Raw genomic sequence first — 57,671 nt, 5'->3', positions numbered from 1 at the left:
CGGCGGGCCCTCCCAGGCGGGCGCCGTGACGGCGTCCTGCCAGACGGCCCGCAGGGCCCGGACCGTGTCGGGGGCGAGGTCGTCGGAGGTGAACTCCTGGAACGCCGCCTCGACCCCGGCGGCGACGCTCTTGAGCGGAACACCGCGGTCCGGGTTGGTCGGTGCCTCGGTGGGCGCGTTCTCGTGGAGCGCGCCGAGGAAGGCCGCGAGCGTCTCTGCCGCGTGCCCGGCGCGGCTGATCACGGCCCTGTCGGCGGGTTCGCCGGGCACCCAGGCCGCGACGGTCCACGGCATCGGGAAGCGCGCGGTCGGCTCACCGATCCGTAAGGGAACCGGCACGGGCAGCGGCAGGCGCGGCGCGAGGGCGGGCAGCCACTGGTGTTCGTTGCGCAGCAGGGACGGGGCGCGTGGCGTACGCGGCAGACGTACGGCCAAGTCGTCGCCCAGACGCCACAGTTGGTTGTCCGAGCCGCCGTCGACGAGCCGCAGGTCAAGGTCCGCGAGGTCGGGGTGCTGCTCGCGCAGCATGGACCGCACCAGTTCCCGATCCGAGTCGCCCATGTGCGAGCCCCACCCCTCAGCGAAGTCGACGGGAGCAGTCCCGTACGCGTCCGGGTCAGGCTATACGCGGCGCGCGCCCCTCGAACGAGGAGCGCGCGCCAGGACCGTTCCTGCGGATCAGACCGCCGGTGCCGGGTACGTCGGGTACTCCACGCCGGAGACGTGCTGCACGACGCGGATCACCTGGCACGAGTAGCCGAACTCGTTGTCGTACCAGAGGTAGAGGATCGCGTTGTCGCCGTCCACCTTGGTGGCGCCCGCGTCGACGATCGAGGCGTGGCGCGAGCCGATGAAGTCGTTCGAGACCGCGTCGGGGGCGCTGGTGAAGTCGATCTGGCGCTTCAGCGGCGAGGTCAGCGACACGTCGCGGAGGTAGTCGAGGACCTCGTCGCGGGTGGTCTCGCGGCCGAGCCGCAGGCTGAGGATCGCGATCGAGACGTCCGGCACGGGGACGCGGATCGAGCTGCCGGTGATCGGCGCCTTGAGGTCGGGCAGCGCCTTGGCGACGGCGGACGCGGCACCGGTCTCGGTGATCACCATGTTGAGCGGCGCGGAGCGGCCGCGGCGGTCGGCCTTGTGGTAATTGTCGAGCAGGTTCTGGTCGTTGGTGAACGAGTGGACGGTCTCCACGTGACCGCGCAGCACGCCGTACTCGTCGGCCATCGCCTTCAGCGGCGGCACGATCGCGTTGGTGGTGCAGGAGGCGCAGGACAGGATCTGCTCGTCCGGCTTGATCGTGTCGTGGTTGACGCCGTGCACGATGTTCGGGACGTCGCCCTTGCCGGGCGCGGTGAGGACGACCTTGTCGATGCCGGGGCGCAGGTGCGTGGAGAGGCCCTCGCGGTCGCGCCACTTGCCGGTGTTGTCGATGAGGATGGCGTCCTTGATGCCGTACGCCGTGTAGTCGACCTCCGACGGGTCGTTCGCGTAGATCACCTTGATCTCGTTGCCATTGGCGATGATCTTGTCGTTCGCCTCGTCGACGGTGATCGTGCCCTGGAACTGGCCGTGGATGGAGTCGCGGCGCAGCAGCGAGGCGCGCTTCACGATGTCCTGCTCACCGCCCCTGCGGACGACGACGGCGCGCAGCCGCAGTCCGTTGCCGGAGCCGGCCTTCTCGATGAGCAGCCGGGCGACGAGGCGGCCGATGCGGCCGAAGCCGTAGAGGACGACGTCGCGCGGCGCGCAGCGCTCGATCTTGTTCTCGCCCGTGGCGCCGACGACGGCCCCGGCGGTGAACTCCTCGACCGACAGACCGCGGTCGTCGGCCTTGTAGGTCGCGGCGAGCATGCCGAGGTCGATCTGGGACGGGCCGAGGTCGAGGGCGGCGAGGGCCTTCAGGAACGGCATCGTCTCGGTGACGGAGAGCTCTTCACCGGCTATCTGACGGGCGAACCGGTGGGTCTTGAGGATGCTGACCACCGACTTGTTCACCAGGGAGCGGCTGTGCAGCAGGATCGTCACGTCCCGCTCCCGGTGCAGCTTCCCGATGAGCGGGATCATCGACTCCGCGATCTCCTCGCGGGTCTTCCAGTTGGTGAACGAGTCGTCATTGACAGTCACGAGATTATCTTTCGAGCTAGGCGGCGCTCATATGCTAACCCCTCGCTGTTTCGCTCCCGCGGACGGCCGCCGCCCACCGGAATCACGGGTTCTGCCGAGGCCCGGTTCCGCGCCCGCTCCAGGCCCCGGCCGCACCCGCACGGCGCCCTAGACTTGGGCCTTCAGTACTTTCGGGCGGCCGCGCGGGCCGCCCGCGCGGGACGGGAGCGGAACAGTGGTGGCACGGGTCGGGGGAGCCGGGCGGCAGGAGGGCCCGTCGAGCGACGTGCTCGGCCGGGCGGCCGAGGCGTTCGGAATGCTCGCCGCCCCCGCCAGGCTGCACATCGTGTGGCTCCTCGCCGAGGGCGAGAGCGATGTGACGGGCCTGGCCGAACGGGTCGGCGGCGCGCTGCCCGCCGTCAGCCAGCACCTGTCGAAGCTGAAGCTCGCGGGCCTCGTACGGGCCCGCAGGGAAGGCCGCCGCCAGGTGTACTACGTCGACGACCCGGACATCGTGACCGTCGTCCGCCTCATGGTCGGCCAGCTCACCGAGCGCGCGGAGCAGGACACCACGCCGGTGCGCCGACTGCGCGGGACCGGTGCCTGAGCGCCTGGCGCCGCGCCCGGCACGGCAGGACCGGCCGCCCGGCGGGAGCCCCGGCGACCTCACCCCGCTGCAGGTGCTGCGGTCCCTCGACGCCACCCCGCGCGGACTGACCGAACAGGACGCCACGGACCGCCTCGCCCGGTACGGCCCGAACACGCTGCCGACCCACCGCGCCGTCCCCTGGCCCGTCCGTCTCGTCCGCAGCCTGCGCGACCCGTTCACCGCGGTGCTGCTCGGGCTCGGCCTGGTCTCCGCGGCCGTCGCCTCCTGGGGCACCGCCTGTGTGATCCTCACGCTCGTCGCGGTCAGCTGCGTACTGCGCTCGCACGGCGAGTACCGCGCCGAGAACGCCGTACGCCACCTGCGGAAACTCGTCGCCAGCACCGCGAGCGTGCAGCGCCGCGGCACGGCCGACGCCGCGCCCCGCACCCGGGAGACACCCGTCGACGAACTGGTGCCGGGCGACGTCATCCGGCTCGGCCCCGGCGACCTGGTGCCCGCCGACGTACGGCTGCTGCGCGCGCACGGACTCACCGTGGACCAGTCGGCGCTCACCGGCGAATCCGCCCCCGTCGCCAAGGAGGCGTCCGACGTGCCGGACCCCGGCGGGGCGCCCGGCGGCGGGGCGTTCGGACGGGCGCACCTGTGCTTCCAGGGCAGCAGCGTCGCCTCCGGCAGCGCCGCCGCGCTGGTCGTCGCCACCGGCGCGGACACCCGCTTCGCCGCCGCGCACACCCGGCGGGCACCGCGCACCTCCACCGCGTTCGACCGCTCCGTGCACGGCATCTCCTGGGTCCTCATCCGCTTCATGCTGCTCACCCCGCCGCTGGTCCTGATGGCCAACGCGGCGCTGCGCGGCCGGGGTCTGGAGACGCTGCCCTTCGCCGTGGCGGTCGCCGTCGGCCTGACGCCGGAGATGCTGCCGGTCATCGTCACCACCTGCCTGGCCCGGGGCGCGTCGCTGCTCGCCCGCGCCCACGGAGTGATCGTCCGACGGCTGCCCGCGCTGCACGACCTCGGCGCCGTCGACGTGCTGTGCGTGGACAAGACCGGCACGCTCACCCAGGACAGACCCGAGGTCGCCGGTGCCTTCGACGCCGCGGGACGGGCGTCGACCGAGGTGCTGAACTGGGCGGCGGCGAACGCCTGGTGGACCCTCCAGCTCGCCGACCTGCCCGCCCCCGACGCCCTCGACGAGGCGCTCCTCGACGCCGCGGACCCCGAAGAGGCCATGGCGTACGACGGCGTGGCCGCGGTGCCCTTCACCCCCGGGCGCCGCGTGTCCACCGCCGTGGTGCGCGAGCCCGGCACGCTCGGCGTGCACACCCTGATCGTCAAGGGCGCCGTCGAATCGGTGCTCGAACGCTGCGCGGCGGACGACGGCGAGCGCGCCGCCGTGCTCGCGAGCGCCGCCCGGCAGGCCGCCGCCGGACTGCGGGTGATCGCCGTCGCCACCGCGGAGCGCGCGGCCCGCACGGGGGAGTACACCCCGGCCGCCGAGCGCGGCCTGACCTTCCGCGGCCTCGTCGCGTTCCGTGACGCGCTCGCCCCCGGCGCGGACCACGCACTGGCGGGCCTCGCGGAGCGCGGCGTCACCGTCAAGGTCCTCACCGGCGACCATCCGGCCACCGCCGCCCGCGCCTGCCGCGACCTGGGGCTCGACCCGGGCGACGTGGTCGGCGCCGACTCCATCGACGCGCTCACCGACGAACGCCTCGCCGAACTCGCGGACGCCACCACGGTGTTCGCCCGCTGCACCCCCGAGCACAAGGCCCGGATCACCGCGGCCCTGCGCGCGCACGGGCACACCACGGGATTCCTCGGCGACGGCGTCAACGACCTGCCCGCGCTGCGCGCCGCCGACGTCGGCATCTGTCCGCGGGGCGGCGTCGAGGTCGCCCGCGAGAGCGCCGACGTGGTCCTCGCCGACAAGGACCTCACGGCGATCGGCCACGCGATCGCCGCGGGGCGGCACAGCAGCGGCAACATCGCCACGTATCTGCGGATCACGCTCTCCTCGAACCTCGGCAACGTCATCGCGATGCTCGCCGCCGGGCTGCTCCTGCCGTTCCTGCCGATGCTGCCCGTCCAGGTCCTCGTGCAGAACCTGTGCTTCGACGCGGCCCAGCTCGCCTTCGCCCACGACCGTCCGGCCCCCGGCGCCACGAGCCGCCCGACCGTCCTGCACCCCCGCTCGTTCCTGCGGTTCATCACCGGCTTCGGCCTGCTCGGCGCCCTCGCCGACCTCGCCACGTTCGGCGCGCTCGCGCTCACCGCGGGGGCGTGGAGCGACGAGCCCGCCTTCCACTCGGGCTGGTTCACCGAGAACCTGCTCGCCCAGGCCCTGGTGATCCTGCTGCTGCGCACCGGACCGCGCCCCGCGCCGGGCCCCCTGCGCGCGGCCGCCGCGGCGCTCGCCGCGATCGGTGTCCTGCTGCCGCTCACCCCGCTCGCCGGACCGCTCGGCCTGACCTCGCTGCCGCTGCCGTACTACGGGGTGCTCGCCGGGATCCTCGCGGTGTACGCCTTCGTGCTCGTCGGCATCCGGACCCGCGCCCGTCATCCGTAGGAGAGGTCCGAGCACGGGTTGTCGTCGGCCGAGCGGGTGTGCTCGGAGAGGCCGGAGGGGGCGCCGCCCCGGTAGGAGCTGCCGAGGACGAGCCGGAGACCCGCGCCGGACTCCAGGTCGTCGACACGCTTCGGCTCGGCTCCGCGGACGAGCGTGGCGAGCGTCTCGGCCCGGCTCTTCTGCCCGGGTCCCGGCCCGTACTGGACCTCCGTGGTGGTGTGGTCCCTGCTCGCCGCGTCCGTCGTGGCCGTCACGGTGAAGTCGTGCTTCCTGAGGGTCTCGGCGGCGCGCGCGGCGAGGCCGTCGGTGCTGGTGCCGTTCTGGACGGCGACGCTGATCCCCTTGCCGGACACGGGCTGCTTGCCGCCCGTGTCGGCGCCGTCGAGGGTCCGGTCGTCCTTGAGCGCCGACCAGAGCGCGTCGGCGTCGGGCTGTACGACGGCGACGCGCTGCCCCTCGTACCGCCAAGGGACCGTGATGAACCGGGTGTTGTGCAGGTCGATGTCCTTGAGCGACATCGCGAACGAGAGCAGCTTGTCGGCGGAGCCGAGTCCGGGGTCCACGGTCATGGACTTGGTGGCCGCCTCGGCGAGCGGGAGAAGCCTGGTCGGGGTGAAGCCCTCCTCCTTCACCTTCTTCAACAGGCTGGAGACGAACGCCTGCTGGCGCTTGATGCGGCCGATGTCGGAGCCGTCGCCGATGCCGTGCCGGATGCGTACGTAGTCCAGGGCCTTCTGCCCCGACACGCTCTGCTCGCCCTTGGTGAACAACTTCTTGCCGCGGGTGGTGCGGTGCGGGTCGAGGTTGCCCTGGTAGACGTCCTTCGGCAGGCATACGTCGACGCCGCCGACGACGTCGGTGAGCGCGGCGAAGCCCTTGAAGTCGATGACGACGGTGTGGTCGACGCGCAGTCCGGTCAGCTTCTCGACCGTGTTCTGGGTGCAGGCGGGATTGCCCTTGGCGGTCTGGCCCACGGAGTAGGCGGCGTTGAACATCGTGTCGGGTTGCTCGGGGGTCCAGCTCCCGTCCGGGAGCCTGCACGACGGGATCGTCACCAGGGTGTCGCGCGGTATGGAGACGGCGACGGCATGCCGGTGGTCGGCGTACACATGCAGCAGGAACGCGGTGTCGGAGCGCCCGATGTCCGCCTTGTCCCCGCCGCCGAGCGCGGAGTTGCCGCCGGTGCGCGCGTCGGAGCCGATCACCAGGACGTTCTCGCCCTTGGACGCGGCGGCGTCCGGACGGTTCTTGGCCAGGCCGTCGGCGTCGAACGTCTCGATGTTCCCGGAGAGCCGCAGATAGATCCATCCCCCGCCGGCGAGGGCGAGGACGAGCAGGGACAGGACGACGGCGAGCACGAGACGCAGACGCCCACGACGCTTCCCGCTGCCGCTGCCGCTGCCGCGTCGGTGTCCGTGGCGGGTCGGTGGGGCCTTCCGCCTGCGGCGCGGTGGGGTCTCCTGCCGGCTGGTCGTCATGAGTGCGCCCTCATTCGAATCGCTCGCGCGGAGGGGGGCGACCGGCCCCACCCCCTTAGTTGTACAGTTGCGCAATGTAGCAAGCATTCCGGGCGAGATGGAGAAGAGGTGGGTGGGTTGCTCCGCAACGCACTGGAGCCGTGGCACCTGCTGGTCGTGGCGGTCGTCGTCATCGTGCTGTTCGGCTCGAAGAAACTGCCGGACACGGCCCGGTCCCTGGGCAAGTCGATGCGGATCCTCAAGAGCGAGGCCAAGGCGATGAAGAAGGACGACGAAGCGCCCTAAGGCTTGTCCGGCGGCTCAGGCCAGGCCCTAGCCGATCGGCGACCTCTCCACCCGCGCGTTCTTCCACTCGGCGCCGAAGGAGGGGCAGGCCGTGTCGCCGCCGTCCCAGGACAGGGTGATCGTGACGGCGTCCGGAGTGCCGTCCACGGAGAAGTCGGTCTTCGCCGCGTACCGGTGCCGCCCCCGCGTGCTGCCGCCGCCGAGGCGGTCGCCGTCCGCGTGGATCTCCCAACGGACGCGCCGGTCCGTGCAGTTGCCGGGTACGGAGAGGGTCAGCTCGCCGCGCAGTTCGCGGCCGTCGAAACCGAAGCCGCGGCCGATCCCGTCGGGGCGGAAGCTGGTCTCGGCACGCTTGCGTACGTCCCAGGTGAGATACCGGTCCTCGGACACGCCCTGCCCGCCGCCCGTCTCCGTGCGGAAGACGGGCGGCGCCCCGTCGAGGGGGCGGGTCAGATAGAGGGGGTTCGTCGCGGCGACCGTCAGGGACATGCCGACGACCAGGACCACGATCGCGAGGATGACGATCAGGCCGGTGTGCCGCGCCTTGCCACGTTCGCCTTCGCCTTCGACGTCGCTTTCGACTTCGCCTTCGTCAGAAGGCATAGAACGGGTCGTATCGCTTGGACAGGGCCGGTTTCTCCCATACGAGGGTGTACCTGTCGCACGTACCGGCGGCCCCGGTCGGATCGACGCTCAACGTCACCGTGTCCACGCTGGACTTGAGGAGGAAGCCGGTCGCGACCTGCGTGCCCGAGCCGGACCCGCCGTCGTCCCGCACCGTCCCCTGCTTGAAGCGGCGGCCGTCGAGCGCGATCTCCCATGCGACTTCGACGGGCTTGCCCCCGCAGTCGCTGCCCGCCATCAGACGCAGCGTGCCCTGCAGACGGTCGGTCGGGATGTTCTCTTCCGGTGCGAACACGCTCTCCACCCGACCGGCCACGTCCCACGTGTACGCGTTGCCCGCCGCGGTGGGTCTGCGGCCGCCGGAGGGTTCGAGGCCGACGGTGCCGAGGCTGATGAACAGGCCGACGACCAGGTAGATCGCCACGGGCAGACACAGCAGGCCGATGAGGCAGCCGATGCCGAGCGGGTCCTGCGGGTAGAGGGCGGGGGCCGTCTCGGCGTCGCCGTCGGTGTCGTCATCGTCGTCGGTCTCGTCGCCGGAGCCCGAGCCGGACTCGGAGCCCGCGTCGGCATCGGCACCGGCATCCGTGTCCGTGTCCGCACCGGTCTCGGACGTCGTGGACGGCCCCGGATCCATCGCGAGGGTGACGACCGCATGGTCACCGCTCTCGGCGCGCCCCTCGGCCCGTCCTTCCGCCCGGACCTCGGCCTGCCCCTCGACAGGCCCCTCATCCGTCACCACGGCCTGAGCCGTGGGCTCCGGAGTCAGCAGCCTGCGCGCCTGCACGCGCAACACGGCGACCTCGCGCCGCAGTTGATGGACGGTCTCCCGTTCGGCGGTCAGTTCGCCCTCGGTGAGCTTGATGTACCGGCGGGCGTGTTCGAGCTGGCGCAGCAGCCGGTCGCGGTCCTTCAGGGCGGCGGATTCGTCCAGTTCCTGGGTGAGGTCGGACAGTTCGGTCTTGAGCCGGTCCGCCTCCTCCCGCCAGTAGAGCAGTTGGGTGTCCGTGTCCTTGCTCGCGCGCTGGGCGGCGCGGCGGAGGGTGTGCAGGCGGTCCGGTTCCCCGGCGGGGAGCGGTCTTCCGGATGCGTCGACGAAGTCCGCCAGCGCGTCGAGCACGTCCTTGGGGGCGATGCGCCCGCCCTTGAGGTAGCGCTTGACCTGGGCAGGGGGCAATGCGAGCGCGCGGCCGAGACCGGCCGTGCCGCCGTCGTCGTCCAGCAGGGGCCGGACGGCCTCTCTCAGGGCCTGCGCGTACGCGGCGGCTTCCGGGCCCACCGGCTGGTCCCAGCGGTTGTGCGCGAGGACGATGCGGTGCCCGAAGTGGTCGGCGCGCTGCTGGGGTTCGGGCCGCCCCTTGGCGATCAGCTCGCGGCGTACGTGCCGGAAGAAGGCGTCCGTGTCGAGCAGGTCGGGGCCGTCCGGGATGCCTTCGTCGAGTGCCTTGATGACCTCGCCGGTGAACGCCGTGTACGGCTCGCCCTTCGGGGCCAGCGCACGGGCCGTCGCCGACGCCGCCGTCAGCAGGTACGTCCCCTTGATCCCCGCCAGGTCGGCCAGTTCCTCGTTCGTCGGGCCGAGGTGGTCCCCGAACACCCGCCCGGCGTAGCAGCAGTCCAGGATGACGAGGCGCTGCCGGGCGGTGCACACCTCCATCAGGGTGTGCCGGATGTGGTTGAAGTCCAGTGCGTTGTAGAGGCGTTCGGTGTCGGCGCCGGGCAGGGCCAGGTGCAGGCCGAACTTGAGCGGGGAGAGCCCGTGCCCGGCGAAGTACACGAGGAAGGCGTCCGTCGCCTCTTCGGCCATCGTGTGCAGCGTCTGCATGACCGAAGGGGCGGAGACGGCCTTGGGTCCGGACAGCGCGACGCAGTGTTCCTCGGGCAGGCCCCACAGGTCGTCGTCCATGAGCAGCTCCTTCAGCTTGCTCACGTTGTTGTCGACCGAGGGCAGATCCGGCAGCTTCTCGTAGGCGGCCACGCCGATCAGTACGGCACGGGACCGGGCGGGGTCGGGAAAGGGTGAGTTCATCGGGCGCCCGGCTGCCGGGTGCCGGGCGTTTCAGGGTCGCCGGGGTCCGCGCCGGGGCCCGCGCCGGGCGGGCCGCCGGGATCGTCCGGCGCGGGTACGGTGTCGTGGAGTGCCGTCACGATGCGGCGGATGTCCTCGTCGGACGCGCCGTGGACCGTGACGGAGCCGCGCCCCGTCGTCAGTGTCACCGAGGGCGCCGCGGGGCGGGCGGTGCGCCAGGCGGCGTACGCGAGCGCCAGGTTGAGGGCGGCGAAGCCGTGGTTCAGGACCATGTCGATGACGTCGGCGGCGCCCATGGTCTCCGCGTCGTCCTGCTGTGCGGGGCGGAGACTGATGTCCGCGTGCTCCCGGACGTCGGCGGTGTGCCTCAGCCACGCGTAGAGATCGAGCGTGGTCCTCTCCTCGCCGTCGGCGCCGTACGCGCCGACGTGGATCCGCACACGTCCGGCGTTGTGCTGACATTCCATGAGGGACAACGGTAGCCAGAACTGGGCCTGGGCGGAGGAGAGTTGGCGGGGAGCGAGCAGGAAGGCCCCCGCCGGGTTCCGGTGGGGGCCTTCCTCGCGTGTGAGCGCTCCCGCTACTCGCCCGCCGATGCCTTGCGGCGCCGTACGACGAAGACGGCCGCGGCGCCCGCGACGACCGCGGCGCCACCGGCGGCGGCCATGACCGGCAGCGCGCTCGACGAGCCGGTCTCGGCGAGGTCGCCGTCGGCGACACGGGCCTCGGTGCGCACCTCGGAGCGGCCGCCCTGCGGGGTGTCGCCGTTCTTGGCCCGCTCCTTGGCCAGCGCGTCCTGGTCCTTCTTGGCGCCGGGCCTGCCCTTGGCGTCGTCGACCTTGCCGGGCTCACTGCCCGCGGGCAGCACGGTGAAGTCGAACTGGCTGATCTTGTCGAATCCGCACTGGCCGTCCTCGCCGTACGAGTGGCCCGTGGTGAAGAAGTAGCCCGTGCCCGCCTTGGCTTCCTTCCCGATCTTCATGCGCAGCTTGCTGTCCGCGTACGCGCCGGGCGCGATGCTGCCGACGGTGGCGAAGTCCTCGTTGTCGTTCCACTCCGAGTTCCCGCCCTCGACGGCCTGCCAGGCGCCGCTCTTCGGGTTGAACCACTCGACGGTGACGGCGAGTTCGGAGACGTCGTCGATCTTCGGGTCGGCGGTGCCGAGGTAGAACGACAGGTCGGTCTCCATCAGCTTGACCGTGGAGACGTTGGTGACGCGGTAGGTGTACTCGTGCCACCCGGAGCCCGCGACGATCTCGCTCGGCAGCCCGCGCAGCCCCGTCTTCCCGCGGTCCTCGTCGGGTATGCCCGAGCAGAAGGCCGGGCGGGTGTACGTCGGCGACGGCGTGGCGTCGCTCGCGTACGCCGCGGGCGATGTGAGCAGGGAGACGGACCCGATGGCGGCGACGGCGACGGCCGTCGACAGGGCACGGTGGAGCTTCATGTAACCCCTTTGGGGAGATGGAGAGCGGGGGGCGCATAAGTGACCTGCGGGACTATTGATCGGTTGCCTTGCCCATGGGAACTTTTCTTGTGATCTCCCTCATACGCAAGGAGCGCCATGTCGCCCACCGAGCGCGGGTCCCTGCACATCGTCGAAGTGCCCTTGGGGGACGGTGAGGACGTCGTCAGGGTCCAGGTCGCCGAGGTCGACGAGAGCCTGGTGCGGGTCGGCAGGGGCGGCCGCACCGTGGCGCGGGCCGAGCAGTCGCTCGCGCAGGTGATGGATGTCGTACGCCCCGTCGCGGACACCTTCGTCGCACGCTGCCGCGAGATGGGGCGTCCGCCGGACGAGGCCACGGTGCAGTTCGGCGTCTCCCTCTCCGCGGACGCCAAGGTCGTCATCGCCGGTACGTCGGCGGCCGCGAACTTCTCCGTCAGCATGACCTGGAACCGTCGCGACGACCGGGCGCCCCAGTGACGGGCGGGGGCCGAACGGGCCTGCGGCACGCGGCGTCCTCTCCCGAGTCGGTCCTGGCCTCGGCCGTCGTACGGATCGGCGGCAGCGACGGAGCGATCGGCGGCGCGGGCTTTCTCGTCGCGCCGGATCTGGTGATCACCTGCGCCCATGTGGTGTCCGACGCCCTCGACCTGCCGCGCGACGGCGTCGTGGAGACCGGGGCCGAGGTCGCCGTGGACCTGCCCCTCGCCGACGGCGCGGGAAGCGGCGAAGGCGCGGGGCAAGGGGCGGCCGAGGTCCTGCGCTGGGTGCCGGTCGGCGACGACCAGAGCGGGGACGTGGCCCTGCTGAGGCTGCGCGAGGCGCTCCCCGGGGCGCGCCCGCTGCCCATGGCGGAGCCCGAGAGCGTGTGGGACGACGAGGCGCGCACCGTGGGGTTCACCGACGACCACCCGGACGGAATCTGGCACGTCGGGCGGCTTCGGGGGCGCACCGGGCGCGGCTGGGTGCAGCTGTCCCGGGCCGACGGAGCCGCCGCGCACGTCAAGCGCGGCTTCAGCGGCAGCCCCGTCTGGGACGACACGCGCGGCGCCGCGGTCGGCCTGCTGGTGGCGGCCGAGCCCGTGCACGAGGCGCAGCAGGCGTTCGTGGTGCGGACGAGCAGGCTGGTGGCGGACCTTCCCGAACTGGCCGCCGTCTTCGAGGCCGCCTCGCCGTTCCGCGGCCTCGCGGCCTTCCAGGAGGACGACGCGGAGGACTTCTTCGGCCGCGACGAGGACGTGGCGGGCGTCGTCGCGGCCCTGCGCGGCGACCTCCCGGGCGTGACGGTGTGCGGGCCTTCGGGCTGCGGCAAGTCGTCCGTCGCGCTCGCCGGTGTGGTGCCGCGGATGCGCGAGGACGGCTACGAGGTCCTCGTCCTCGACTGCGGACACCTCGACTCCCCGACTACGGCCCTCGCGACGGAGCTGTACGAACGGGTGAGGTCGGGACGGTACGGCCCCGCGCGGGCGGACAGCGCCGACCAAGTGGAGGTGTGGTTACGGGAGTTGGGGTTGGGGGCCGCCTTCCAGCGGGCCACCGGGCGCAGGACGGCCCGCCTGCTCGTCGTGCTCGACCAGGCCGAGGCGCTCCTGAACCGCCCGAAGGACGAACTCGCCGACGCCCCCGAGATCGCCGAGACCGTGGAGCTGCTGTTCCCCGAGCGGCGGCAGCCCGATCTGCGGGTGCTGGTCACCCTGCGCGCCGACTTCCTGGACACCGCGCTCAGGCACCCGCGCCTCGGCCCGGTGCTGAGCGGCGGGACGACGTACCCGCTCGCGGCGATGTCGCGCGACCAGCTGCACACGGTGATCACGGCACCGCTCGGGCGCGTCCCGACCGTCGGCTACGACCCGGGGCTCGACCTGCGCATCCTGGACGACGTGGGCGGCGCGCCCGGCAATCTTCCCCTCCTCGGCTTCGTCCTTGAACAGTTGTGGGAGCGGCGGTACGCCGGACGGCTGCGCGAGGAGATCTACGACGAGATCGGCCGCGTGCCCGGCGCGCTGGGGCGGCACGCCCACGACGCGTGGCAGGAGTGCGTCGGGCCCGGCGACGAGGTGGCGGCGCGGCGGCTCCTGACGGGCCTCGTACGGGTGCTGCCGGGCGGCGACGCGCCGCTGCGGCGCGTGCTGACGCGGGACGAGGCGGGCGAGGAGTGCTGGCGGCTCGCCGAGGCGCTCGGCGGCCGGCGCCTGCTGGTCCTCGACGGGGGCGAAGGGGGCCCGGAGCGCGCCGAGTTGGCGCACGAGGCGCTGATCACGCACTGGCCCACGCTCAGGGACCAGGTGGCCGCCGACGCCGAATTCCTCGCGGCGCGCGCCGAGTTGGACCACGACCGCGAGCGGTGGGCGAAGGCCGGGCGATCCGCCGCGCTGCTCCCGGGGCCGCTGCCGCTCGCCGCGCTGACCGGTCGGCTCGCGGGCCGCGAGGAGGAACTGGACGAGGAGCAGCGGGAGTTCCTCGCCCTGGCCCGCAGGCGGCGGCGGGTGCGGCGGCTCGGGGCGCGGGCCGGATGGATCTCCGTCGCCCTGGTCCTCGCGCTGATCGCGGGGCTCGGCACGTTCCTGCACCAGGAGTCGCGGGCGCGCGCGGACCGCGAGGCGGAGGGGCGCTCACGCACCCTGGCCGTCCAGTCCGACGAGTTGACGAACACCAACCCCGGGCAGGCCGCCCTGGCCGCGGTCGCCGCGTACGAGATCTCGCCGACGCAGGAGGCCCGGAGCGCGCTCATGCGCAGGAACGAAGAGATGCGGGACATGGCGTGGTCGCTGACCGGCGCGGAAGGGGAGATCAAGGACGCGGCCATGAGCGCGGACGGCCGTGTGACGCTGGTGACGACCAAGAGCGGCCGCGCGACCCTCTTCCTGCGCACGGCGAACGGCCGGGTCAGACAGGAGCAGTTGCGCCTCGGCGTCAACGTGCGGGCTCCCGTGGTCAGTCGGGACGGGCGGCGGATCGCCTACCTGCGCGACTCGGATTCCGCGGTGACGTGGCGTGCGGTGACGCCGGCGGGGGAGCGGCTGGTGGGACGGGCCCACCGGCTCGACGATCGGCTCACGGACAGCGCGTCGGACGCGGCCCAGCTGGGTGCCCAGGTCATGGCGTTCTCTCCCGACGGACAGCGCCTCGTCGGCGTGTCGGCGGCGGACGCGAAGCACCCGGGGCGGGTGTGGGACCTGCGGACGGGAGAGTCCCGGATGCTGCCGAAGCGGGTGACCGGGCTCACGGAGGTGTGGTCCGGTCCGGACGCGAACACGTTCGTCTCCGTACGCGACACCGCGGCGGAGAGGCAATCGGCCGTCGCCGTCGACCTGCGCACCGGCAGGATGCGTGAACTGGCCGACGACGTGGGCGGACTCGGCTCCACGGTCTCGGCCGACGGCGGCGTGCTGGTCGTCTGCCGGCACGACGGCTTCGGCAAGGGGTCGAAAGGGGCCCGCTACCGCGCCGTCGACGTCGCGGCAGGGAAGGTGCTGAGGACCTACGAGCAGGGCAAGGACACGCTCTGCTCGGCCCCCGTCGTCGACCGGCGGGGCGAGAACTTCGCGGTGCCCGGCACGAGCGGCGGATGGCGCCTGGTCCCCGTCCGGCAGGACAGGAAGCCCCGGCTGTTCTTCGGCCCCGACGCCCTTCAGCAGGTCGGGCCCTTTCCCCTGCTCGGTACGCCGGACCATCCCGTCCTGATCGGCAGGGACGAGCACGCGGTGACCGGGTGGACGATGCAGCTGGACGACGACGGCACCGCCTTCAGCCCCCCGAAACTCATCGGCGACGGCAGCACCATGGTCGTCCGCGAGGGCGAACACGCCGACAGCCTGCGGGTTGCCGAGACGGAGGGCGACGGGCGGACCCTCGCCGAAGTGCGCAGGAGCAGTTCCACCGTTCCCCCGCACGCCAAACAGCTGCTTGAGGTCAACGGCGCGGGGACGCTGATGGCGGACGTCTCGGACCGGAACCGGATCACGGTCCGCGCGCTGCCCTCGCTGCGCAAAGTGGCCGAGTTCCGCACGGCGATGCCGCCCACGAGGCCGGACGGTGTGCCCGATCTCAACTACCGCTTCCTCGACGACCACCGGCTCGTCACGACCTCCGGCACCCGCGTCGAGCAATGGGACGCCCGCACGGGCGAACGGCTCTCACGGCCGATCGACCTGAAGGCGCTCCACCTCACCCGGCAAGCACAGCCCATCTACCTCGTCGGCCGGCATCGGGAACCCGGTCATGTGGTGGTCACGGTGCACGGGGAACCGTACCTGCACGCCGTGAACCTGCGAACGGGCAAGGAGGACAAGCGACTTCGCGTGCAACTCGGCGACGATCTCAACACGGCCTTCTTCCTCAAGGACGAGCGCTACGCTGCCGCGCTCACCGTGGGCAGCATGGTGGAGCTGTGGTCGGTGCCGCCCGGGCGGCCCGCGAAGCGGGTCGGGGGACCGCTCGGCCCGCTGAATGCCGACCGATGGACCGCGGGCGGCTTCGGGAAGACCGGCTTCTTCGTCGCGAACAACAGCTCCATACGCTTCCTCAAGGCGGGCGACCCCACGTACCAGGAGTCGTACGAATTCGAGGACACACAGGGCTTCCTGGCGGCGAGCGACGACGGCACCGCGCTGCTCCACGTGCCCGAGGAGGGCGGCCGGATGGACCTGCTCCGCCTGGACCCCGCCCGCTGGAAACGCCACCTCTGTTCCGTCGTCGGCCGCGACTTCACGACGGACGAACGCAGCATCCTGCCCGGCGAACTGCCGGACGGGGTCTGCGCGCCCTGACGGCGGCGGAACAGGCCGCACCGCCGAGCGCCAGGACCGTGCGGAAGGTTCCGGAAGCTACTTGTTCGGGTTCCGGAACCGGCCGAACGCCTTCGTGAAGCCGCTCAGTGGCGAGCCGTCCGCCTTGACGTGCCCCGGCGCGGCCGGCCGGACCGTGCCGTCGCCCCCGGTCGCCTCCGCCAGTGCGGCCTGCGCCGCCTCGGCCGCCTCCCGGTACAGGTCGCAGGACTTCGTCATGGCGTCGAGCGCCTCGGCGTACTTGGTGACCATGCCCTGGGCGTGCACCAGCTCCTCGTCGGGGGTGAGCAGATGCCAGCCCTGACGCAGCCGGGTCAGGGCCCGCTCGGCGTCGGCGGGAAGCGGCCTCGGCAGCGCGGCGAACTCCATGATCCTGTCGAGGAGTTCGGTCGGCTCCGAGCCGTCGAGGAAGACGCTGCGCACTGTGAAGCGCTCCGCGTCGTACTCCGGCCCCTGCGGCGACACGGGCAGCACGACACCGCCGCCGCGCGGCATCCGTACGCCCAGCTCCCGCTTCATCGCGAAGTCGGCGATCTGCGCCTGCTCCGGCGTGCCCCGGTGCTCGACCACCCGGTGCCGCAGGCCCGGCGGCAGGAAGGTGGAGACGGGCTGCTGCCCCGCCGCGTCCGGCGTCATCGCCTCGTGCACCACGACGTGGAGGGACCAGCTCTGCCGGGTGCAGTCGCGCAGCCGGTGGCGCAGCTCGTCGTCGTCCTTGGGCAGGTGGTTCGTCGTCCGCAGGCGCACGCCCCGCACCGTGTCGTGGTCCCAGGGGACCCGCTCGCTGTCCGGCCAGAACATGGTGGCGGGCGACGGCCACTCCAGGTCCCAGGGCAGCTCCGCCTCGGCGGCGAGCACCCAGATGACGCCGTCGCCGTCCTTGCGGCGGGACTCCGGGTCGTACGTCGTCAGCTGCGCGCGCACCGTGACGTCGTCGGCCACCTGCCAGCGGGCCTCGAAGAGGCGGCGGGCCGAGGGGCCGGGGTCGGCGGACTCGTCCCGCGGGTGCAGGACGGTGGAGCGGGCGGCCTCGACGGGGTCGAGCTCCAGGAAGTCGTCCAGCACCCCGGCCGCCTTGAGGGCGATCAGGTTGCGCCGGACGTCCTGCTCGGGCTCGGGCCCGAGGTGGCGCCCGCGCCCGAGCCACGCGGTGTCGGGGACGGTGGTCGTTGAGGTGCTGTTTTTGGCCATGGATTCGTTCTGTGGGTGGTCGGGGCCCGACCAGTATGGTCCGTTCACCTGTCGAGGGAAGCGGTACCCCGTCCACAGCGCGATCCACCCGTGCGTCGTTCCCGGTTCCGCACAGGGGCATCAACCGCCCCGATCCGGCCAAACCGGGGCGCGGCCTCAGGCGAGCAGTTTGGTCTTCGCCTGGGAGAATTCCTCGTCGGTGAGCGCGCCCGAATCATGCAGCTCGGCGAGTCTCGCCAATTCGTCGGTGCCGCTGGACCCGCCGGTTCCGCCGCTGCCGCCCGCGGCCGCCTTGCGGATGTATTCCTGGAACGCCGCCTCGCTCTGCTGGGCCTGCTTCACATCGCGTTTGCCCATTCCACGACCGCGCGCGATGACATAGACGAGCACCCCGAGATAGGGCAGGACGATGCAGAAGACGAGCCAGCCCGCCTTGCCCCAGCCGCCGAGTTCGTCGTCGCGGAAGATGTCCATGACGACCCGGAACAGCAGGAACAGCCACATGATCCAGAGGAAGAACCACAGCATGGTGAGGAAGAGGTCGAGGAGCGGAAGGTCATCGTCCATGACTGCCTCTTTCGGGCATCGCGGATGGTCCTGGGAAGTATCTCCCGCTTCCTCCGGCCGCGCATTCCGGGAATGCCACGAGATTTGGCGATATCAGCGGCATTAGCCGAAAAATGCGACCTGCGCGAGATGTCCGGGGATTCCGGCTAGGACGTCTCCGCCCCGAGCACCCGCTCCCGCAGTTCCGCGGCGAGCGGACTGCCCATTTCTTCGTGGATGGCCAGCGCCCTGGCCAGATCGTCGCGCAGCCGGGACCGGTCGGCGCCGGGGCGTTCGGCGATGGACGCCAGGTCGAGCAGGCACTCGGCTTCGTACGCGTACGCCTCACGCTCATGGAGCGCCCCCGCGGCCTCCCTGAGGGCGGGTACGGCCTCGTCGGTGCGGCCCAGCAGGTCCAGGGTCCTGCCGAGCGCGGCGGTGGCACGCGCCGCCATGCGGTGGTCGGGGTCGGCGAGTGCCAGGAAGTCCGTGCGGGCCTGCCGCAGGGTGTCGAGCGCGCGCGTGGGATCGCCGCCCGCGGCCTGGGCGCGGCCGAGGAAGAAGGCGGCGATGGCGGCTCCGCGCGGTTCGCCGCCCCGCGCGTTCAGCTCCATGGAGCGCCGGTACGCGGCGATCGCGCGGGCCGGGTCGGACCGGTCCCAGTACCGGCCGGAGAACTCCAGCGCGGACGCGAGCAGCACCACGTCGCCGGAGACCTCGGCGCAGGCCAGCGCCGACGTCAACTCCCGCTCCGCCGCCTCGTGTTCGCCGAGGTCCATGAGCGGCCGGGAGAGCAGGCTGCGCAGCCGTGCCTCGGCCGCGGGGGCGACGGCGGCCTGCGCGTACCCGGCCCCCAGCTCCAGGGACTCCCGCCAGTCGCCGAGGTGCCGGTGGTGCAGGAACAGCACGGTGAAGCACTCCGCGAGCTGCCACCCCTGCGTGTGGAGGCGGTGCGCACCGGCGGCGCGCAGCACCGCCATGATGTTGGCCCGCTCGGCCTCCAGCCAGTCCAGCGGCGCGGGGCCGTCGGGCGCCGCGAACGGATCCCGCCGCCCGGCGAGGAGCGGGCCGATGTCGACGACACGCGTCCGGTCGGCGCGCACCGAGCGGTCGGCGAACGCCGTGAGGGTCAGAAGGTGCGTCAACACCCCTCGTACGACCGAGAGTTCGGCGTCCGGGGGCTCCTCGGCCGCCGCACGGTCACGGGCGTGGACGCGGACCAGGCCGTGGAACCGGTGACGGCGGTCCTCCGTGACCTCCAGGAGGCTCATGTCCTCCAGGACGTCGAGGAGCAGCTGGGCGTCCGCGATGCCGGAGCCCAGCGCGGCCGCGGCCGTCGCCGTGTCGAAGGTGTGGCCCGGGATCAGGCCGAGGAGGCGGTAGCCGTGGGCCAGTTCCGGCGAGAGCTGCCGGTAGGAGGAGTCGAGGACGGTGGACACCGGGGACTCTCCCGACACGCTCAGGGCGGCCAACCTGCGCTGCTCGTCGGCCAGTTCGGCCGCGAGCGCGGCCGTGGTGAGGTGACGTTCATTCAGCAGGCGGGCCGCGGCGACCTGCAGGGCGATCGGCAGCCCGGAGCACAGCTCGGCCACGCGTCGCGCCGCCTCCGGGTCCGCGGCGATCCGCTCGTCGCCGCACCGGTCGGCCAGCAGGAGCAGCGCGGCCTCCGGTGCGAGGGGCGCGAGGCGCAGCGGCCGGGCTCCGTCGAGGGAGAGTTCGCCGAGCCTCGCGGTGCTCGTGGCGAGCACGGTGCTGCCGGGCCCCTGCGGGATCAGCGCCCGCACCTGCGCGGGCGAGGTCACGTCGTCCAGGACGAGCAGCACCCGCAGCGCGGACGTCCGGCTGCGGAAGAGCGCGGTCCGTTCGGCCAGGGACGGCGGCAGCAGCGTGTCGTCGACGCCGAGCGACCGCAGACAGTGGCCGACGGCGTCCGTGACGTCGGCGCCCGCGCCCGCACGGTTGCGCAGCTCCGCGAAGTCGACATAGAGCCGCCCGCCGGGGAAACGCTCGTGCATGGTGTGCGCCCAGTGCCTGGCGAGCGCCGACTTGCCGACGCCGGGCGGCCCTGCGAGCACCCGGACGTCGACATGCGAGGCGGTGGTGCCGTACGCCGATGAGCCGGCCAGATCGGTGAGTTCCGCGGAGCGGTTGATGAAGCGGGTGCGCAGGGCGGGGACTTCCGACGGCGGTCCTGCGGGGCGCAGGGCGGGCGGCACGTGGTACGAGATCCCGTCGGGACCGGCCGGAGCGGCCGCCACCGGTGCGGTCTCCTCCTCGCCCTCCGGCTGCAACTCGCTGAGCAGCGACACCAGTTCACGCGCGGTCTCGGACTCCTCCCGCAGCGAGTGGCGCAGCCTGCGCCGGAACCGGTCGGTGGCATCCCCCAAGGCGTGCGGGTCGTCCGACCGGAGCGCGGTCGCCACCTCGTCCACGGCGGCCCTGAGCTGCTCGTCGCCGGGTGCCGCCTCGCCCTGCCGCCTGCTGAACAGGCGGGTGAGGCGGGCCCGGGTGCGCGTCCACGCCTCGGTGACCGCGAGCCCGACCAGGGTGCTCGTCGCCCCCGACGCGGCGATCGCCGCCACCTCGACTGCCACCAGGCCCCCTTCACGTACCGGCCGAGCTGCCGCATCAGCCGCACCTCGCGTGTCGTCGACCACCGTAGTGCGATCAAGAAGGACTGTGTAGTGCGGCACTTGGGAGCAGCAGGACCCGGGCGCGCGTGTCGCCGATCCGCAGGTCCACCGCGCCGTCGTCCGGCGGCCCGCCGGTCCGCAGCCGGGAGTAGACGGCGGCGGCGACGAGCCCCGGATCGACGGTCACGTCACCGGCGGGCACCCGCACGGTCCGCCCGTCGCGCAGGGCCACCAGACACCCGCCGGAGGCCAGCGCCGTCGCGGCCAGCAGGCTTCCCGGCCACCGGCCGAGCGCGTCCCGCACCCAGTCACGGGCCGCGGCCGCCGTCGGCGCGGGCGACGACCCGAGCAGGACCGACGCGCTCTCGGTCAGGCGCCGGTCCCGTTCCCGGTCGGGAAGGACCGCGCGGTGCGAGAAGTGCCCGGCCCGCTCGTCCTGTTCGGCGGAGGTGGAGGCGGAGGCGGTGTCGCTGACGGCGGCGGGGATCCGGCGGACGGACACGGTCGTCCCTTCCGGACCCTCGGCGTCGAGGCAGGTGTCGACCACCCAGGAGGTGACGGGCCTGGCCGGGTCCTCCGGTGCGGCGAGCATCAGCGGGGACGGCTCCACGGCCGTCGGCGGCGCCAGACCCAGCAGGTCGTACAGGGCCGTGCGCAGCCGGGCGAGCGCGGTGCCCGGCTCGTCGAAGGCGCGGCCCGCCACCGGCGCGTACCGCTCGGGCTCGCGCGCATGAGCCCGTACGACGTCCTCGATCTGGCGCAGCGGAGGGCCCTCGGGGTCGAACCGGGGCGCGAGCCGGGCCAGTTCGGCCCCCGCCGTGCCGGGCACCGCGTCCTCCCCGTACGCGGCGAGGGCCAGGGGCTTGCCGAGCGCCCCGCCGTACAGCGTCACCGAACCGTGGTCGCCGACGACCACGTCGGCGGCCACCAGCGCGGGACGCCAGTCGTGCACCGGCGGCATCAGGAGCAGACCTGCGTCGAGCGCGGCGGCCTGGAGCGTGCGGACGGACCAGGCGCCGTGGGCGGACCACACGTTGGGGTGCAGGACCAGGGCCACGCGGTACGCGTCCCAGGGCAGGCCGGCGAGGAGACGCGCGGGCAGGCCGGGGCTCCGGCCGATGAGCGAGGTCGGCCCCCACGTCGAGCTGACGAGGACCAGGCGCTGGTGGTCCGCGACGCCGAGCGCCCGCCGGTAGTCGGGGCGCCGGTCCGTGCTGACGAGCAGTTCGTCGAGGCAGGGGTCGCCGACGAGCAGGGTGCGCCCCGCGCTCTTCGGGTGCGCGGCGAGCAGCTGCCGCTCCTGTTCCGGATGCGACACGGCCGTCCAGGCCCGGCCCGCTTCGAGGAGCGCGTCGGGCACCACGCCCGACAGACGGCTGTGCGGGGAGCGGGAGTCCGGCACGTACTTCTGGAATCCGACGCCGTGCGGGAGGACGAGGACCGGGCAGTCGCCCTCCGGCACCTCGATGTTCTCGCTCGCGGTGAGGATCAGGTCCGGGGTGATGTGCGGCAGTTGGTCCCACGGCATGACGCGGCAGCCTGCGTCGTGGAGCAGATCGAGCGAGCCGTCGCTGAAGGCGGAGGTGGGGTCGTGCGTGAAGACCACCGTCACCCGGGGGTCCCCGCGCAGCACGGCGGGCAGCACTTCGAGGACGCGGATGGTCGAGGTGAGGGTACGGGCGGCGACGACCAGCGTGCGTTCGCCGGGGAAGGTGCTCCAGCGGTGGGCGTCGCGCCCGACCGGCGCTCGCAGGAACGGAAGGTCAGCGGACCGCGCGGCCACCCCGAACCCCCTCGCGCTCAGCGCTGGTTACACGGTTCGCGGTTCGCGGTTCGCGGTCAGCGTGGATAGCGGATCTCAAGCGTTCTTTCAACCCCTCCGGTTCTGTGCCAGGTCACGCGAGGGAGCAGCGAAACCCCAGGTCAACGACGTGGTGGCTGCATTGTAGGGCGGGCGGCCGGGCCCGGAGGGTGGACGCGTCAACGGCGCCGCCGGGTGTTGAGCCGGGCCCGTGGGCGCCGAGGTCAGGAACGGGCGCAGTCCGAGCCACTCGTGGATCGGCTTCCCGCCCGCGCCCGGGGCCGCGGACAGCTCCCCGGCCAGTTCGACCGCCCGCTCGTACATTCTGGTCGCGTTCACCTCGGAGACGGAGCCGCTCGCGTGTTCTCGACATCGGCGGCCGACGTTTCTCCGTCGGGCTCGGCGCGCAGCAGCACGAGCGATCCGTCGTACTGCGGCCGGTTGCGGAGGTGGCCGAACGCCTCGTCCCAGGCGCCCGAGCCGAGGGCGCGGCGCAGCGAGGTGTCGAAGTCCTGGCGTGCGCGGTCGTCGACGAAGCTCCAGGCCGAGCAGGCCTGGCGGGCCGCCGGGTCGAGGAGGAGTTCGGGGCGGCCGTAGTACGCCTCGTTGAAGCCGTCGGTGCAGTCCAGCGGGATGGGCACGGTCCGGACGGTGGTGCGGCCGCCGAGCGCGGCCGTGAGCCGGTGCAGCGGCGGATAGCGGCGGGCCTCGGTCTCCAGGACGTCGGGGGCGTACTCGTAGAGCCAGAAGTCGCGTACGCGCGCGGGGTCACAGGTCAGTACGGCGACGGGGCCGCGGGTGACGCGGCGCATCTCGCGCAGCCCGGCCTCGGCGTCGGACCACTGGTGGACGCTGAACAGGGCCATCGACGCGTCGAACTGCCCGTCGGCGAAGGGCAGGTCCTCGGCGACGGCGTCGATCGCGGTGGCCAGCCCGGCCGGGCGCCGGGCGCGCATGGCGAGGGACGGCTCGACCGCGGTGATCGTGTGCGCCGTGGTCTCGTACGACCCGGTGCCCGCGCCGACGTTGAGCACGGTGCGCGCGTCGCCGACGGCCCGGGCGATGACGCGGGCGATGCGCTCGTCGGGGCGGCGGTACGGGGCGTGTCCGGTGCCGCCGTGGCCGACGCGTCGGACGTCGTGGCTGCGCATGACCATCTGGAGACCTCGCCTCGTGGGCCTGGGCCGGGGCGGCGGCAGCCGCGCCCGAACAACACCCCCATCTTGCATCTGCGGCACGCAATCGCCTATGCCGCTCCTGAATGCTTGGCCGATCGACCGAAAAGTGGGGCAGATGCGTTGTCGTACTTGGAGGTTGTGCCGGTCGGTGGCAGGGCCCGGGACCCCGCGGCCGTGCCGATCCGGCGCCGGTCCGAACGGGATGGGCAGCACGGGTGCCCCGCAGGGCAGCCGGGTCTGCCCGGTGGTCTCGTGACGGACCGTGCGGCCTCTCCTAGCGTCGTGGAGTGAGCCTTTGGACCTCCTTGGAACCTGCCTCCGTGACCGTCGACCCCGGCAGCGGCGCCACCGTGCAGCTGCGGGTGCGCAATACCGGTGACACCGTCGACGAGTACCGCTTCGAACCGGTCGGCGATCTCGCCCCATGGACCCGGGTCGAGCCACCGGTGCTGCGGCTCTACCCGGGCACGATCGGCACGGTGGAGCTGGCGTTCGCGCCGCCGCGCACCCCGGACGTGATCGCGGGACCGCATCCGTTCGCGGTGCGGATCACGCCGACCGAACATCCGGGCGCGGTCACCGTCCCCGAGGGGACCGTGACCGTCACCCCCTTCACCGAGGTGCGCGCCGAGCTGGTGCCGCCGACGGTGAAGGGCTGGTTCCGCGGGCGGCCGGGGCTGGCCGTCGACAACGTCGGCAACACCCAGGTCACCGCGTCGCTCAGCGGCAGCGACACCGGCGACCGGCTGTCGTACGACCTCGATCCGGGCAATGTCCAGATCGAGCCCGGCCGCGCCGCGTTCGTCCGGACGACGCTGCGGCCCCGGGAGATCATCTGGTTCGGGTCCCGACAGGAGCAGCCCTACGCGGTGGCCGTCCGCCGCTCCGGCAGCGAGCCGGTGGACGTGAACGGAACCTTCGTGCAGCGCGGGATCTTCCCGGCCTGGCTGGTCACCGTCCTCGGCCTGGTCGTCGCGCTGGCGATCGCGTGCGTGGCGATCTGGCTGACGAGCACGCCGAAGATGCAGACCGCGGCGCGGGAGAAGCCGCAGCAGGCCAACAACGTGGTGCCTGCGGCCCCGTCCGCGCCACCGGCCAGCAGCCCGCCGCCTCCGCCCGAGGACAAGCCGGACGATTCGGGAGGCGGGGCCGACAAGGAGCCGGAGGGCTCGGGCGGCGGCGGAGGCGGCGGTGAGGACGAGCCCGCGGAGGAGCGGACGGCGGCCGTCGCGGTGAACGAGCTCGCCGCCGACGGCGCGGGCCGCCACATCTGCTACCGCGCCTACGTCGAGGGCGACGGCTGGCAGGACGCCGTGTGCGACGGCGCAGAGGCGGGCACGGCCGGCTCGCCGATCAAGGCCCTGAACATCGCGGTGTCCGGCACCGGCGGCACCACGGGCGCCAGTGCTTACGTGGGCGCGGGCTGGCGCGAGGGCGACGAGTGGCAGAAGGGCGAGGACGGCGAGGACGTGGTCCTCGGCAGCACCGAGGAATCGGATCCCGCCCTGCAGGGCTACACCATCCAGGTCTTCGACGGCTCGGTGTGCACCGACGCCTATGTGAAGGACCGGGAGTGGCTGGGCGAGACGTGCACCGACCCCGGCCAGTGGAAGTACGGCGGCAGCCCGATGGAGCTGAATCTTCAGCTGGAGTCGGTGCGTTTCAAGGTCTGACCGCCGGGTCCGACCGCCGGGTCCGACCGGCGGGTCCCCTCCCCGGGAGGAGGGGACCCGCCGGTCAGATGAAGCCCTCGCGCAGCGCGTGCGCCACCACGTGCGCCCGGTTGCGCAGGTGCAGGCGTGTGGTCAGGCCGTACATCACGTTCTTGACGGTCCGTTCGGAGTACGACAGCTTCACGGCGATCTCCGAGTTGTCCAGCCCCTCGGCCACCAGCCGCACCACGTCCACCTCGCGCTTGGTGAAGCTCGCGAAGAACCCCGGCTGTCCGGCGCCGTCCCGCTGGAAGCGCCGTACCTGGCCGATGAGTTGACCCAAGAGGTCCGCGGGCAGGTCGCCGCCGCCCCGCGCGGCGGTCAGCACCGCCTGGGCCAGGCGCTGGGCGGTCGCCTCGCGGCGCCAGACGATGGCGCCGACGCCGCACTCGATGACGTCGAGGAGTTCGGACTCGCGGACCGCCCCCACGACGAGCACCGCACGCGCGCCCTCGCTGCGCACGGCGCGCCGCAGCCGGGTGAGCGCGGCCTCGTCGATGGTGTCCTCGATGAACAGGGCGACGGTCGCGGGCCCCGAGGCCTGGGACAGTTCGATCTCCGGGTGCCGGCGCAGCTGGCTGAGGACACCCTCGTGGCTGAGCGGGTCGGGGGCGGTGACGGCGACGCGCACCCGGTGGGACTTGGGTGCGGCGCCCGTGGGGGCCGCAGGGGCCGGTGGCGAGCTGGACAAGGGATCTTCCTCACTTCCTGCGACTGCGGCGGCGCCCGGTCGGGATCAGGGGCAGGACTTGTAGAAGTGCTTCCAGCCGTCGGTGGGCATGGACGGCGGCTCGGCCGGGGTGCCGTACTCGCCGTACTTCTCCTGCTGTGTCTCGTCGTAGTCGCCGGGACCGCTGCCCGGCCACGACAGGCGCACGTTCCGTTCCAGCTGCCCGTCGCCGCGGTTGTTGAGGACGGCGAGGTCCGGGTACGGGTCGTCGCCGTAGTGGGCGACCCGGAGCTGCTTGGCCTCGCCGAGGTCGCCGATGTCGGAGTGCCGGGCCTGCGCGGAACCCAGGTTCGCGCGCTTGAGCGGGCCGGGGCGGTACTCGGCGATGCGGGCCGTGTTGGGGTCGTCGACGCCGGACGGCTCGACGACGTTGACGACGATGTCCAGCGAGCCGTCGCTGCGGAAGTCGGCGACCGCGGCGGACGCGATCTCGCCCGGCTTGGCGCCGAGGAGCTTGCCGACCGCCTGCTTGGTGCCGAAGGTGCCGTCCGCCTTCCCCCACTGGACCGTCATCTTGGTGCCGGTGTGCCCGGGGTTCGCGATCCGGTCCGGGCGGCCGTCCCCGTCGAGGTCGCCGAGCAGCGTCGTGGCGTCGGCCAGACACGGGCCCGCCGCCGCGGCGGACCTGTCGCCCTGTCCCGGGTGCGCGGGTTGTGCCGCGTCGGCCTGGAATCCGGCGACGGTCAGCGTCAGGGCGGCGGCCGCGATCGGCGCGGCGATCAGACGTGAGCGCTTGCGAAGCATCTGCGTACTCCAATGTCGTTGCTGTGGGGCCGAGTTCGAGCTTGCGGGGCGGTGCGTCGCGAACGCCACAAAAGTCGGGCAGTCGGGGACGCTGGAACGCGGAAAGGCCCGTTGACCAGGGGAGACGCGAGCGGCCTGGAATGCGGGAGTGGGACGCGCCGCGGTGTCCGGGGCCCGTCGAGCGGTGGCCCTGCGGTGGTCCTGCGACGGCTCGGCGATGGCCCGGCGACGGCTCGGTGGCGGCCGCGAACGAGTGGACTTGTCGAATATCGATATGCTCCTCTAGTCTCCTGCATATCGAAAAACGATAGGAGGGGGCGCGGTGAACACGCGACTCACGCGGGGCCTGGCCTCGGTGACTTTTTTTCTGGCAGTGATCCTCGGACTCACCTTCGCCGGTACGGCACTCACGCACATGACCGACGACGGGGCGGTCTGCGTGGAGACGGGCTTCTGGGCCAACGCCTCCCTGGAGCCGGACAGCGTGCCGGTCAGCAAGGGAGTCGAGGCGTCGAGCAGCGCCGCGCGCCTGTGCCAGGACGATCCCTCGGTGGGCCAGCGCGCCGCCGACCTCGGCGGCCGACTGCCCTGGCTGCTCTTCGGCACCCTCGCCCTGCTGCTCTTCTCCCGGCTGCTCAGGTCCGTGATCGATCAGGGCCCGTTCACCGACGTGGTGGCCCGACGCCTCACCGCCCTGGGCTGGTTCGTCGCCGGGGGCATGCCGGTCGCCGGTCTCATCGTAGGCTGGTCGCAGTCCTGGCTGGTCGACAGCATGGCACCGGTCGTGGGCTCGGGACCGACGGTCGCGGGACCGACGGCGGTCGTCCTCGCCGGGCTCGCCGCGGTCGTCATGGGGAAGATCATGCGCGAGGGCGTACGCATGCGAGAGGACCTCGAAGGGACCATCTGATGGCCGAAGAGGAACTCCACTCGATCCGGATCCACCTCGACCGGATCCTCGCCGAACGCGACATGACCCTCACCGAACTCTCCGCACAGGTGGGCATCACCGTCGTCAACCTCTCCGTGCTCAAGAACGGCAGGGCCAAGGCGATCCGCTTCTCGACCCTGTCGAGGATCTGCGACGTCCTGCAGTGCCAGCCGGGGGACCTGATCACGCACGATCCGGCCGGACTGGCCTAAGAACGGCCCGTTGCCGTGCCACCGGGGTGCCCGAGTAGGGTCGGTGGCTGCGTGATGGCTGACGGCCGCACTCCGGCCACCCGGCCCCAGCGGGGGCACATGCGTACGTGGCCTTCCCGGCCCCACCCGGGAAGGGCGCACGGCATGCGCGCGTACGGCAACTTCCGTGCGCGCCGGGCACCGGAATGCGGCTCCTGACGTCTCACGGGCAGGACGACGGACCCCCGGGTCCGTACCCCCCCACACAAAGAGTCGCGCGTGCGCGGCCGCAGATCAGGAGCAGCAGTGCAGGGCACCCCCCACATAGCCAGCACACCGCACGACGGGCGATCGTCGCCCCTACCCCCTGCGCACAGGGCGCAGCCGCTGGACCGCGACATGGCACGGCGTCCCCGGGTCGACGACGCCCAACTCCCCGTCTTCATCGACCAGTCGGGGTGGCGCAGGCGGGCACTGCAAGGCATCGCGCTCGTGGTGGGCTGCGTCTGCCTCGGCTATCTGCTGTTCGTCGGCACGCTGTTCAGCGGGCTCCTGCAGCCCGTCGGCACGCACCCGCCGAGCATGAACGGTCCCGCACCCTCCGGTCCGGCCGCCGACAGGGCGCCGCGCGACTCCGGCCCGGCGGCCCGCACCGAGGCCAACCGGACCCCGGCCAAGGCCCGCGCCGACCGCGCCGACCGCGCCGACCGTGCCGACCGTGCCGACCGCGCCGACCGCCCCGAGCACCGACGCCCGCCGTCCGGCAGATCCGCCCCGCCCCCGGCCGGAGGCCAGAAGCAGTGAGGCGGCGTGCCGCTGTCCGCCGCCCGCCGCGCGGACACTGGCTGGTCCTCGTCCTCGTCCTCCTGGTCGTCGCCGTCGCCCTCCTCTTCGAGGGCTGGACGACCCACCAGGTCGACGCCGCACGCACCAAGCCGCCGTGCACCCGGCCGATCCCGCGCGCCGCGGACGACGGGAAGCCGCTGCTGCGGTTCGGCCCCAAGGGGGTCACCACCGCGGCCATGCCGCCGGGCACCGTCGCGCTCACCTTCGACGGCGGGCCCGACCCGGTGTGGACGCCGCGCCTGCTCGACCTGCTGCGCAGGCACCACGCGCGGGCGACCTTCTTCGTCTACGGGAAGGACGCGGCCAAGCACCCGGAGCTGCTGCGGCGGATCCTGTACGAGGGTCACGAGATCGGCTCGTACACCTACAGCGGCGGTGACTTCGGCGTCGCGTCGCCGCTGCGTGCCCGCCTCGAACTGTCGCTCACCCAGACCGCTCTCGCGGGCGCGGGAGGCGTCAACACCACCCTGCTGCGGCTGCCGCACACCACGGCCGCGGACACGCTCTGCGGCCCCCAGTGGCCGGCCGCGCGGCGCGCCGCGGAACAGGGGTACCTGGTGGTCGCGTCGGACCACAAGGACCGCAAGCCGTGGCGGGGGCTCGTGAGCCAGCACAGCCAGACCGACCTGGGCTACCACGAGGCCCAGGACCTGCTGCGCGACCGCGGCGCGAAACGGTTCACCACCATCAGCGGCGGGCTCGACCGGCCCACCTTCGTCGACGCGGTCCCGGTCGCCCAGCAGATCAAGGGCGAGGGCCTGATCTGGTCGCAGCGGCTCGGGCAGGCCTTCCTCACCGTGATGGTGTGGACCCTGACCCTCGCGGGCACGCTCGGCGTCCTGCGGATGCTCCTGTTCGCGGTGTTCGCCCGGCTCCATGTGCGCAGGCTGCGCAGGTTCCGGCCCGGCGCGCCGCGCCTGCGCGAGGTGCGGGACCCGGTGACGGTCCTGGTGCCCGCGTACAACGAGGAGGCGGGCATCGCCTCCACCGTGTACTCGCTGCTGGCCTCCACGCACCCGCACTTCCAGATCATCGTGATCGACGACGGCTCGACCGACGCCACCGCCGACATCGCCGAGGACATCGACGACCCGCGCGTGACGGTGATCCGGCAGCCCAACGGCGGCAAGCCGAGCGCCCTCAACACCGGCCTCGCGCACGCCCGGTACGACATCGTCGTGATGGTCGACGCGGACACCATCTTCGAACCCGAGGCCCTCGCCCGCCTCGTCCAGCCGCTCGCCCACCCGGCGGTCGGCGCGGTCAGCGGCAACACCAAGGTCGGCAACCGCCGCCGTCTGCTCGGCAAGTGGCAGCACCTGGAGTACGTGCTCGGCTTCAACCTCGACCGGCGCATGTTCGAGGTCCTGGAGTGCATGCCGACGGTGCCGGGCGCGATCGGCGCCTTCCGCAGGGACGCCCTCATGGGCGTCGGCGGCGTCAGCGACGAGACCCTGGCCGAGGACACCGACCTCACGATGGCGCTCTGGCGGGCCGGTTGGCGCGTCGTCTACGAGGAGTCGGCGGTCGCCTGGACCGAAGTGCCCAGCACCCTGCGGCAGTTGTGGCGCCAGCGCTACCGCTGGTGCTACGGCACCCTGCAGTCGATGTGGAAGCACCGGCACGCGGCGGTGGAGGTGGGCCCCGCGGGGCGCTTCGGGCGACGCGTGATGCTCTACGTCACGCTGTTCCAGATCGTGCTTCCGCTGTGCGCCCCGGTCGTGGACATGTTCGCCCTGTTCGGGGCGCTGTTCCGCGACCCCGTGGAGGCCGCCCTCGTCTGGTTCGGATTCCTCTCCGTCCAGCTGGTCACCGCCGCGTACGCGCTGCGGCTCGACCGGGAACGGCTGCGCGTGCTGTGGGTGCTTCCGCTCCAGCAGTTCGTCTACCGGCAGTTGATGTACCTGGTGGTCATCCACTCCGTGACCACGGCCCTGCTCGGCACCCGACTGAAGTGGCACAGCATGAAGCGCGCGGGAACCGCCGACCCGTATCTGCTCCAAGCGCCGCCCGACGAGGCGCGGCAGAGCCTGCAAGGGAGTTGACCATGACACACCCGGCCACGGAAGACTCCGCCGCGCACGAGCGGCCGGCGGACTCCGTCGCGCGCGAGCAGGTCGAGCGGTTCACCGACCGCCCCAGCTCCCGCTACGGACCACGGCGCGCCCACGCCCGGCAGCCGAAGAGGAAACGCAGGAGGCTGCGGCGTGCGGTGCTCGTCGTGCTCGCCCTGGTGGCCGTCGCGGTGGGCGGCACGTACGGCTGGGCCGAGACCCGGCTGCAGCGCGACGTCGACCTCGGCGCGTACGGGGACCGGCCGCCGCCCGGCGAGGGCACCAACTACCTCGTCGTGGGCTCGGACAGCCGCGACGGGCTCTCCGAGGACGACGTGCAGGACCTGCACGCGGGCGGGGGCGGCGGGCGGCGCACCGACTCGATGATGCTGGTGCACACCGGGGCCCACGGCACCAGCATGGTCAGCCTGCCGCGCGACTCCTGGGTCACCGTGCCGGGCCGCCTCGACACGCTGACCGGCAAGACGAAGCGCCCCGAGGGGGACAAGCTCAACGCCGCGTTCTCCTACGGCGGCCCCGAACTCCTCGTCCACACCGTCGAGAAGAACACCGGCCTGCGCATCGACCACTACGCGGAGATCGGCTTCGCCGGGTTCGTGAACATCGTCGATGCCATCGGCGGCGTACGCATGTGTCTGGACCGGGACATCAAGGACGAGAAGTCGGGCGCCGATCTGCGCAAGGGCTGTCAGACCCTGGACGGCAAGCAGGCGCTCGCCTTCGTCCGCCAGCGCCACCAGGAGCGGGAGGGCGACCTGGGCCGCTCCAGGAACCAGCAGAAGTTCCTCTCGACCCTCGCCCACCAGGCCGCGCGGCCCGGCACCCTCTTCGACCCGACGGAGATCGGTCCCGCCATGGAGGCCGGGCTCGACACGCTCATCGTCGACAAGGACATGAGCCTGCGCGATCTCGCCGACATGTTCCGCGCGGTGCAGGGCGTCACGGGCGGACACGGCAAGCAGATCAACGTGCCCGTGTCCGGCATCGGCGTCCCCACGCCCAAGGGCAACGTACTGAAGTGGGACGCCAGGAGGTCGGCCAGGCTCTTCGACGACCTGCGGCACGACCGGCCGGTGACGGAGACGGGGAAGACGTCCCGCGACCGTCACCGGCGCTGACTCACACCGGTTCGGGCTGCGGTTCCGCCCGGAGCGCGGGCGCGGTCTTCGGCTCCCACTCCCTGGTGGTCCGTACGTAGCCGTAGATCACCGAAGCCATCGCAAGGAGGACGAGGGGGCCGAAGACCCACGGATGTGCCGCCATCTCCATCGGCAGATAGCGGTACGACACCAGGAGCGCGGCGAAGACCGACGTGCCGTAGGCGACGAACCGGACGCCCGACGGGTCCCAGCCACGGTCGAACGTGCGAAGCCCCGCCTCGACGGTGAGCGCGAACACCACACCGGCCACCAGGTCCACGCCGTAGTGGTAGCCGAAGCCCAGCGTCGCGCTGAGCGTGGCGACCAGCCAGAACGTGCCCGCGTAACGCAGCAGGCGCGGGCCCCTGCGGGAGTGGATGAAGATCGCGGTGGCCCACGCCGTGTGCAGGCTGGGCACGCAGTTGCGCGGAGTGATCCCGTCGTACGGCACCGGGTGCGGGGCGCTGATCGGCGGCAGCGTGTGCGGCCACAGGTCGGCCACCGCCCACTCCACGCCGCCGGTGCCCGAAGTGCCGGGACCGTAGGCGAAGATCGGTCCGACCACCGGGAAGAGCATGTAGATGCCGGGACCCAGGAGACCGATCACCAGGAAGGTGCGCACCAGGTGGTGGGTCGGGAAGCGGCGCTCGGCCGCCACGTTGCGCAGCTGGTACAGGGCGGCGACGATCGCGGCCACCGCGAGCTGGGCGTAGACCAGGTCCAGGACATGGGTGCTGACCGGCCCGGCCGCGTCGAGCATCCGGCCCGCGAGCCACGACGGGTTGCCCAGCGCGTGATCGGCCATGGCCACATACGGGTCGAGCACGGTCGGGCGGGTCTTCGACGTGATGAGCAGCCAGGTGTCACCGGTCTTGCGCCCGGCCACCAGGAGCAGTCCGAGGCCGACGCCCTTCAGGAGCAGGACACGGTCCTGCCCGGTGCGGCGCGTGATCGCGAAGACCGCGCAGCCCAGCATCACCCACAACGCGCCGTTGCCGAAGAACTGTCCCTCGGGCACATCGGCGTCGACCGCCCACCGCACGAGGACGAAGACGACGTCGATGCCGATCGCGGCACCGGCCGCGATGAACCGCTGCCGCCAGGTGAGCACCACCATCATCAGGGCGAGACCGCCGTAGAGCGGCCCCGGCTTGGGCGGGAAGATCACCTCGCGCGCCTGGTTGGTGATCGGCCCCGGCACGCCGCCGTAGCGGCGCGCGGCGATCTCCAGCGCGATGAGGAAGCCGAGGGCCACCACACCTGCCGTGGCCCACAGGATCACCCGTGGTTGACGCCACGCGGCGACATCGACTCTGCGCTTTATTCGCGAAAACACTCCGAAACTATAGGTATCAATTGCTTGACCGATTTGTAGGGGGCGGCCGGGGGAGTCCGGCCTTCGTGCGGTATGGCGGCCGACGGCCGACCGCGCCGCGTCGTGCCCGCGCCCGTAGTGCGCGGGCACCAGGGCGGGCGGGCGGCTGGTCCGGGGGCACCAGGGGAAGACGGCGGCCGGGGACGATGCCCGGCAGGGGCGCCGGAAGCGAGTGTGGGAGACGCGTGCATCACGCGCATCTCCCCTCTTGCCCCACGGTGTCTGGAGTGATCAACAGGTGGCGACATCTCCTCATACGTCCTCGCGGCCCGCGACGCATACGTCCTCGGGGCCCACGACGCATACGTCCTCGCGGCCCACGACAAGACGGGCGGCCGCACCCGGAACCGGCATTCCCCCGGCCCGCATCGGACGGCTGCCGATTGCCGCGTTGGGCATCCTGGCGCTCGCCCTCGGCACCCTCCAGTCGGTGGTGGAACCCGCGCTTCCGCTGCTGCAGCGCGAGCTGGGGGTCAGCCCCGCCGAAGGGGCACTGGTCGGCAACACACTGCTCGTCACCGGCGCGGTGATCGCCCCCGTCGCGGGCAAACTCGGCGACCGCCACGGCGGGAAGCGGGTCCTTGTCCTGCTGATGGCCGTCGTCTCGGCCGGTGGACTGCTGGCCGCCCTGGCCCCGAACCTGCCGGTGCTCCTTGCCGGCCAGGTGCTGCAGGGCGTCATGGTGGGCGCGCTGCCCCTCTCCTTCATCCTCGTGCGCAAACACCTCCCCGCGGGGGAGTCGCAGCTGGCGATCGGCCTCGTCATGGCGCTGTTCACGGGCGGCGGCATGGTGGGCACGCTGTTCGCCGGGCCGATCGCGGAAGGTCTTTCCTGGCACTGGATGTTCGCGCTGCCGACGATCGCGATCATCGTGACGACGGCGGTCGTGGCCCGGCTGATGCCGCATGATCCGCCGAGCACGCCGGAGGGCGGGGTCGACTGGCCCGGTGTGGTGCTGCTGAGCGGCACGCTGCTCGTGTTCATGCTCGGCCTCGTGAGGATCACGGGCGCCGGGCTGCCGCCCCTCGGGGCCGGTGCCCTCGCCCTGGTCGTGGCCGCCCTCGCGGCCGGATGGGTCGTCGTCGAACGCAGGGCGGCCTCGCCGATGGTCGACCTCCGCATGCTGGCGAAGCCCGCGATGTGGCACTCGTGCGTGCTCACCCTCGTCATCACCGCAAGCTTCGGGATGGTGGCCTTTCTGCTCCCGCAGCTGTTCGCGGTGCCGGCCGACGGATACGGCTTCGGGCTCGACACCACCGACATCGGACTGTTCCTGCTGCCCGGCGCCGTCGCGGGCGCGGTGAGCGATTCGGTCGGCGGGGTCGCGGCCCGGCGCTTCGGACTGCGTGCCGTGCTCGTCACGGGCGCCGTCGTCACCACGCTCACGATGACCGCGCTGGCGGCGCTGCACACCGCGGCATGGCAGCTCGCCCTGGCGAAGGCGCTCGCCGCGATCGCCGCGGGCATCGGCACCACGGCGCTGCTCACCCGCACCGCCACCGCCGTCGAGACGAAGGACACCGGCATCGCCACCGGGCTGCTCGTGGTGACCCGTGTGATCGGTGTCGCCCTGGGCGCCCAGAGCGGCGGCGCGATCCTCGACGCGGGCGCCGATCCGACGACCGGCCTGCCGGGCGAATCGTCCTTCGTCACGGGGTTCGCCGTCGCCGGTCTCGTCGCCGCGTCGGCACTGCTCGTCGTCCGCGTCACGAAGAAGGGAACGCAGTCATGACATCCGAGAAGCGCAGCGTACTGATCTCCGGGGCGAGCATCGCGGGACCCGCGCTCGCGTACTGGCTGCACCGGTCAGGATGGGCGGTCACCGTGGTGGAGAAGGCGGACGCCCTGCGCGACGGCGGATACCCGATCGACATCCGCGGCACCGCGATCGAGGTGGTGCGGCGGATGGGGATACTGCCGCGGCTGCGGGCCGCGCACGTCGACTCGCGCCGCTGCACCTTCCTCGACGCCGACGGCGGCCACGTGGCCTCGGTCAAGGCGCATGCCGTCGCCGGCAGCGTCGAGGGGCACGACATCGAGGTGCGCCGCGGGGATCTGGCCGCACAGCTCCACGCGACGGTCCGCGACGACGTGGAATTCCTGTTCGGCGACTCCATCGACACCCTCGACCAGTCGGCACACGGGGCCGACGTCACCTTCCGCAGCGGGCGACGGCGTACGTACGACCTGGTGGTCGGCGCCGACGGCATGCACTCGGGGACCCGGGAGTCCCTGTTCGGCCCCGAGGAACGGTTCCACCGCTACCTCGGCCACTGCTTCGCCGTCTTCACCATGCCGAACACCTTCGGGCTCTCCCACGAAATCATGATGTGGAACACCCCGGGGAGGGCCGCGGTCCTCTACGCCGTCGGCGACGACGACGAACTGCACGCCTTCCTGACCTTCCACCGGCCGCAACCGCCGTCGGCCGCCCTGCGGGACCCCGAAGCGCAGCGGGACCTCGTCGCCTCGGTCTTCGCGGGCGCGGGATGGGAGGTCCCCGGCATGCTCGCCGCGCTGCGCGACGCCGACGACCTGTTCCTCGACACGGCCGGTCAGATCCGCATGCCCCACTGGTCGAGCGGCCGCGTCGCGCTCGTCGGCGACGCCGCGTACGCGCCCTCGTTCCTCACCGGACAAGGCTCCAGCCTCGCGCTGGCCGGCGCCTACATGCTCGCCCACGCCCTGGCCACGCGGCCGGACCACACCGCGGCCTTCGCCGCCTACGAACGCGACGTCCGCGCGTACGTCACCATGAATCAGGCACTGGTCGACAACGGCGAGGTCACGCTCTTCCCCACCACGGCGCGGGCCCTCGAACGACGCAACAGCATGCTGCGCGACCTGGTCACGATGCCCTCCGCTCCGGCCCGACCGGCCCACTCGGCCCTCACACTGCCCGCACCGGCACCGGGCTACGACGGGTGGTCGGGGCCCGCCCGGGCCAGGCCCGTCCGGTAGGCGATGACGACGAGTTGAGCCCGGTCGCGGGCCGCCAGCTTCGTCATGGCGCGCTGCACATGGGCGCGCACGGTGAAGGGGCTGAGGAACGTCCGCTCGGCGATCTCCTGGTTGGAAAGGCCGGTCGCGACCAGGGCCACCATCTCGCGTTCGCGCGGGGTGAGTACGGCGAGCTGCTCATGGCCGTGCGACCGGGCGTCGTCCGGCGTGGCCAGGAACCGGGCGACCAGGGAGCGGGTCGCGGCGGGGGACAGCAGGGTGTCGCCGTCGGCGATCGTCCGCACGGCGTCGAGGAGGGCCTCGGCGCCGATTCCCTTGCCGATGAAGCCACTTGCCCCCGCGCGCAGCGCCTGGGCGACATACTCGTCCGTCTCGTACGTGGTGAGGATCAAGATGCGGCCGGACCGCAGTTCCGGGTCCGCGCAGATCTCCGACGTGGCGGTGAGGCCGTCCACCTCGGGCATGCGGATGTCCATGATCACCACGTCGGGGCGCAGCTCCCGGGTGAGCCGCACCGCCTCCCTGCCGTCGGCGGCCTCACCGACCACGGTGATGTCGTCGGCGGAATCGAGCAGCATCCGGAAGGCACCGCGCAGCAGGGCCTGATCGTCGGCGAGCAGCACGCGGAGCGTCATGAGGCATCCCTGTCCTTGGCGGGCGGGGGCGGCAGTTCGGTGTCTTCGGCGGGCTGGAGCGGCAGTTCGGCGTCCTTGGCGGGCGGCAGCGGCAGTTCGGCGCGGACGAGGAAGCCGCCGTCCGGGTGCCTGCCCGCGGAGAGGTGCCCCCCGACCGCGGTGGCGCGTTCCCGCATCCCGATCAGGCCGTAGCCGGGCGGGCGGTCCGACGCGGTGGGCGCGGTCCGTGCCGTACGGCCGGACCCTCCGTCGTCGGCGACGGAGACGGTCACGCGATCACGGTTCCATATGAGGCGCACCCGGGCGCTGCCCGTATCGGCGTGCTTGGTCACGTTGGTCAGGGCCTCCTGGACGATGCGGTAGGCGGTGAGGTCCACGCCCGGCGGCAGCGGCCGCGCCGTGCCCTCTTGGTGCAGCGACACCTCGAGGCCCGCGCGGCGGAAGGAATCGAGGAGCGTGGGAAGGCGGGAGAGTCCCGGTGCCGGTCCCGCGGGCGCGGCCGTGTCCCCGGACTGGCGCAACAGGCCGACCGTGGCCCGCAGTTCGTCGAGCGCGTGGCTGGTCGTCTCGACGAGTTCGTGCAGGCTCTTGCGGGTCTGCTCCGGGCGCGTGTCGAAGAGGTGGGCGGCGACCGAGGCCTGCGCGTTGGCCAGGGTGATCTGATGGGCCACCAGGTCGTGCAACTCCCGTGCGATGCGCACCCGTTCCTCGGCCACGCGCCGGAGCGCCTCGCTGTCCCGGCTCTGCTCGGCCCGCAGCGCCCGGTCCTCCATGGCCGCCAGATAGGCCCTCCGGTTGTGCACCGAGTGCCCCAGCACACCGGCCACCAGCGGGAACGCCGCCACCGCCCCCACCCGGCTCGCGTCCTTCCACGAGAGCGCCCCGAACAAGGGGGTGGCGGCGACGAGGAGGGCCGCGGAGATGAGCAACACCGCGCCCGCCGCGCGTCGTTCGTCGCGCGCGGTGACCGAGTAGGAGTAGGCGGCGAGCACGGCGGGGGCCACGACGAGGGGGCTCAGGAGGAGACCCAGGGGCGTCACGAGGACGCCGCTCGCGGTCGTGACCGCCATGGTCACCAGGGGCGCCCTGTGCCGCAACGGCAGCACGGCACAGGACGCCACGGCGATGACGTAGGCGGCCACGGACGGCGGCGACACCGCATCGCCGTCCGCCTGCAGTGTGCCGCCGAGCAGACAGAGCGCGAACGCCGTCGCCGTGACCGAGGCCTCCCGCCACCACGTCGCACGTGGTCGCGGGAGGCCGCTTCCTCGGTTCGTCATGGGCGGGCTCAGTGCCGGTGCCGGCCGACGGGCAGCGGCCGCGCCGCCGCGTCCGGCAGGGTCGTGCCAGGGCCGGTCGCGGGGGCCGGGACGCGCCCGCTCAGCCTCTCGCCCTCGATGTCCACGTTCGGCAGCACACGGCTCAGGATACGAGGCAGCCACCAGGCCCGGTGGCCGAGCAGGGCGAGCACCGCGGGCACGATCGCCATCCGGACCACGAAGGCGTCGAAGGCGACGGCGGCGGCCAGGCCGACGCCCATCGTCCGGATCGTCGGGCTGCTCATCCCGATGAACCCGGCGAACACACTGATCATGATGATCGCCGCCGCGGCCACCACACGTCCGCTGTGCCGGAAACCGCTGACGACCGCCTCGCCGGGGGACGCGCCATGGACGTAGGACTCCCGCATCCGCGTGAGCAGGAAGACCTCGTAATCCATCGCGAGCCCGAACACGATGCCGATCACGAGGATCGGCATCAGCGACATCACGGGCCCGGTCCGCTCGATGCCGAGCAGGTCCGCCGCCCAGCCCCACTGGAAGACGGCGACGAGCACACCGAAGGCGGCACCCACCGACAGCAGGAAGCCGAGCGCGGCCTTGACCGGGACGAGGACCGAGCGGAAGACCACTGTCAGGAGGAGCACCGCGAGGCCGATGACCACGGTCAGATACGGGATGAGCGCGTCGGACATGGCTTCGGAGATGTCGATGTTCATCGCGGTGGTGCCGGTCACCAGGATGCCCGCGCCCGTGTCGGCCTCGACCCCGGCGACCGCGCCGCGGATCACGTGCACCAGGTCCTTGGTCTCGGCGCTGTTCGGCGCGGTCTTCGGGACGGCGGTCAGGACGGCCGTGTCCTTGGCCTTGCTGAGCACCGGATCACCGACCGAGACGACCCCGTCCACTCCGCGTACGGCCTGGGCGACCAGGTCGGTGGTGGCCCGGGTGTCCCCGGACACCGACGTGTCCACCACCACGGTCAACGGGCCGTTGAAGCCGGGGCCGAAGCCCTCCGACAGCAGGTCGTAGGCGCGGCGCTGGGTGGTCTCCACCGACTTGGACTCGTCCCCGGGCAGCCCGAGTTCGAGGCTCAGCGCAGGCAGGGCGACGGCGCCGAGCCCCAGCCCGGCGACCAGCAGCACGGCCACGGGGCGGCGCAGCACGAACCGGGCCCAGCGGGTGGCGAGTCGGGGACGACCGGGGGAGGGGAGCACCGGATGCGGGTACTCCGCAGTGGGCACCGCGTGCGGGCGCTCGCCTCCCGGCCGGGCGGCCTTGCGTACGGCACGCGACAGCACCCTTCCCCAAGCTCTCGGCTTCGCTCGAGCAGGGGACACCCCATTCCCGAAGAAGCCGAACAACGCGGGTACGAGGGTCAGCGCGACGAGCACGGCAAGAGCCACCGCGCCCGCGCCGCCCATGCCCATCTTCGTGAGTTCGGGGATGCCGACGACCCCGAGGCCGACCAGCGCGATGAAGACGGTCGCACCGGCGAAGACGACGGCCGATCCGGCCGTGCCCACCGCCCGCCCCGCGGCCTCCTCCGGCGCATGGCCCCGGGCGCGTTCGTCGCGGAAGCGGGAGGTGATGAAGAGCGCGTAGTCGATGCCGACCGCGAGGCCCAGCATCAGCGCCAGGACGGCGACGGTGGACGTCAGGCCGAGCGGCACGGCGAGCGCGGAGACCAGGCCGAAGGCGATGGCCACGCCCACGAAGGCGGTCAGCAGCGCAAGACCGGCCGCGACCAGCGACCCGAGCGCGACGACGAGCACCACCGCGGCCACCGCGACGCCGATGATCTCCGTCGTACCGCCCGGCTCCTCCTCCGCGTCCAGGGCCGAGCCGCCGATCTCCACGGTGAGACCCGCGTCCCTGGCCTGGCTCGCGGCACCTTCGAGAACGGTCTTCGTCGGCCCGGTCAGGTCGACGGCGTCCGCGGTGTAGGTGACCGTGGAGTACGCGATGGTGCCGTCCTCGCTGACGGCGCCGCTCTCATAGGGGTCGGTGGTCGACGCGACCTGACCGCCCCGGTCCAGCAGACCGAGCGCGCCCTCGACGGCCGCCCTGTTCTCCCTGGCCGTCACCCGCTGCCCGTCCGGGGCCCGGAACACCAAACGGGCCTCGGCGCCTTGGGAGTTGCTCTGCGGGAAGCGCTCGTCCAGCAGGTCGAACGCCTGCTGTGACTCGGTGCCGGGCATGGAGAGGTCCTCTTCCTCCGCCGACGGCGCCACGGCGGCGGCGCCGACCGCGAGCACCAGGCCCCCCAGCCACAGGCCCAGCACGAGCCGCCGCCGCCGGAAGGCCCACCGCCCGATCCGGTAAAGAAAAGCCGCCACCTGTCGATCACTCCAGACACCGCTAGGCAAGGGGAACGCGCGTACTGCACGCGCCTCCCACACTCGCCGCGCCCGCCCCCACCGGGCATCGTCCCCGCCCGCCGTCTTCCCCTGGTGCCCCGGGACCAGGCCGTCAGGTGTGCTGGTGCCTACGCACTAGGGGGTTCTCGCCGGTGCGCGTGGTGGTTCGTCGGGCGGGGGCGGGCCTGCCGAGCCGTCCGGTTAAAGTCATCAATCGGATTCCGCACAGCGGATCGCACCACATCACGACAGACCGCACAGACCCTTGCACATCGAGAGGTATCCCGTGGCCACGGCGAGCACAACCGCGCGGGCGGTGTCGGCGCCGGCGCCGGCGCGCGGCCCACGCCGTACGACCGTGCCCCGCGCGCCCCTTCGGGCCCTGGTCTCGCCCGCCCTGTGGAGCGGCTGCGCCCACCTGGCCACCGACGCGCTGGCCGCGCTGGCCGGGCTCGGCGTCCTGCTGACGTTGCTGCTCGGCGTCTGCCTGATACCGCTCGGCCTCGTCGGGGTGCCGTTGGTCGCAGCGGCGGGCTGGGCGCTGTACCCGCTGGTGACCGCCGAGCGCGCCCGGTACGCCGCGACCTGCGGCATGGACATCCCCGCGCCGCCGCGCCCCGCACTGTCGTACCGCGCCCCGCTGCGCTCCATGCGGGTGCTGGCGCGCAGCCGCTACATCTGGCGCCAACTCGCCTACTTCGCCGCCCTGTTGCCGCTGTCCCTGGTCACCGGCCTCGGTGTCGCCCTTGCCTGGGCCGTACCGCTCACGCTTCTCGCCCTGCCCGCCTACTACGGCCATCTCGCCCAAGGGCAGGCTGCGTTGGGGCCGCTGACGGTGGACAGTACCGGTACCGCGCTCCTGGTGGCGGCCGCGGCCTTGCCGCTCGGCGCCTTCGTCTCCCCGCTCGTGGCACGTGCGCTGATCGCGGTGGACGTGGCCCTGGCGCGGACCTTGCTCGCGCCGCCCCGGGACGTGGAACTGACCCGGCGGGTCGAGCAGTTGACCACGAGCCGGGAACGCCTCGTGGCGGCCGTCGAGGCCGAGCGACGGCGCATCGAGCGCGATCTGCACGACGGTGCGCAGCAGCGCCTGGTGGCCGTGACGATGACGCTGGGGCGTGCGGTGTCCCGGCTGCGCAAGTCGGGCGACGACAGCACGCGCACGATCGTCGAGCAGGCCCGCAAGGACGCCCGCGAGGCGATCGCCGAACTGCGCGACCTGGCCCGCGGACTGCACCCCCCGGTGCTCACCGACCGCGGCCTCGGCGCGGCGCTCACCGCCGTGGCCGCCCGCTCCCCGGTGCCCGTCACCGTCGACGCGGCGGCCGAGCCCCGGCCCCCGGCCGCCGTCGAGGCGGTGGCGTACTTCGTGGTGGCCGAGGCGCTGACCAACGTCGCCAAGCACGCCGGGGCGAGCCGGGCCTGGGTGGTGGTCCGGCGGGACGGCGACCGCCTCGCCGTGACGGTCGGCGACGACGGGGGCGGCGGCGCGGATCCGGCGGCGGGGAGCGGTCTCGCGGGTCTCGCGGGCCGCGTTGCGGCGGTCGACGGCAGCCTGCGGGTGACGAGCCCGCCCGGTGGGCCGACGGTGATCGAAGTGGAGTTGCGATGCGCGTAGGCGCGGGTGGGGCATGGGTGGCATGCGGGTAGTGATCGCGGAGGACTCCGCTCTGCTGCGGCGGGGCATGGTCCTGCTCCTCACCGAGGAGGGCATCGAGGTGGCCGCCGCCGTCGAGGACGGCGAGGCGCTGCTGCGCGCCGTGGAGGAACACCGGCCGGACGTGTGCGTCGTGGACGTGCGGATGCCGCCGACGTTCCTGGACGAGGGGCTGCGCGCGGCGCTCGCCATTCGCCGGACATGGCCGGACGTCGGGGTGCTCGTGCTCTCCCAGTACGTCGAGGAGCGCTACGCCTACGACCTCGTCGGCGCCGAGACCAGCGGTGTCGGCTACCTCCTCAAGGACCGGGTCTCCGACGTCGACGACTTCGTCGAGGCGCTGGCGAAGGTCGACGCCGGGCAGACGGTCCTCGACCCCGAGGTCGTCAAGCAACTGCTGACCCACAGCCGCCGCCGGGATCCGCTGGCCTCGCTGACCGCCCGCGAGCTGGAGGTGCTGGCCCTGATGGCCGAGGGCGGCTCCAACGCGGACATCGCCGGGTCCCTGACGATCAGTCACAGTGCGGTCGGCAAGCACATCAACAACATCTTCGCCAAGCTCGAACTGCCCCAGGGGGCGGACGGCGGTCACCGGCGGGTGCTCGCGGTGCTGCGGTATCTGGGGGCCTGAGATCCGTATGTCCGAGGTCCGTACGCCGCCGCGACGCCGGAACCGGTGGATCGTCGGCGGCGGCCTTGCCGTGCTGGCCCTGACGGTCGCCGCCGGCTGCCTGGGAGTGGTCACGCTCCTCTCGGCCGCCCGTACGTACTCCCACTTCCTGCGGGCGGACGCGGCGGACCGCACCCGCCTCACGGTCGAGGCCACAGGAACCAGCGTCTTCCTGAGTCCCGGCACCGACTCCGACGTACGCGTCGAGGCCATCGGCAGCTACACCGGGACCGAGCCCGCGGTCGCGATCGGAGCCGACGGCGACACCGTGGCCGTGACCGCCGTCTGCCGGGGCGACTGCTCCCTGCGGCTGCGCGTCACCGTGCCCGCGGGGCTCGCCGCGCGGGTCGGTTCGGGCACCGGCGCGATCGAGGCGCGCGGGCTCGGCGGCCCGCTCGACCTGCGCACCACCACGGGCACCATCGGCGTCACGGGCTCGGGCGGACCGCTGACCTTGCGCAGCGGTTCGGGCAGCGTCACCGTCTCCGACAGCCGCTCGTCGCGCGTGTCCCTGATCTCCGGATCCGGCGGCGTACGGGCCGACTTCGCGGCGTCGCCGCACCGCCTCGACGTGGTCACGGGCGACGGGGGTGTGGACCTCACCCTGCCGAAGAGCACCGACTACGCGGTCGACGCGCACAGCGAGGGCACGACCACGCCGCTGATCAGTCTGCCGGTGAAGAGCAGTGCCACGCATGCGGTGAGGGTGCGGACCGACAACGGCGGCATCCGGATCCACTGACGTACTGACGTACCGAGGGCCCCGACTCGGGGGCGCCTCGGGGTATGGCTGGCACCACCCCAAGACTGAACCGCAGTTCATTGCCCGCACCTGCCCCGAGAAGATCCACTTGTCTGCATGTGCACCACATCCTTGGCCGTCGAACTGCGCGCCGTCCGCAAGACCTACTCCTCCGGCCCCGAGCCCGTCGTGGGCCTCGACGCGGTGAGCCTCGGTTTCTCCGCCGGAGTGTTCACCGCGATCATGGGTCCGTCCGGTTCGGGCAAGTCGACGCTGTTGCGTGCGGCGGCGGGCCTTGAAGGCGTCGACGGCGGGCAGGTCCTCGTGGACGGCACCGAACTGGGCGGCCTGAAGGACCGGGAACTGACCGTCCTGCGCCGGGAGAAGATCGGCTTCGTCTTCCAGTCCTTCAACCTCCTGCCGTCACTGACGGCAGCTCAGAACGTGGCACTGCCGTTGAAGCTGGCGGGTCGGCGGCCACGCAGGGCAGAGGTGGCGGCGGCGCTCGCCGCGGTGGGTCTCGACGGGCGGTCCGGGCACCGGCCGGATGAGCTGTCGGGCGGACAGCAGCAACGGATCGCCGTCGCACGGGCGTTGATCAGCCGCCCCTCGGTCGTCCTGGCGGACGAGCCGACGGGCGCACTGGACACCAGGAGCGGCCGCGAGGTTCTGACACTGCTGCGTGATCTGGCTGACGGCTGCGGGGGTTCGGGTGCGGGCGGTTGCGGGTGTTCGGTCGGGGATGGTTGCGGGCGTGCGGTCGTGATGGTCACCCATGACCCGGTCGCCGCCTCGTATGCCGACCGGGTCGTCTTCCTCGTGGACGGCCGGATCGCCGGTGTCCTCGACCACCCGACGGCCGAGCGGACCGCCGCCCGGATGACGAGCCTGGAGGCCCTGGCGTGCTGAGCGTTGCCCTGTCGACTCTGCGGGTGCGTTGGGTCTCGTTCGTCGGCACCTTTGTCGCGCTGACCTTCGGCGTCGGTTTGATGGCCACCGCGATCCCGGTGATCGCCGCGACCGGTGGCGTCGCGGACGCCGCGCGGCAGCGGTACTCCGAGGCGCCGGTGGTCGTCGTGCCGCACGCCACCGTCGACGTCGCCGACAAGAACGGCCGGACTCAGAGCACCGCGCTGCCCCAACAGCCGGGCCTGGGTGCCGACTTGGTGGCCGCAGTTGCCCGCACGGGCAAGGTCGTCGCGGACCACTCCTTCTCCGCGCAGCTGGCCGGTGGCCCCAAGGACCAGGTCGGGCGCGGCTGGTCGGCGCACGCGGCGGGCGGCTACCGCCTCGCCGCGGGCCGGGCGCCCGCCGAGGACGGCGAGGTCGTCATCGGCGGGGGAGCCGCCTCGCTGATCGGCCGCAGCCTCCCGCTGACGACGGCCGCGGGCCCTCGGAAGGTCACGGTCACCGGCGTCACCGACGTGGCCCCCTTCGAGCACGCCGTCTTCTTCACCGACGCCGAGGCCGCCCGCCTCTCCCCGGCCGTCGACGCGCTGGCCGCGTACGGTCCTGCCGACGCCGTCCGGAAGGCCGTGGCCGCCGTGCCCGGCGCCGAGGCCGCGGTCCTCACCGGCAAGGACCGCGCGCACGCCGACCCGCACCACGCCGCGCTGCTCGCCGAGATGGACGGCGTCAGCACTCCGCTGGGCCTGGCCGCGGGAGTCGCCGGATTTGTCGCGGTCTTCGTTGTTGCCGGTACGTTCGCGCTGTCCGTCGCCCAACGCCGCCGCGAGCTGGCCCTGTTGCGCCTGGTCGGCTCCACCCGCCGCCAACTGCGCCGCCTGATCTGCTGCGAGGCCGTTCTCGTCGGCCTGCTGGCCTCGGCCGCGGGCTGCGCGCTCGGCCTTGCGGGGGTGCCGCTGTGCCGTGCGTGGCTGGTCGGCCACGGCATCGTCAGCGACGGCTTCACCGCCCCGGTCACCTGGCGCGCGCTGCTCGCCGCCGCGGGGATCGGCATGGTCACCGCCATGGCCGGGGTGGCCGTCTCCGCCGTACGGGCCGGGCTCGTCAGCCCCGGCGACGCGCTGCGCGAGGCGGCCGTGGAGCGTCGGCCGCGCGCGGGCCTGGTCCTCCGCTGGGTGGCCGGCGGGACCGCCCTGACCGCCGGTGTCGTGGCGGTCACCGGAACCGCCGCGATCCAGCCCCAGGCCGGGGCGAACGCGGCGGCCTCCGCCTCGGTGGTCCTGGTGATCGTTGCCGCCTGCACCACCCTGGCCGGGGTCCTCGCGGGCCCCTTGGTCCGCCTCCTGACCGCGCTGCCTCTGGCGCTGTCCGCCCGCCGCGACCCGGACGCCGCCGAGCCGGGCGGGGTGGTGTGGACGACGGCGCGGCAGAGCGCGCTGACGGCCTTCCGTCGTACGTCCGCCACGACCACGCCCGTCGTGATCGTCATCGCCCTTGCGGGCTGCCTGCTCGGCACCCTCGACACCATCAACGCCGCCCAGGTCAGCGGCGTACGCAAGCAACTGTCCCGTACCGACTACGTCGTTTCCCCCGCAGGTACGCCCGGTCTCAGCGAGGCCGTCGTACGCCGCGTCCGCTCCGTGCCCGGCACCACGACGCTGGTCACCACCCCGACCACGGTGCTCGCCGCCCGCGGCCCCAGGCCCGCCGTCGCCCGCAACGCCGCCGCCGTCGACCCGGCCGCCCTCGCCACCGTGGCCGCCCTCAAGGTCGACAGCGGCTCGCTCACCGACCTGGGCCCCGACTCGGTGGTCGTCAGCGCCTCTTGGCCCGGATCCCCCGCCACCGGCGACCGCATCAAGCTCTGGCTGGCGGACGGCACCCCCAAGAACCTGACCGTAGCCGCCGTCCTGGCCCCCGACCACAACAGCGTCCGCGCCTACCTGGACGCCTCCCTCACCCCCCACTTCGGCACCACCCTGGCGAGCCGGGCCGACGTCCGCCTCGCCCCCGGCACCGACCGCGAACACACCGCCGAGGCCCTGCGGACCGCCGTACACGGCCTGGGCGCCAAGATCAGCACCCCCGACGAGGTATCGGCCGCCGCGACCGACGCCAACACCGAGGCCTCCCGCAACGGCATACTGATGATCCTCGGCCTCTCCGTCCTCTACGCCCTGACAGCCCTGGCCAACACCTTGCTGATGACCACCACCGACCGCCGCCGCGAACTGACCCTGCTGCGCCTCGCCGGCGCCACCAAGACCCAGGTCCTGCGGTCAGTGGCCACCGAAACCCTGCTGTGCGTCGCCGCAGGCACCCTGCTCGGCACCTTCGCCACCGCCCTCAGCATCACCGGCTCCTGGTCCGCCCTCCACCAACTGGTCGGCCCCACACCCGCGATGGTGCCCTGGAACACCCTCACCGAGCTGCTCACGGCATGCACGGCGATCGCACTGGCCGCGACACTCACCCCCACGGCACTGGCGCTGCGGGGCGGGAAATCCGGGTGAGGCCTCCAGCCAGTCCCGCCTCTTGAAGATGAAGTACAGACTCACGCACACCGCTGCCATCAGCAGAATCGCGAACGGATCGTGGCCATCTACCCGGGCGGGGCGTTGCTGAAGGTCTTCGCGGCCGCCGACGGCCCCGATGCCCCGCCCGAGGACCCGGCGCCTCGCAAAGCCCTCCACGCCAAGCGTCATGCAGACGGGCGTGCCGCAAGCCCGTACGACGCGGAGGCGAAGGCGGAGGCCGTGCGCGCCAGGATGTTGGCACTTGCGGACGACCTGCGCGCCTTCCCGCCGGTGATCGTGCCGCCGCAGAGGTGGGCGAGGAATCCGGCGGCCGTCTGGGAGCATCCGGCGTTGTGGACGCAGACGAACAGCACCGAGGGCTTGGCGAGGTCAGACATGGATGGAGCCTTCCGGTACGTCGGTGGATTCGGCAGCCGGGACCGCGGGTTGGGGGAACCAACGGCGGGCGGCGAGTGCCACGTACACGAGTCCGATGAGGACGGGGAACTCGATGAGGGGGCCGACGACTCCTGCGAGGGCCTGGCAGCGGCCGGCTTCACGGACATAGCCCCTCCATCCCCCCCACCCCCACCCACGCCGTCGCGGACAGCATGCACGCCGCGATCCGTGCCACCAGGCCCACTGCGGCTCCGCAAGCCCCGGACGGACGCCGCCTGTAAAGAATGCACATTCGGTCAATCCCGGATGTGAAGCGACGAAACTGGCCACATCCCTACCTGTCTGTTTGCCGACTGGCAGCTCGACGGCAGCATGGTCAGGCACTTGAACGGCGCGCTGCGGAGTGAGATCGCGGGGGTGTTGGTGAATCAAGCATGGCCACCGTCGACCTTTCTCGGCCGGTTGCGGACCGCGTCACGGGAAGAACTCCTGGGCCAGGGAACCCCGATCACGTATCCGACGCATCGCGCTCTGCTGCAACAGGGAGACGAGAGCCGTCACGTTCTATTGATCACGAGTGGTGTCGTGAAGGTTGTCGCCAGCGCTGAGAGCGGCTACGACATGCTGCTCGCCGTACGGATAGCGGGTGACCTAGTCGGTGAGATGGCGGCCTTTGAGGAGCGCCCCAGGTCCGGCACTGTGATCGCGTGCAGTGACGTGACCGCGAGGATCATCCCGATGCGGACGCTGGAGGCATTCCTCGGCCGCCACCCGGACGCCACGCGGGCCATCCTCCACATGCTGTGCGCCCGGCTGCGCTGGGCCAACCGGCGCCGGGTCGACTTCCAGGCGTACGACTCGCTGACCCGACTGGCCCGGGTACTCGCCGAGTTGTGTCAGGCGTACGCGCAGCCCGCACTCGACAGCGATGGCAAGCGGTGTGACCTCGGCGTGACACTGACGCAGAAGGAACTTGCCTCACTGGCCGGCCTGAAGCTGAACACGGCAGAAAAGAACCTGGCTGTGCTGACAGCTCATGGCTTGGTGGAGCGTCATTACCGAAACATAACCATCTGTGACGTTCCGAAGTTGCTTGAATTCGCCAAAGTCTTTGCTGACAACCCGTACTGATACGGGATCACTTCGCGCTCCCTCTCCTAGCCTCTCGGGCAGTACTTCGTGGGCAGTGTCTGCCCATCGCCTGCCCAGAGAGGAAATGATCGGGTGGCTGCGTGGCCTGACTTCTATCCCTGCACCTGCATAGCCGTGGACGCACAGGCGTACGGAAGCAATAACGACCGTAGGCAGTCGGAAATCCAGCACGATCTGCCGCGGCTTCTCGACCGTGCCGCCAGGCGCGCCGGCCTGGACCGCCAGCAGTGGCAGATCCAGCGCAAGGGCGACGAGCAACTGGCCGTGCGGCCCCTCGACGGCAAGGAACCGCGCCTGGTCGACGACTACGTCCGCCATCTCGTCGGGGAGTTGGGCGACTACAACGCCCAGCGCGTTCCCGAGGCCCGTATGCGACTGCGGGCCGTCATCCACCAGGGGCTGGTGGAACTGGCCGACAACGGCTTTGCCGGTACGGCCGTGGTGGCCACGGCACGCCTGCTGAACTCGGATCCGCTCTACGGCGCCCTGGCCACACACCCGGAGTCCGACCTGGCGCTGCTGCTGTCCGACGAGGTCTTCCGGTCCACCGTGGCGGGCGGTCACACGACCCTGTCCACCGGCGATTTCCGCCGCGTCACTGTGCGGGTGAAGGAGTTCGAGGCCACGGCCTGGCTGCACGTGCCCGCGCTCGGTGCGCCGACCGTCGCCTCACACGAGCCCGGGGCCGCGGAGGAGGGGGAGTCCGTGGCGGACCGGACGGAACCGGCCGCCGCGGGCGGGGCCGGCAGCGGGGCGCGGATCAGCAACGAGTACCGGGCCGACAACGTCAACGTCACCAATGTCGCGGGCCCTGTGGACGCCAGGGGTGCTGTCTTCGGCTTCGGGAGTGTTGGTGGCTGACGACGAGCCCCTGGACGACATGGCGGTCGTACCACCTGTATCCGCACCCGACGAGGACGTCATGTCGCCCGCACCGGAGGACACCGACGGGGCCCCGGAAGCGGGTGAGGAGGCCCAAGACCCGGGTGTTGGACCGGACGTGCCCCTCGAAGGGTGCAAGGAGTCGGATCAACGCGAGGAGGACGAACGGGGCTACGGCGAGCTGCGCCGCGTCCATCAACTCGTCAACAACAACTTCTACGGCGGCGTCGATGCCTCCGGGGCGGCGTTCGGCTTCGGCGCCGCGCCGTCCGTCGGTCTGGCACCCGGCACCATCGAGCCCGAGGAGGCGGACCGGGCCCTGCGGTTCTATTACCCGCCGCAGCCCTGCTTCGACGAGGCGCTGTGCAAACTGAGCACGGACGCCCTCGTGGTGCTGACCGGCGAGGACCACTGCGGCCGTGGCGCAAGCTCCCTCGCCCTGATCAGGGAGGTCCTGGGCAAGGAGGCCAGGCTGCGCAGCCTGTCGCCCGCCAACGCCCTGGCCGAGCTTGCGGGGTCGCGTGACTTGAAGCCAGGGCAGGGGTACGTGATCCTCGACTACGTCGGCGAGCTGCATGTCGAGTCCGTGCAGGCGTACGCGATCGGACGGCTGAGCGAGGAGCTCCGCCGCAAAGGGTCGTATCTGGTGATCACGGCGGGTGGTACGACCCGTCGGCGGCTGGCGCTGCGGGACCACTGTGTGCCGTGGCGGGCCCCGGACCCCGTGGAGCTGTTCGAGCACTGCCGGGAACAGCTGCCGCACCCCTCTCTGGAACCCGACACCGAGAAGGAGCTGCTGGAGCGGGTCGGCGAACAGCGGCGGCCCACGGACGTCGTAGCTGCGGCTGTGGTCCTGTCCAGGGAAGGAGCGCAGAAGGCACTGGACAACCTGCGGGACACCCACCAGGAGCTGGTTCAGGAGCTGTTCCGCAAGCAGCCGTCCGCGGCCGACCTGATTCCGCTCGCGGCCCTGGCCTTTCTCGAGGGCATCCCGGAGCGGACGTTCGAGAAGGAGTGCGCCGCCCTCACCACCCACATCCACAACTGGGAGCAGAGCGGCGAAACACCGGTGGCGGAGCGGGGCGACGAGGCCGCGGGGACCCTGCGCGGTGCGGTCGACCAGCAGTCGCGGGCCCGGTGGAGGGAACGGGCGGTGGGGCTCGTGACGGCCGAGCACCGGGCCGAGCCGGATCGGAGTGCCGGGCGCAGCGAGCGCCGTCTGGTGTTCACCACGCCGCGCGTCCGTGAGCTCCTCATCAAGGAACTGCATGACCTGTACGGCTACGAACTCTGGTACCCACTGCGCCAGTGGCTGGGAGAGCTGGCCCTGTTGGGCGACCTGGCCACTCGTACGCAGGTGGCCCGTGGTGTTGCGCTCCTGGCCCGACACGCGCTCGTCGAGGTCGACGAGAACATGTTGAAGGTGTGGTCCGACGGGCTCGCCAGCCAGCGGGTGACCGCCGCGCTGACGCTGCAGTTCATGTGTGACGACGAGCATCTCGCGCCGCAGGCCCTGAACATCGCGCTGAGCTGGACGGACAACAGCGGGCAGGGCCGTGCGGTGACGGCGGCCATGGCGCTCACGGGCCGTCTGGGATCCCTCTACCGCCTGGACGCGCTCAAGTTGCTCTGGTTCCTGACGCAGCGTGGGGAGCGGATCGCCTTCGCTGCCCACCGCTCCATGGTCCTGCTGCTCCAGACCTCCGAACAGGAGACGGAACGCGCTCTGATCATCCTGCGGTTCATGCGGACCGTGATCGCCAGGACGGCTCCGGGATCCCGAGAGCGGTCGATCGCGCTGCGCACCGCCGTACAACTCCTTGAAGCAGCCCGGTTGGAGACTCCTGAAGCGCTCACCTCGGCACTCCTGCGCAACGTCCCAGACAGCGCCCGCCACCTCGGGTCCCTGTGGGCGGATGTCCTGCACAGCGGCAACCGCAGCCGGGCGGTCAGCGCGCTGTGCCGGACGCTGGTGCAGCTACGTGACGACCCATCCGTCACCGGCGCCGTACACGAACTCGGCGAGGCCATGTGCAACGCCATGAGCGGACGCCAGTGGGCCGCGCTGCGTCGCCACCTGTCCATTGCTTTGAAGCATCCCGACTATGCGCTCCCCGGCGCTCACCAACTGGCGCAGGTGCTCCTCGGATCACTCCGCGGACGACTGCTGACGGACCCGCGGGGCGCCGCCTCACCCCTCATGCCCACCCCTCACTTCACTCCCGCTCAAGGAGGCAGAAGCAAGTGAACTACCCGGTCATCGCCGAGCACATACTGGCCACCGTCCAAGGCACCTGGTGGTCTCGGCGCCGCCAGCGCGACGACATGCCACAGCTACCGCCCGGCGCGGTCTACGTCTTCAGGGTCGGCGGCAACTACCGCACCTTCCCCGAGGGCATGGTGTTCGACTCGTCACACCCGGACGTGCTCGACGCCTCCTCGGTCAGCCTGGTCGACACCCGCGCGCGCCTGGTCGAGGTGGAACGCACACTCCCGTCGGTGAGCGAGGCGGACAACTTCACGGTGCGGGCGTCCTTCACCTGCCAGGTGACTGATCCGACCGTCATCGCCCGGCAGGGCACCATCGACGTCACCGTCCCGTTGCGCGCCTACCTGATGGGAGACGGAGACCTGCCGCGGGCGAGCGCCGGGCACCGCGTGGAGGAGGTCAACGCGGTACGGACCGAGGTCAGTCATCGCATGACCGCGTACAGCGCCATCGTGCCGCCGCGGGTGGCCGGCATGAGCGTGGAGTTCGTCAGCGCCGAGGTGCACGCGTCGGACGACCTGCGCGACTGGGAGCAGACACTGCGCGACGAGCGGCGCTCCTGGGAACTCCGGCGGGGACAGCGGGACTTCGAGACCCAGGACGCGCGTCGCATCGCGGAACTGCTCTCCCAAGGCTCCGACCACGTGGACGCCCTCGGCATCGCCAGGGAGGAGATCGACGTCACTGAGGCAGCGGCCCGTATCCATCGGAATGCCGAGGGGGAGTCGGCCCGCCGTCACGCGGCTGAGACGTCGAACCGCGCCCACGCCCAGTCGCGGGAGACGGCGGAGACGCAGATGCGCCGCGACATGCTGCTGACGCTGCTCCGGCAGATGGGCGGCAGCGAGTACGTCGACTATCACCAAGTACTGGAACAGGTCCTTCGGGAGACGGGCGGCGGCCAGGCTGCATCCGGCCTCGATGCCGCTGCTGACGCCGCCCGCATGGTCGAGTCGGGACCGGCGAGCCCTCGTCACACGGAGGCGGGCCGCGGCGGCTTGCGTGACCCGCAGGGCGGCTTCGTCAGGGACGAGGACGATCTCATTGGCTGACGTCTCGACGAACCCTGTGATGGCCTCCGGTGCGGGGGAGGACCAAGGCGCTGACGATGTTGTCGCGCATACTGCGCACGGTCGGCCAACAGCCCGCACCACCGGTGACGGCCCCCTTGCCCGTGCTGCCCACCGTCCCTTCGGCTTCGACGCCGCACGACGGCTGCGCACGCTGACCGGCGTCGACGAGGAGCTCCTTGACAGGGTCAGGTATGAGCGGAGCAAGTACACGGCCCTCGGCGGGGTGGTGCTCGGCACCTCCGTCATCGCGGCGTTCTCCATGTGGAACTTCGCGATCGAGGCGCTTGGCAGGGTCTCTTTCCTGGCCGTCGTCCCGACGGGCATCTGGATGCTGTTCGTGCTCAACCTCGACCGCTGGCTGGTCACTCCGCAACCCAATGCGCGGCGACGGGTCGGTCCCCTCCTCATGCGCCTGCTGATCGCCCTGATGCTCGGCGCGGTGATCGCTGAGCCCCTGGTGTTGCGCATCTTCCAGACTGCCATTGAGGAACGCGTCGCTGACGAACGTACGGATGAGATCGACCAGTTGCGCGCGAACCTGGTGCGCTGCAACCCGGTACCGTCCACGATGCGAGCCGTCATCCCGGAGGGGTGTGAGCGGACGTACGTCCTGTCCTTCAGTAAGACGCCCGGTGAACGCGCCGAGGAACTGGCCACCCTGCGCTCGGACGCAGCCGCGTTGCAGAAGCGAGTGGACCAGGACAGCACCAGGCTGGAATCCATCGACTCCGAGGTGCGCGGCGAGTGCCGTCGGCTGATCCGCATGGCCTCCACCGGTTTGTATCAGCGGACTTCCGAGTGCCTGCGCCTGCGTGAGAAGGCACGGGACTATCGGACGACCCACCGTACCGACGAGAACGAGCAACGGCTGGCCCGCATGAACAGCCGTATCTCAACGATCGAGACCAAGCAGACTGCGTCACGCGGCGCTTTCCTCAAGGCCCGGGCCGATGGTGTCGAGCGGCGTCTGAAAGAAGAGCGCGCCAAGCAGAAGGAGATCGGGGTCCTGGAGCGGATGCGGGCGCTTGAACAACTGGCCACCGGAAATCCGGTGTTGTTCGTGGGTATCTGGCTGGTCCGTCTGCTGTTCATCCTTCTCGACATACTCCCCGTGCTGGTGAAGTACCTGAGTGGCGAGTCCGCTTACGACCGGATGCTCACCACCGCCAGCAACAGCGGGGTCAAGGTCCACGACGCCGAGGTCCGGCTCACCGAGTACCGGGCCATGGCGGACATCGAGATTGCCCAGGACGCCATCGAACAGGAGGTCCGGCGGCACCGCGCCGAGTCGGAGGCGGCACTCCGGGAACACACAGCAGCGATGAACATCCGGGTGCGGCAGGCGGTGAACGCGCTGGAGGACGAGATCCGCCGCCAGTCGACGGTCTGACGCAGCTGCCTGCACCAGAACACAGCATCACGGCCGCCCCGCACACCGGGGCGGCCGCCTGACATCGATGCAACGGAGGCGGTGGCATGACCACACCTGGAGGCGACGGCGGTACGGTGCCGGATGCTGACACGACAGCCGACTGCGGCGCGGAACTCGCCAGGGTCCTGCTGGCCGAGGCTCGCGAGGAGGTCATGAAGGCTGACAGCAAGGCCGGCCTCGTGCTGGCGTTCCTGGGGGCGGCACTGGCCGCCCTGCTCAGTGCGATCGCAGGCGGCGTGATCGCCCCACGCCAGTACGCCGTCGTTCCGCAGGTCCTTCTCTGGGCGGGCTGCGCTGCCTGTGTACCGGCACTCGTCCTGCTGGGTCTTGCCGTGACCCCGCGGATCGGGCGTCCCTACTGCTGCCGCACCCACTACTTCGGCGACGCGCGGCTCGCGACGACGATCGCGCACTTGGAGCGGGGGGTCCGTCGGACCGACCTCACGTCCCGGAACCTGAGCCAATTGGCGACCGTGTCCCAGATCGCCTGGACCAAATACCGCTGCATACGCCACGCACTGGCCTGGACCGCAGTCTTCTTCGCACTGTCGCTGCTGGGCATGGTGCTGGGGGCGTCGACTTAGAGGCACCACGGCCCCCTACAACCACTCAGGGGCATCCTTCCCGGTCACGGCACTAGCGGATGTGGCCTGGGATCGCCACGCTCGAAGCCGAATACGCGCCGCGCTACGCCCGCCAGATCCTGACCACACTCTCGAACATCCTCGAGATGGCCATCGACGACAAGCGCCTCGTGCGCAACCCGACGCGCGCCAAGTCGGTGCGCTGGCCGAAGGTGCCGGAGGACCAGTGGGAGGCATGGCCGCTGGAGACCGCGCAGCGCATGCGGGACGCGATCAAAGCGCGCTACCGCATCGCGGTCGCGGTCGCCTTCGGGTGCGGGCTGCGACAGGGAGAGGTCTTCGTCCTCTCCCCGGAGGACGTCGACTTCCAGCGTGGCGTCATCCGCGTGCGCAGACAGGTCCAACTACTCAACGTTCGCTTGTACTTCGCCCTGCCCAAGGGCGGGATGACGCGCATCGTCGACATGCCTGGGTCGGTCGCGGACGAGCTGGCATCGCACTTCCTGCGGTACCCGGCCGTCGAGGTCGAACTGCCGTGGAGCGGGCCCGAGCCGGATAGGGAGAAGCGGACGTTCCCGCTCGCCCTGACGACGACGTACGGCAACGTGCTGCGGGCCAACATCTTCAACGACGAGGTCTGGGAGCCCGCACTCGCGATGCGGTAGAAGAAGCGGCGCTGGAAGGCATTCCGCAAGGACGGCTTCCACGTGCTCCGGCACACCTTCGCCTCGATCATCCTCGAAGCGGGCGAGTCCGTCGTCACCCAGGCTCGATGGCTCGGCCACTCCAGCCCGGCCATCACTCTCGAGCACTACGCCCACTTAATGCCGGAGGCGGGCAGTAAGGGACGTGCGGCCGTCGACGCCTTGCTCGGTGTGGTGCCTGAGTACGTTCCGGAGAATCTCGCCAGCGCGTAAGGGAAGGGAACGGGTGGCACAGCGTCTGCTGTGCGTTTTGCTGCGCGGAATCATTGGCGGCCCGCTGGGGTCACTCCGTGAGGCTTTTGCGGCGCACACGCAGGGAGTAGGTCTTCCTTCCTCCGGGTCGGCCGCTGCTGCCCCAGCCGCCGCTTGTGGCCACGTCCCACCCTCGCTGCTCCTTCATCTGGGCGGCGAAGGCGCGGCGATCGTTGATCTCGCAGCCGCAGTTGAGCGAGACTCTGATGCCGATGTAGGGACTCCGGGGGTTGTCGTTCCCGTAGGAATCCTTCTTCCACTGCACGTCGTGGACGTGCTCCTTGAGACCGGTGCGCTCCTCGTCGTGCTTGATTCCATGGGCCTTCGCGTACTCGTCCAGGTCGTCGATCACGAACAAGTGGCTCGACCACTCGCCGGGCCAGACTGCGAACAGGCGGGACTGGCCAGCGACGGCGCGATCGTACGCGGCGCGGTCGTCCCCATGTGTCACCGTTCCGTCCTCGTGGACCTCGATGTAGCACGTCGTACGTGCGGTGTAGGGGAAGTCCTTCCCTGCCTCAGCGGCGCTCCTCGGTTCCAACCGGTCCTCCCGGTGTACGCGGTTCCATGTGGCCGTTCAGTCAACACTCACCGTGACGGCTCACGTAGGGCAGTCGGCGGAAGTTGGCTGGGCGAGGCGTGCGGAATGGCTGGCGATGCGGACGGCGCCCTGCTCCCCAGCGCCGCCTATTCGCCCCAGGGAGCTCGGCGGAGCCCTCGGGGGCATGTGCGCGCATGAAGTTGATCAAGTCTCTCGGTTCCCCGCTACAGCCAGTCCCGCCTCTTGAAGATGAAGTACAGACTCACGCACACCGCCGCCATCAGCAGAATCGCGAACGGATACCCGGCAGCCCACTTGAGCTCGGGCATCGTCTCGAAGTTCATCCCGTAGATCGTTCCCACCAGCGTGGGAGCAAACAGAATCGCCGCCCAGGAGGAGATCTTCTTGATCTCCTCGTTCTGCTCGAAGCCCGCCTCCGCGAGCGCCCGCATCTCCGCGTTCTGCTGCTGGGTGACCAGGGTCGCGTTGACCGTGAGGATGTCGGTGAGGGCCTGGCGGAAGCCGTCGACGCGTTCGCTGGTGTGGGTGACGTGGTCGGCGACGTCGCGGAGGTAGCGCTGGAGTTCCTCGTCGGTGCCGTACTTGGCGAAGCCTGCCATCAGGGCGTGCAGCATGCCGACCAGGGGTCGGGTGGCGCGTTGGAACTCGACCATTTCGCGGGAGAGTTCGTAGATGCGGCGGGAGACCTCGGGGTCGCCGGAGAAGACTTCGGTCTCGATCTCGTCGATGTCGTTCTGGACGCCGGAGACGACCGGGGCGTAGCCGTCGACGACCGCGTCGAGGATCGCGTACAGGACGGCCTCGGGGCCGAGTTTGAGGAGGTCGGGGGTCTCTTCCATGCGGCGGCGGACCGCCGAGAGGTCGGGGGCCGCGCCGTGCCGGACCGTGATGACGAAGTCGGGGCCCACGAAGACGTGCAGCTCACCGAAGTCGACCTCCTCGGGGGCGTCGAGGTAGCGGGCGGCGCGCAGGACGACGAAGAGGGTCTCGCCGTAGCGCTCCAGCTTCGGGCGCTGGTGGGCCTCCATGGCGTCCTCGACGGCCAGTTCGTGGAGGTCGAACTCGGCGGCCAGGGAGAGGAGTTCGGCCTCCGTCGGGCGGGCGAGGCCGATCCACGCCATGCCGTCGGGCTGGTCGCGGAGTTCGCGGAAGGTGTCCGCGAGCGAGGCGGGCGTGGCGACCCGGACGCCGTCGCGGTACAGGGCCGCCTGCACCACGCTGTCCGCGTCCGCCCGCTCCGTGGCCGCCGGGCGGTCGGACGCGGCGGGCCGGGTGTCCTTCGGCGGCGGGGCGGCCGGCGGTGTCGCCCGCCGCCATGCGTGCTTCCTCGCGGTCGCTGCGGGACGGGCTCGGCGTTCCGCCATGCTGGGCGCCTCCCATGTCGAACGTTTGTCTAAAGGTCTCGGAGCAGGATATACGTCTCAAAAGACGCGGACGTGGCGACATCGCGGATACGTTGCGGACAGTAGGTGACCGCAAGGGCCGTTAGCGTGCGCGGCATGACGAAGAGCGCGCCGAGTACGGCCAAGGCGAACGTGAAGGCGAAGGCGATCAAGGCCGCGACGGCCGCGACGGCCGCGACGGCCGCGACGGCCGCGACGGCCGCGACGGCCGCGACGG

At 71.9% G+C, this 57,671-nt stretch carries 46 protein-coding genes and 3 pseudogenes (1 of these 49 cut by a window edge); 26 read left to right on the top strand and 23 right to left on the bottom strand.

Going from position 1 to position 57,671, the window contains the following annotated elements:
* Positions 1-561, bottom strand: partial view of an aminoglycoside phosphotransferase family protein gene (locus ACFWZ2_RS25915; RefSeq protein ID WP_384549519.1) — the 5' portion only. Its footprint begins 336 nt before the window's first position; 561 of the gene's 897 nt are visible here — the first part of the coding sequence; the start codon lies at positions 559-561; its stop codon lies beyond the left edge, outside the window.
* Between the two features lie 117 nt (positions 562-678).
* On the bottom strand, positions 679-2,124 hold the full coding sequence (locus ACFWZ2_RS25910; protein WP_384549517.1) for a glyceraldehyde-3-phosphate dehydrogenase: 1,446 nt from the start codon (positions 2,122-2,124) through the stop codon (positions 679-681).
* 214 nt (positions 2,125-2,338) lie between these two features.
* Between ACFWZ2_RS25910 and ACFWZ2_RS25905 the strand changes: the two genes are divergently transcribed.
* Together ACFWZ2_RS25905 and mgtA are read left to right on the top strand one after the other, a co-directional pair.
* Positions 2,339-2,710 (top strand): ArsR/SmtB family transcription factor, encoded by a 372-nt coding sequence (locus ACFWZ2_RS25905; protein WP_384549516.1) that lies wholly within the window; start codon positions 2,339-2,341, stop codon positions 2,708-2,710.
* Entirely contained in the window at positions 2,703-5,279 is a 2,577-nt protein-coding gene (mgtA, locus tag ACFWZ2_RS25900) for a magnesium-translocating P-type ATPase (RefSeq protein WP_384549514.1), read from the top strand. Before ACFWZ2_RS25905 ends, mgtA begins: the two co-directional genes overlap by 8 nt.
* Here mgtA and ACFWZ2_RS25895 read toward each other — a convergent pair.
* Positions 5,270-6,757 carry an LCP family protein gene (locus ACFWZ2_RS25895; protein WP_384549512.1) on the bottom strand — a complete coding sequence of 496 codons (1,488 nt, stop codon included), beginning with the start codon at positions 6,755-6,757 and terminating at the stop codon, positions 5,270-5,272. The two genes, mgtA and ACFWZ2_RS25895, sit on opposite strands and share 10 nt — an antisense overlap.
* A gap of 117 nt (positions 6,758-6,874) precedes the next feature.
* Here ACFWZ2_RS25895 and tatA point away from each other — a divergent pair.
* A pseudogene (gene tatA / locus ACFWZ2_RS25890) lies at positions 6,875-7,036 on the top strand (Sec-independent protein translocase subunit TatA); the annotation flags it as partial.
* A 33-nt stretch (positions 7,037-7,069) separates the two neighbouring features.
* Here the strand turns inward: tatA and ACFWZ2_RS25885 are convergent.
* The 4 genes from ACFWZ2_RS25885 to ACFWZ2_RS25870 form a co-directional block, all read right to left on the bottom strand.
* The gene (locus ACFWZ2_RS25885; RefSeq protein WP_384549511.1) at positions 7,070-7,645 is read right to left on the bottom strand and encodes a hypothetical protein; all 576 of its coding nucleotides are present in this window, start codon (positions 7,643-7,645) and stop codon (positions 7,070-7,072) included.
* Positions 7,635-9,695 carry a caspase family protein gene (locus ACFWZ2_RS25880; protein ID WP_384549509.1) on the bottom strand — a complete coding sequence of 687 codons (2,061 nt, stop codon included), beginning with the start codon at positions 9,693-9,695 and terminating at the stop codon, positions 7,635-7,637. The genes ACFWZ2_RS25885 and ACFWZ2_RS25880 overlap by 11 nt, the downstream gene beginning before the upstream one ends.
* Positions 9,692-10,162: a hypothetical protein gene (locus ACFWZ2_RS25875; RefSeq protein WP_384549507.1), complete on the bottom strand. Its 471-nt coding sequence runs from the start codon at positions 10,160-10,162 to the stop codon at positions 9,692-9,694. Before ACFWZ2_RS25875 ends, ACFWZ2_RS25880 begins: the two co-directional genes overlap by 4 nt.
* Positions 10,163-10,275: 113 nt before the next feature.
* Positions 10,276-11,139 carry an LAETG motif-containing sortase-dependent surface protein gene (locus tag ACFWZ2_RS25870; protein WP_384549505.1) on the bottom strand — a complete coding sequence of 288 codons (864 nt, stop codon included), beginning with the start codon at positions 11,137-11,139 and terminating at the stop codon, positions 10,276-10,278.
* Between the two features lie 117 nt (positions 11,140-11,256).
* Between ACFWZ2_RS25870 and ACFWZ2_RS25865 the strand changes: the two genes are divergently transcribed.
* Together ACFWZ2_RS25865 and ACFWZ2_RS25860 are read left to right on the top strand one after the other, a co-directional pair.
* Complete coding sequence (locus ACFWZ2_RS25865; RefSeq protein ID WP_384549503.1) at positions 11,257-11,616, top strand: CU044_2847 family protein; 360 nt, start codon at positions 11,257-11,259, stop codon at positions 11,614-11,616.
* Positions 11,613-15,905 carry a trypsin-like peptidase domain-containing protein gene (locus ACFWZ2_RS25860; RefSeq protein WP_384549501.1) on the top strand — a complete coding sequence of 1,431 codons (4,293 nt, stop codon included), beginning with the start codon at positions 11,613-11,615 and terminating at the stop codon, positions 15,903-15,905. Before ACFWZ2_RS25865 ends, ACFWZ2_RS25860 begins: the two co-directional genes overlap by 4 nt.
* Positions 15,906-15,962: 57 nt before the next feature.
* Here ACFWZ2_RS25860 and ACFWZ2_RS25855 read toward each other — a convergent pair whose 3' ends face one another.
* From ACFWZ2_RS25855 to ACFWZ2_RS25835, 5 genes are all read right to left on the bottom strand, one after another.
* Positions 15,963-17,114, bottom strand: a complete 1,152-nt coding sequence (locus ACFWZ2_RS25855) for a hypothetical protein (RefSeq protein ID WP_384549499.1) — start codon at positions 17,112-17,114, stop codon at positions 15,963-15,965.
* Between the two features lie 156 nt (positions 17,115-17,270).
* On the bottom strand, positions 17,271-17,681 hold the full coding sequence (locus tag ACFWZ2_RS25850) for an SHOCT domain-containing protein (protein ID WP_384549497.1): 411 nt from the start codon (positions 17,679-17,681) through the stop codon (positions 17,271-17,273).
* A 146-nt stretch (positions 17,682-17,827) separates the two neighbouring features.
* Positions 17,828-20,254 (bottom strand): NB-ARC domain-containing protein, encoded by a 2,427-nt coding sequence (locus tag ACFWZ2_RS25845; protein ID WP_384549495.1) that lies wholly within the window; start codon positions 20,252-20,254, stop codon positions 17,828-17,830.
* 73 nt (positions 20,255-20,327) lie between these two features.
* Positions 20,328-22,076, bottom strand: coding sequence for a hypothetical protein (locus ACFWZ2_RS25840; protein ID WP_384549493.1), 1,749 nt, complete (start codon positions 22,074-22,076; stop codon positions 20,328-20,330).
* A gap of 353 nt (positions 22,077-22,429) precedes the next feature.
* A complete protein-coding gene (locus ACFWZ2_RS25835) occupies positions 22,430-23,245 on the bottom strand; it encodes a class I SAM-dependent methyltransferase (RefSeq protein ID WP_384549491.1) in 816 nt (271 codons plus the stop codon).
* 347 nt (positions 23,246-23,592) lie between these two features.
* Between ACFWZ2_RS25835 and ACFWZ2_RS25830 the strand changes: the two genes are divergently transcribed.
* The gene (locus ACFWZ2_RS25830; RefSeq protein WP_384549489.1) at positions 23,593-24,945 is read left to right on the top strand and encodes a hydrolase; all 1,353 of its coding nucleotides are present in this window, start codon (positions 23,593-23,595) and stop codon (positions 24,943-24,945) included.
* A gap of 64 nt (positions 24,946-25,009) precedes the next feature.
* Here the strand turns inward: ACFWZ2_RS25830 and ACFWZ2_RS25825 are convergent, their stop codons facing one another.
* Positions 25,010-25,675 (bottom strand): LuxR C-terminal-related transcriptional regulator, encoded by a 666-nt coding sequence (locus tag ACFWZ2_RS25825; protein WP_384549487.1) that lies wholly within the window; start codon positions 25,673-25,675, stop codon positions 25,010-25,012.
* Positions 25,676-25,720: 45 nt separating this feature from the next.
* Entirely contained in the window at positions 25,721-26,458 is a 738-nt protein-coding gene (locus ACFWZ2_RS25820) for an FG-GAP repeat domain-containing protein (RefSeq protein WP_384549485.1), read from the bottom strand.
* 322 nt (positions 26,459-26,780) lie between these two features.
* Between ACFWZ2_RS25820 and ACFWZ2_RS25815 the strand changes: the two genes are divergently transcribed.
* From ACFWZ2_RS25815 to ACFWZ2_RS25795, 5 genes are all read left to right on the top strand, one after another.
* Entirely contained in the window at positions 26,781-27,368 is a 588-nt protein-coding gene (locus ACFWZ2_RS25815) for a DUF2975 domain-containing protein (RefSeq protein WP_384549483.1), read from the top strand.
* On the top strand, positions 27,368-27,601 hold the full coding sequence (locus tag ACFWZ2_RS25810) for a helix-turn-helix domain-containing protein (RefSeq protein ID WP_384549481.1): 234 nt from the start codon (positions 27,368-27,370) through the stop codon (positions 27,599-27,601). Before ACFWZ2_RS25815 ends, ACFWZ2_RS25810 begins: the two co-directional genes overlap by 1 nt.
* 378 nt (positions 27,602-27,979) lie before the next feature.
* Positions 27,980-28,384: a hypothetical protein gene (locus ACFWZ2_RS25805; RefSeq protein ID WP_384549479.1), complete on the top strand. Its 405-nt coding sequence runs from the start codon at positions 27,980-27,982 to the stop codon at positions 28,382-28,384.
* Complete coding sequence (locus ACFWZ2_RS25800; protein ID WP_384549477.1) at positions 28,381-30,471, top strand: bifunctional polysaccharide deacetylase/glycosyltransferase family 2 protein; 2,091 nt, start codon at positions 28,381-28,383, stop codon at positions 30,469-30,471. The genes ACFWZ2_RS25805 and ACFWZ2_RS25800 overlap by 4 nt, the downstream gene beginning before the upstream one ends.
* A 2-nt stretch (positions 30,472-30,473) precedes the next feature.
* Complete coding sequence (locus tag ACFWZ2_RS25795) at positions 30,474-31,619, top strand: LCP family protein (RefSeq protein ID WP_384549475.1); 1,146 nt, start codon at positions 30,474-30,476, stop codon at positions 31,617-31,619.
* Position 31,620: 1 nt separating this feature from the next.
* Here the strand turns inward: ACFWZ2_RS25795 and ACFWZ2_RS25790 are convergent, their stop codons facing one another.
* Positions 31,621-32,976 carry a phosphatase PAP2 family protein gene (locus tag ACFWZ2_RS25790; RefSeq protein ID WP_384549473.1) on the bottom strand — a complete coding sequence of 452 codons (1,356 nt, stop codon included), beginning with the start codon at positions 32,974-32,976 and terminating at the stop codon, positions 31,621-31,623.
* A gap of 291 nt (positions 32,977-33,267) precedes the next feature.
* Positions 33,268-33,414: a hypothetical protein gene (locus ACFWZ2_RS25785; RefSeq protein ID WP_384549471.1), complete on the bottom strand. Its 147-nt coding sequence runs from the start codon at positions 33,412-33,414 to the stop codon at positions 33,268-33,270.
* A gap of 1 nt (position 33,415) precedes the next feature.
* On the opposite strand from ACFWZ2_RS25785, the gene ACFWZ2_RS25780 reads away from it, so the two are divergent.
* Complete coding sequence (locus ACFWZ2_RS25780; protein ID WP_384549573.1) at positions 33,416-34,747, top strand: MFS transporter; 1,332 nt, start codon at positions 33,416-33,418, stop codon at positions 34,745-34,747.
* The gene (locus ACFWZ2_RS25775; RefSeq protein ID WP_384549469.1) at positions 34,744-35,976 is read left to right on the top strand and encodes an FAD-dependent monooxygenase; all 1,233 of its coding nucleotides are present in this window, start codon (positions 34,744-34,746) and stop codon (positions 35,974-35,976) included. Before ACFWZ2_RS25780 ends, ACFWZ2_RS25775 begins: the two co-directional genes overlap by 4 nt.
* Here the strand turns inward: ACFWZ2_RS25775 and ACFWZ2_RS25770 are convergent.
* The 3 genes from ACFWZ2_RS25770 to ACFWZ2_RS25760 are packed head-to-tail and all read right to left on the bottom strand — an operon-like array spanning position 35,931 to position 40,230.
* Positions 35,931-36,611: a response regulator gene (locus ACFWZ2_RS25770; RefSeq protein WP_384549467.1), complete on the bottom strand. Its 681-nt coding sequence runs from the start codon at positions 36,609-36,611 to the stop codon at positions 35,931-35,933. The genes ACFWZ2_RS25775 and ACFWZ2_RS25770 overlap by 46 nt on opposite strands.
* A complete protein-coding gene (locus ACFWZ2_RS25765; RefSeq protein WP_384549465.1) occupies positions 36,608-37,891 on the bottom strand; it encodes a sensor histidine kinase in 1,284 nt (427 codons plus the stop codon). The genes ACFWZ2_RS25770 and ACFWZ2_RS25765 overlap by 4 nt, the downstream gene beginning before the upstream one ends.
* An 8-nt stretch (positions 37,892-37,899) precedes the next feature.
* Positions 37,900-40,230, bottom strand: a complete 2,331-nt coding sequence (locus ACFWZ2_RS25760) for an MMPL family transporter (protein ID WP_384549462.1) — start codon at positions 40,228-40,230, stop codon at positions 37,900-37,902.
* 379 nt (positions 40,231-40,609) lie between these two features.
* Here ACFWZ2_RS25760 and ACFWZ2_RS25755 point away from each other — a divergent pair, with 379 nt between their 5' ends.
* The 5 genes from ACFWZ2_RS25755 (at position 40,610) to ACFWZ2_RS25735 (ending at position 46,739) form a co-directional block, all read left to right on the top strand.
* On the top strand, positions 40,610-41,869 hold the full coding sequence (locus ACFWZ2_RS25755) for a sensor domain-containing protein (RefSeq protein WP_384549460.1): 1,260 nt from the start codon (positions 40,610-40,612) through the stop codon (positions 41,867-41,869).
* Positions 41,870-41,891: 22 nt separating this feature from the next.
* A complete protein-coding gene (locus ACFWZ2_RS25750) occupies positions 41,892-42,539 on the top strand; it encodes a response regulator (RefSeq protein WP_384549458.1) in 648 nt (215 codons plus the stop codon).
* Positions 42,540-42,546: 7 nt separating this feature from the next.
* On the top strand, positions 42,547-43,320 hold the full coding sequence (locus tag ACFWZ2_RS25745; protein WP_384549456.1) for a DUF4097 family beta strand repeat-containing protein: 774 nt from the start codon (positions 42,547-42,549) through the stop codon (positions 43,318-43,320).
* A gap of 117 nt (positions 43,321-43,437) precedes the next feature.
* Complete coding sequence (locus ACFWZ2_RS25740) at positions 43,438-44,229, top strand: ABC transporter ATP-binding protein (RefSeq protein WP_384549454.1); 792 nt, start codon at positions 43,438-43,440, stop codon at positions 44,227-44,229.
* A complete protein-coding gene (locus ACFWZ2_RS25735; protein ID WP_384549452.1) occupies positions 44,223-46,739 on the top strand; it encodes an FtsX-like permease family protein in 2,517 nt (838 codons plus the stop codon). The genes ACFWZ2_RS25740 and ACFWZ2_RS25735 overlap by 7 nt, the downstream gene beginning before the upstream one ends.
* Before the next feature lie 301 nt (positions 46,740-47,040).
* On the opposite strand, the pseudogene ACFWZ2_RS25730 reads toward ACFWZ2_RS25735, so the two are convergent.
* A pseudogene (locus tag ACFWZ2_RS25730) lies at positions 47,041-47,140 on the bottom strand (phosphotyrosine protein phosphatase); the annotation flags it as partial.
* Positions 47,133-47,285, bottom strand: a pseudogene (locus ACFWZ2_RS25725) (arsenical-resistance protein); the annotation flags it as partial. The pseudogenes ACFWZ2_RS25725 and ACFWZ2_RS25730, both read right to left, overlap by 8 nt.
* Before the next feature lie 240 nt (positions 47,286-47,525).
* Between ACFWZ2_RS25725 and ACFWZ2_RS25720 the strand changes: the two are divergent.
* From ACFWZ2_RS25720 to ACFWZ2_RS25685, 8 genes are all read left to right on the top strand, one after another.
* A complete protein-coding gene (locus tag ACFWZ2_RS25720) occupies positions 47,526-48,272 on the top strand; it encodes a Crp/Fnr family transcriptional regulator (RefSeq protein ID WP_384549450.1) in 747 nt (248 codons plus the stop codon).
* Between the two features lie 93 nt (positions 48,273-48,365).
* The gene (locus tag ACFWZ2_RS25715; protein WP_384549448.1) at positions 48,366-49,154 is read left to right on the top strand and encodes a hypothetical protein; all 789 of its coding nucleotides are present in this window, start codon (positions 48,366-48,368) and stop codon (positions 49,152-49,154) included.
* A complete protein-coding gene (locus ACFWZ2_RS25710) occupies positions 49,147-51,423 on the top strand; it encodes a hypothetical protein (RefSeq protein WP_384549446.1) in 2,277 nt (758 codons plus the stop codon). The genes ACFWZ2_RS25715 and ACFWZ2_RS25710 overlap by 8 nt, the downstream gene beginning before the upstream one ends.
* The gene (locus ACFWZ2_RS25705) at positions 51,420-52,496 is read left to right on the top strand and encodes a hypothetical protein (RefSeq protein WP_384549444.1); all 1,077 of its coding nucleotides are present in this window, start codon (positions 51,420-51,422) and stop codon (positions 52,494-52,496) included. Before ACFWZ2_RS25710 ends, ACFWZ2_RS25705 begins: the two co-directional genes overlap by 4 nt.
* Positions 52,489-53,907 carry a DUF4407 domain-containing protein gene (locus tag ACFWZ2_RS25700; RefSeq protein ID WP_384549442.1) on the top strand — a complete coding sequence of 473 codons (1,419 nt, stop codon included), beginning with the start codon at positions 52,489-52,491 and terminating at the stop codon, positions 53,905-53,907. The genes ACFWZ2_RS25705 and ACFWZ2_RS25700 overlap by 8 nt, the downstream gene beginning before the upstream one ends.
* Before the next feature lie 86 nt (positions 53,908-53,993).
* Entirely contained in the window at positions 53,994-54,533 is a 540-nt protein-coding gene (locus ACFWZ2_RS25695) for a Pycsar system effector family protein (protein WP_384549440.1), read from the top strand.
* A 59-nt stretch (positions 54,534-54,592) separates the two neighbouring features.
* Positions 54,593-55,198 carry a tyrosine recombinase XerC gene (xerC, locus tag ACFWZ2_RS25690; protein ID WP_384549438.1) on the top strand — a complete coding sequence of 202 codons (606 nt, stop codon included), beginning with the start codon at positions 54,593-54,595 and terminating at the stop codon, positions 55,196-55,198.
* 42 nt (positions 55,199-55,240) lie between these two features.
* Positions 55,241-55,450, top strand: a complete 210-nt coding sequence (locus ACFWZ2_RS25685) for an integrase (RefSeq protein WP_384549436.1) — start codon at positions 55,241-55,243, stop codon at positions 55,448-55,450.
* 70 nt (positions 55,451-55,520) lie between these two features.
* On the opposite strand, the gene ACFWZ2_RS25680 is transcribed toward ACFWZ2_RS25685, so the two are convergent.
* Both ACFWZ2_RS25680 and ACFWZ2_RS25675 read right to left on the bottom strand, forming a co-directional pair.
* Positions 55,521-56,030 carry a hypothetical protein gene (locus ACFWZ2_RS25680; RefSeq protein ID WP_384549434.1) on the bottom strand — a complete coding sequence of 170 codons (510 nt, stop codon included), beginning with the start codon at positions 56,028-56,030 and terminating at the stop codon, positions 55,521-55,523.
* 224 nt (positions 56,031-56,254) lie between these two features.
* Positions 56,255-57,415: a magnesium and cobalt transport protein CorA gene (locus tag ACFWZ2_RS25675; protein ID WP_384549432.1), complete on the bottom strand. Its 1,161-nt coding sequence runs from the start codon at positions 57,413-57,415 to the stop codon at positions 56,255-56,257.
* Between the last annotated feature and the right edge of the window lie 256 nt (positions 57,416-57,671).

It is taken from the genome of Streptomyces sp. NPDC059002 (assembly GCF_042740435.1).
Lineage (GTDB): Bacteria > Actinomycetota > Actinomycetes > Streptomycetales > Streptomycetaceae > Streptomyces.
This window is presented reverse-complemented; position numbering and strand designations above follow the sequence as displayed.

Coding starts and splice junctions, on each gene's coding strand:
- ACFWZ2_RS25895 (WP_384549512.1), bottom strand. CDS start 6,757: ATGACGACCAGCCGGCAGGAGACCCCACCGCGCCGCAGGCGGAAGGCC.
- ACFWZ2_RS25885 (WP_384549511.1), bottom strand. CDS start 7,645: ATGCCTTCTGACGAAGGCGAAGTCGAAAGCGACGTCGAAGGCGAAGGC.
- ACFWZ2_RS25880 (WP_384549509.1), bottom strand. CDS start 9,695: ATGAACTCACCCTTTCCCGACCCCGCCCGGTCCCGTGCCGTACTGATC.
- ACFWZ2_RS25875 (WP_384549507.1), bottom strand. CDS start 10,162: ATGGAATGTCAGCACAACGCCGGACGTGTGCGGATCCACGTCGGCGCG.
- ACFWZ2_RS25870 (WP_384549505.1), bottom strand. CDS start 11,139: ATGAAGCTCCACCGTGCCCTGTCGACGGCCGTCGCCGTCGCCGCCATC.
- ACFWZ2_RS25865 (WP_384549503.1), top strand. CDS start 11,257: ATGTCGCCCACCGAGCGCGGGTCCCTGCACATCGTCGAAGTGCCCTTG.
- ACFWZ2_RS25855 (WP_384549499.1), bottom strand. CDS start 17,114: ATGGCCAAAAACAGCACCTCAACGACCACCGTCCCCGACACCGCGTGG.
- ACFWZ2_RS25850 (WP_384549497.1), bottom strand. CDS start 17,681: ATGGACGATGACCTTCCGCTCCTCGACCTCTTCCTCACCATGCTGTGG.
- ACFWZ2_RS25835 (WP_384549491.1), bottom strand. CDS start 23,245: ATGCGCAGCCACGACGTCCGACGCGTCGGCCACGGCGGCACCGGACAC.
- ACFWZ2_RS25820 (WP_384549485.1), bottom strand. CDS start 26,458: ATGCTTCGCAAGCGCTCACGTCTGATCGCCGCGCCGATCGCGGCCGCC.
- ACFWZ2_RS25810 (WP_384549481.1), top strand. CDS start 27,368: ATGGCCGAAGAGGAACTCCACTCGATCCGGATCCACCTCGACCGGATC.
- ACFWZ2_RS25805 (WP_384549479.1), top strand. CDS start 27,980: ATGGCACGGCGTCCCCGGGTCGACGACGCCCAACTCCCCGTCTTCATC.
- ACFWZ2_RS25795 (WP_384549475.1), top strand. CDS start 30,474: ATGACACACCCGGCCACGGAAGACTCCGCCGCGCACGAGCGGCCGGCG.
- ACFWZ2_RS25785 (WP_384549471.1), bottom strand. CDS start 33,414: ATGCCCAACGCGGCAATCGGCAGCCGTCCGATGCGGGCCGGGGGAATG.
- ACFWZ2_RS25775 (WP_384549469.1), top strand. CDS start 34,744: ATGACATCCGAGAAGCGCAGCGTACTGATCTCCGGGGCGAGCATCGCG.
- ACFWZ2_RS25770 (WP_384549467.1), bottom strand. CDS start 36,611: ATGACGCTCCGCGTGCTGCTCGCCGACGATCAGGCCCTGCTGCGCGGT.
- ACFWZ2_RS25765 (WP_384549465.1), bottom strand. CDS start 37,891: ATGACGAACCGAGGAAGCGGCCTCCCGCGACCACGTGCGACGTGGTGG.
- ACFWZ2_RS25750 (WP_384549458.1), top strand. CDS start 41,892: ATGCGGGTAGTGATCGCGGAGGACTCCGCTCTGCTGCGGCGGGGCATG.
- ACFWZ2_RS25745 (WP_384549456.1), top strand. CDS start 42,547: ATGTCCGAGGTCCGTACGCCGCCGCGACGCCGGAACCGGTGGATCGTC.
- ACFWZ2_RS25740 (WP_384549454.1), top strand. CDS start 43,438: ATGTGCACCACATCCTTGGCCGTCGAACTGCGCGCCGTCCGCAAGACC.
- ACFWZ2_RS25695 (WP_384549440.1), top strand. CDS start 53,994: ATGACCACACCTGGAGGCGACGGCGGTACGGTGCCGGATGCTGACACG.
- xerC (WP_384549438.1), top strand. CDS start 54,593: ATGTGGCCTGGGATCGCCACGCTCGAAGCCGAATACGCGCCGCGCTAC.
- ACFWZ2_RS25675 (WP_384549432.1), bottom strand. CDS start 57,415: ATGGCGGAACGCCGAGCCCGTCCCGCAGCGACCGCGAGGAAGCACGCA.